Raw genomic sequence first — 47,061 nt, forward strand, 5'->3', positions numbered from 1 at the left:
AGGCCCGCCTGCGGGTTGAAGACGGACTGCTTCAGGCCCAGCGGTGCAAGAATATGGCGGCTGGCATACTGCGCCAGGGGCTGGCCAGTCAGTTTTTCGACAATCAGCCCAAGGGTTATGAAATTGATATCGCTATACACGAAGCGTTCCCCTGGCAGGTTGACCGGGCGGGTTTCCGTGACAAGCTGAATAGCCCGCGCGCGCCCCTGCCATCGCGTGTCGAGCGGGAGGTCGGGGGCCAGGCCGGAATAATGGGTCAACAGCAGGCGGATGGTAATGTCCTGCTTGCCGTTTGCTGCGAACCACGGCAGGTAACGGGCTGCGGGCGTATCCAGCCCGACCAGCCCGCGTTCGAAAAGCTGCATGATGGCGGGCGCGGTTATCAGAACCTTGGTCAGGGACGCCATGTCGAACAGCGTGTCCCATGTCATGGGCTCGGGCGTGGGGGTCAGGGCACGCTGGCCGAACACGCCTTTCCACAACACGCGCCCTTCATGGCCAATGGCGGCGACCGCGCCGGGTGTCTTGCCCGTGGCAATGGCGTTATGAAAAATCTCTTCCACCTGCGTGAAGCGTTCATCGCCCACCGGCGGGGCCGGCACGGTGTGCTGCGCTGTGGCTAACGGGTCGGCCCCCACGCCGGGCCCCACGTCAGCCCCGGCTGACGTGACAGGTGGGCCCGATGTCGGCCCTGCCATGGCCGCGCGGGGCCGGGTGGCCAGAACGCCAGAAACCAGCAGGGACTGCACAAGGCCGGATCGCACAAGGCCGCGCCGGGTCCACAGGAACGGGGGAGACATAGCCGGGATCGAGCCTTTCGGTTTGCGTTGACCTGCCAGACGGTTTTGCGCGCACAAAGGGACAGCACAGCCCATGGACCGCAGAACAATTCACCAAGCCCGGGGGGGGCATGGGCCTTACCCTGCGGCGCGCGCAACGTATCTGAGCGTGATATTGTAGCGCAGTTCGCCCGTCAGGGGGTGGGTTTCATGGCCAAGGGGTTTGATGCCGTGAAAAAAAAGCCGTGCGGGCCCACCCCAGACCACGGCATCGCCGTGGTGGAGCACAATGCTGCGCACGGCATCCGTCCGCCTGGCCCCGCCCCACTGGAAAACGGCCGACCGGCCCAGCGAGAAGGAGACAACCGGCTGGCTGGTCTCGCCTTCGTCGCGGTCCTGGTGCAGGCCCATCCGGCTGCCGGGGCCATACCGGTTCAGCAGGGCCGTGTTGGGGGTAAAATCCGCAAAACCGGCCTGGCGTGCCGCCTGTTCGCCCAGGCTCCGCAGCAGGGGCGGCAAGGCGGGCCATGGCTGGCCGCTGCGCGGGTCGTGGGTGGTGTAGCGATAGCCCGAACGATCCGTTACCCACACCGCCGCACCGCAGCCGGTCATGGCGGCGGACATAAGGCCACCGCCCGGTGTTTCCATCTGTCGGAACGGCGCAATGGTTGCCACCTGTTCGATCAGCCGCAACAGATGTGCCCCCTCCTTGCTGACAAAGCCGGGCAGCAGAACTGCCCCTTCGTCCAGCGCCATGCTGGGCGGTCGCGTATCGGGCAGGCCAAGAACCATCTGCCCTTGCGACGGGGATATTAGGGGGGAAGGCGGGCTGGATCGCCGGGCGGATGGCGGGCGGCGCGATGGCGGTTTCATGGTACAATGGCCTCCCTTGCTTTCGGGTGTTAGGGGAATGGTAGCCGGCCAGCGTGTGTGCAAGCAGGCGGTGCAACAGGCCAGCGTCCGGCCGGTCATGTTATGCGCCAGCCTTATCCCCGGCCGGCAACGCCCGGCGCGGGAAGGTGCCGGGGCCCTGCGTGGTTCGGCCCGCCGGTTTGGCCTCGGGCCCGTTATCCTGCTGCGTGTTATTCTCCGCTACGTTCCACTGGCGCGGTATGGCCCGTACAGTGTAGCATCGGTGCTGTTTTCGTAGCCAGCCCGCAAGGATCTCTCTCATTTCCATGCTTTTGCCCGTTCAGGACATCATGCTTATCGGCGGCGTGCCTGCTGCTGTCACCGTAAACGCGTCGGGCCGCCTGATGCGCGGCGTGTTCATGGGGCTGAATGCCGATGTGGATTTCTACGCCCCTACTCAAAGCGAACTGGCAAGCCAGGGCACCACGGCGCTGGTCGATTTTTTTGCCGTCTGCCGCCGCACGAACCGCTCGCCCCTCAAGCCCCGTGGGAATGGCCAGCCCGGCTATGTGGTGGAAGATCTGTACAAGGCGCTGGAAGAACCCGCCCGCAGGCGTGGTATAGACCTGTACCGTGTTGTCACGGAGCAGGCCCGTGCACTGGACCATGAGCCCACGCCGGGCAGCCGCGACTGGGTGAAGCCGGTGGATGCCGCCCCCATCCTGATCAGCCTGTAGGGCCCCCCGACACACAGCGTATGACAATCGCGCATGAAAAAAGGGGCGGCCTTGCGGCTGCCCCTTTTTTTTGCTTGGCCGGGGAAGGGCAGGTGTTACGCCGCTTCCTTGAACAGTTCCGGCTTGGCGGTGCTGGTGCTGCGGGCGGGCCACAGCAGGGAGACCACCAGAACCACCACGATATTGACCACCAGAGACAGCAGACCGGTGGACACATTGCCCGAGATCAGGCCGAAATGGACCGGGTGAATGGGCTTGAGCCCGTCCATCCAGCACAGCCCCAGCCCGAAGACGGAACCGACAAGCCAGCCCGCCAGCATGCCGGGGGATGACAGGCGCAGGGGGGTCAGGCCAAGGATCAGGGCGGGGAAGGTCTGCAGGATGATGACACCGCCCAGAAGTTGCAGGTCGATCGCGAACTTGGCGTTCAGGAACAGCACGCAAAGCAGTGCGCCGACCTTGACCACGAAAGCCGTGATACGGCTGGCCCGCACCGGGTTTTTCTGGGGCGGCAGCAGGTTGCTGGTCACCAGGTTGGCCGCACCAATGGCCATGACGGCGGCAGGCACCAGTGCCCCCACGGCAATGGATGCCAGGCAGAACCCGGCGAACCATGACGGAAACACCGCCTGGAACAGCAAGGGCACGACAAGCGTGTTGTTGGTGGTGGTAATCCCCGCCGCATGCGCCATGAAGCCCAGCATGGCGATCAGCCCCAGCACGATCGTGTAGACCGGCAGGTACACCGCGTTCTGGCGGATGGTATCGGCCGAACGTGACGCCAGGATACCGGTCAGCGTATGGGGGTAAAGGAACGCCGCCAGGGCGGAGGACAGCGCGAGTGTCGCATAGGGCATGCCCTGGCCGGGTTGCAGCACGGCCTGCGGGTGATCGGCCGTGACCGATGCGAACAGCGCCGCGTAGCCGCCGGTATGCATGGGAATGACCGTAATCGCCACCAGCACGGCGATATAGATCATGATATCCTTGATGAACGCCGTCAGTGCGGGGGCGTGCAGCCCGCCCATCCACGTATAGGCGGCCAGCGAGATGAAGGCGATGATCAGCGGCAGGTCGCCCGGCAGGCCCAGCGCCTGCACCACCGTGCGGATGCCGATAAGCTGGAGCGCGATATACGGCATGACCGCGACAAGCCCGGTCAGCGCCACCACGATCTCAAGCGTGCGGCTGTTGAAGCGCCCGCGAATGATATCGGCCGAGGTGGAATAGCCGTTGGCATGCGCTATTTTCCACAGCTTGGGCATGACGACGAAAATGAACGGGTAGACGATGATGGTGTAGGGTAGGGCAAAGAAGCCGTAAGCCCCCACGGCATAGACCAGCGCCGGCACGGCAATGACCGTGTAGGCAGTGTAAAAATCGCCACCCACCAGGAACCACGTGACCCAGGGGCCGAATTCACGCCCGCCCAGTCCCCATTCTTCCTGCGCGTTGGCGTTTTTGCCGTGACCGCGTGTCAGCCGGCGAATCCACTGGATGGATGAGCCGATGACAATGGTGGTTGCGAAAAAGAAGATGAAGACGCCAAGCGCCCACGGATCGATGGTCTTCATGCGTCACGTCCCTTTTTCCAGACAATCCAGATCAACGCCGAGGTCACCGGAACCCAGGCGAACTGATACCAGTAGAAAAAAGGGAAGCCGAGCAGGACAGGATCGTGCCGGTCGTACAGGGGCATCCATAACAAGCCCAAAAAGGGCAGCAGCAGCAGGAGATTGAGATATTTCATTGCGGAAAACCGCCTCTTTTTGTTCTTTTTATGCTTGACGGACAGAGATGACGATGGAATCCGCCGCATGTCAATTACACAATGCGAAATTTACGCAAATGAAAAGGTGGGAGTTGCTTGGGACGGGGTAGTATTTTCTGTTATAACGATGTTGTTACAACAATAACCATGTAACGGGCAGGTAGTCCGCGGTTGACCGCCCGCATTCGGGGACCACGGGCCTCCCGCCCCTTTCGGCCAACCCTGCATGTTCGCGGTGCGGTTGGCGGGCCAGGACCAAGGCCGAGGCCAGGGAACAGGCTGGGTGCAGGTTTCGGGGCGGGATTGGCAGCAGTCCTGCAACGCTGCCGGGGCCGCCGGGGCTACCGGAGCACGGCTATGCCATACGCCGCCGCCTGGCACGGTGGGCGGTTGCAGGGGCGTAGGGCCAAGCGTGCCTGACCGGCCGGCCCGATAGGCGGTAGGGCAGGCCCTGCCGCTAGCGGGCTATGCTGCGGCGGTGGTGTTGCAGCAGGTCGTTCAATTTATCGCTGTACTGGCGGTAGCTGCCTTCGGGAACGCAGCCCAGTTCTTCCAGCGCCTCCAGATCCGCACCGTGGTTGATCCACTGGTTCGCCTGCCCCGGATCGATGCTCGCGGGCAGGGCATGGGCCTGGAAAACGACGGGCTCATCCCCGTCTTCCTGCGCGCCGAAGGGCATGAAGCTGTCATCGGCAGGCCTTGCGGTGGGGTCCAGGCTGATCTGGCCGCACAGAACCTGCTTCTTGTCGGCATTGGTATGGGTGCTCAACTGGCGGAACGTGGCCGTACCGCCAAAATGCGCCACCAGGGATTTCAGCGTGGCCCGACCAAAGGGGGACGCCGCGGCCTGGCCACTGCCATCCACCACGGTCTGCCCTGGCCCGTTCTGGGTGGCACCCTGGCTTGCCCGGCCGCCATGCGGCCCGGCGGCAGAGGCCGCATGCCCGTAGCCCAGCGGGGCCCCGAGTCCAGGCAGGATGAAACAAAGAGCCAAAAAGCGTTTCATGAGGCAGTTCTTTCCTGTCTTCGTTCACAGTCTTGCTAGCGCGTGCTGGCAGCGTCGTAAATGGTCCCGAAAAGGGAGTTTTGCAGGGGGCGGCCTAGAGAATGCGCCCGCCTTCGCGCATGCCCCACGGGGTAATGCCCGCACAGGTCAGCTGTCCGCCCCGCAACGGGGTGGGCACGCCGGTGGTGGCGGGCAGGGACAAAGGCAGGCCGCGCAGGCTGCGAACCGCCAGAAAGCCAAAACATTCGGCCTCCAGCGCGTCACCCTTCCAGCCCAGGTCTTCCACCGGCCGCACAGGCCCCGCCAGGCGCTGGGCAAGGGCTGCCATAATGGCCGGATTATGCCGCCCGCCCCCGCAGACATACCAGGCCCCGGGCTGTTCGGGCAGGGGTGTTCGGGCCACGGCTTCGGCCGTGAAGGCGGCAAGGGTGGCTGCCCCGTCAGCGGCATCCAGCCGGGCAATCTGTTCCAACCCTGCATGAAAGCTGAGCCGGTCGAGCGATTTGGGGGGTGGTGCGGCAAAGAACGGGTGCGCCATCAGGGCTGCCAGGCTGGGGCCGTGCACCGTGCCGCGGGCGGCCAGCGCGCCGTCCCTGTCGTAGGGCTGGCCGGTATGGCGCTGTGTCCAGTCATCGAGCAGGGCGTTGCCCGGCCCGGTATCGCAGGCCCAGACATGCCCCGTCGCCCCCAGCAGTGTCAGATTGGCCACCCCGCCGATATTGAGAACCGCGACCGGCCCCGGCCGGCCTTGCAGCAACGCCGCGTGATATAGCGGGGCCAGCGGCGCGCCTTGCCCCCCGGCCTGCACATCCGCACTGCGGAAGTCATGCACCACAGGCAGGCCCGTGGAGGCGGACAGCCGGGCGGCATCGCCAATCTGCCACGTGCGGCCATGCTGCCCCATGGGCGGTTCGTCCTGCCGGGCGGCGCAGGGCGTAGCAGGCGACTGCTCCCGCGCAGACTCGCATGCATGGGCCCCATCACGCCCCCCTTCGGGCCGGGCCGCTGGGCCGGGGGCGTGCAGGATGGTCTGGCCATGAAAACCTACGACATCCGCCACCATGTCGGGTGCTGCCGCGCGGATCAGCCTGACCGCCTGGGCGTGGATATCGGTTACCTCCCGCTCGATCTCCAGAACCTGCGCCGATTGCGCGGTCAGGTGCGGGGCCTCGTCCAGCAGGGCGCGCAGGCGGGTGCGCAAGCCGGGCGGGTAGGGCACGGTCAGCGACGGGCCGTGCGCGAACACGCAAGCCCCATCCGTTCGCACCAGGGCCGCATCCACACCGTCAAGCGATGTGCCGCTCATCAGCCCTATGGCGTTCATCCGGGCGTGGGGTTGAATGTCCAACGCGGGCCTCAGGGTGCGGCCGGGGCGTCCAGCCCGGTCCAGACCTGCCCGCTTGTTGCATCCCACAGGACCAGCCTGTCGCCACGCGGGCCGCCGATATGCAGGGCCAGCACATTGTCACGCACGCGGGTGGTGCTGAGCACGCGCTCCCCCGTGCCAAGGGACAGATGAGCGGCAGCCGGGGGAACCTCAGCCCTGGATGGCTCCATGCGGGGGGTATCCACCAGCGGCACGGTGGCAGTCGTGGGGGCGTGCGGGGCGTTCATGCGGTGAAGGATCACGCCGACCAGCCCGGCCGTGCCCAGCACGATCAGCACGCCCATGCCAATGACGGCCGCCATCAGCGCCTTGGGGGTTTTATATTCCTGCTGTTCCATGTCAGGCCGCACCGTGGGCGATGCGGCGTTGCATTTCCGCGATAACGGCGGGCAGCCCGTCAAAAATGGCCTGCCCGATCAGGAAATGCCCGATATTGAGTTCCCGGACTTCCGGCACGGCGGCAATGGGGCCCACGTTTTCGAAAGTCAGCCCGTGTCCGGCATGCACCTCCAGCCCCAGTGCAGCGGCCTGGGTGGCACCTGCACGCAGCCTTGCCAGTTCGTTCAAGCGCCCTTCGGCATAAGCACCGGTGTGCAGTTCCACCACCTGCGCGCCCGTTTGCGCGGCGGCGGTAATCTGCGTGGGATCGGCATCGATAAACAGTGAGACGCGAATACCCGCCCCCGCCAGCGCTTTCACCCTGGGGGTCAGGGAGAGCATCTGCCCCGCCGCGTCCAGCCCGCCTTCGGTCGTCAGTTCCGCCCGGCGTTCGGGCACGATGCAGCAGGCATGGGGGGCCAGGCCCAGGGCAATGCCCACCATTTCGTCCGTTGCGGCCATTTCCATGTTCAGGGGGGCGGCGATTTCGGCCTTCAGGCGGTGCAGGTCCGCATCGCGGATATGGCGGCGGTCTTCGCGCAGATGCGCGGTAATGCCATCCGCCCCGGCCTGTATGGCCAGCAGCGCGGCGGCCACGGGGTCGGGGTGCTGGCCGCCCCGCGCGTTGCGCAGGGTTGCGACGTGGTCGATATTCACGCCAAGCCTGATAGGCGGTCTCATGCAGGGGTCCTTATGCTGGCGGTCTTATCAAAGGGACGGTTTCGCGGGGTGCGGCGCAGGGTGCGGGCAGCACCTTACGCAGCTTTCTATACCGGGTGGGCCGTACTGGCCGCCCGCCTGTTGTCGGCCAGTCTGGCGGCCAGATGCAAGGCCGCGCACAGGCTGGACGGGTCGGCCTTGCCCTGCCCCGCGATATCGAAGGCCGTGCCATGATCGGGCGACGTGCGGATAATGGGCAGCCCCAGCGTGACATTCACCCCCTCATCCATTTCCAGCGTCTTGATCGGGATCAGCGCCTGGTCATGGTACATGCACAAGGCGGCGTCGTACCGGCTGCGGGCCTGGGGCGTGAACAGGGTATCGGCGGGCAGGGGGCCTGTTACGTCCAGCCCTTCGGCGCGCAGGATCTCGATGGCGGGGATAATGATATCCAGCTCCTCCCGCCCCATCAGCCCGCCTTCCCCCGCATGGGGGTTCAAACCCGCCACCGTCAGGCGGGGCGGGGCCAGCAGCCCGAAATCGCGCGCAAGCCCACGGGCCACGGTGCGCGCGGTGCGTACGATCAGCTCGGTATTAAGCTGGTCCAGCGCCTTGCGCAGGGCCACGTGTACCGTCACCGGCACCACCCGCAGGGACGGGCCCGCCAGCATCATCACATCCTGGCCCGGCACGCCGCACAGTTCCGCCAGGAAACTGGTATGGCCAGGATGGGTGAAATCCGCACTTTGCACCACATCCTTGCTGATGGGGTTGGTGACGACGGCACTGGCCTGCCCGCGCAATGCCAGGTCCACCCCCATGCGGATACTGTCCAGAATGGCCGGCCCGTTCCGCCGGTCCGGCTTGCCGGGAATGGCGGGGGCAACCAGTGGCAACGGCAGGACGGGCACCGCATGGCCGAACACCGCACCGGCCTGCGCCAGGTCGTGTATGGGCTGCACGGGGGCGTGGGCAGCCAGCAGGCCGGGGTCTCCGATCCAGGCAAAGGCCGGGCCCCCCTTATGCAGGGCATGCCAGCTCTTGCCCGTAATTTCGGGGCCGATGCCCGAAGGATCGCCCTGGGTCAGGACCAGCATGCCGCATCTCCACATCAGGTGCCCCATCTTCGGGGTAGGACGGGCAAGAAAACCTCAGAAAAAGGCTGGCGTAAAGGTGCCCGGGAACGGGTGCGCCAGATTGGGCCACGCCGGGCCGGACCATCTGCACCGCCCGGAGCGCAGGGCCTGACCGGTTTGCGGCTATGAAGCAGGCATGGCGGCGGCCCATCGCGTGCGGGATCATGCAGCGGGCTGCGGGTAAATTCTCTACAGGCCTGTTTTTTCATGCGTTCGGGGCGCAGGGTCGGTATGATGCAGCGGCGGCGATCCGCCTTGTTCTTTAAGACCGATAAGGCTACGAGTGTGGCATGATCAGGCTTGTTATTGTTGTTCCGTTCCTGCTGGCGCTTGTTGTTTTCAGCGCCAGTAATCAGGACCCGCTGGATATGTGGCTGCTGACCTATAGCTGGAAAAGCTCGGCCGGGGTTCTGGCGCTGCTGGTGGCGGCCCTGGCCTTCCTGCTTGGGGCGTTCTGCCTGTGGGTGGTGGAACTGCGCCAGCGCCGCCGCGCGCGCAAGGCGGAACAGCAGGTCCGGGAATTGCAGGCCCAGCTTGCCCAGGTCCAGGCCCAGTTGCAGGCACAACTGCAAGCGCAGATGCAGACCTTCGCACCACCGGGCCCCCAAGGGGCCGACGGGCAGCCTTTGTCTTCGGCACCCGTGATCACGCCAGGTGGAAGCGTGACCCATGACTGACGGCGTTCAGACTGATGGCGCACGCCGCACGGGGCTGATTGTCGCACTCGATACGCAAAGCCCCGCGCAGGCCCGGCAATGGGCGACGCAGGTTGGCGCGGCCGCAGGAATGCTCAAGCTGGGTATGGAATTCGCCTATGCCGCGGGCTTTGGTGCCGTGGCCGAGGTGGCGGCGGCGCGCCCGATCTTTCTTGACCTCAAGCTGCACGATATTCCCAACACAGTGGCCTCTGCCATCAAGGCGCTGTCCTATCTGCGGCCGCGCATGCTCACCCTGCATGCCAGCGGCGGCCAGGCGATGATGGAGGCTGCCCGCAAGGCCTGTGACGAGGCATTTCCCCAAGGCGCGCGACCCGTGCTGTTGGCGGTGACGGTGCTGACCAGCATGGATGACCAGGGCCTGGCGGCGATAGGTGTCGCTGACGGCACGGCGGCTCAGGTCGGGCGGCTGGGCAGGATCGCTGTGCGTTCGGGCATGGATGGGCTGGTCTGTTCCGCACAGGAACTGACCCTGCTGCGTGATGCGTTGGGGGAGACGCCGGTTCTCGTCACCCCCGGTATTCGCCCCGCCGGGGCCAGCAAGGGCGATCAGAAACGGGTCATGACCCCGGCACAGGCGCGTGCCGCCGGGGCGGACTGGATCGTGGTGGGCCGGCCCATTACCCAGGCGGCCGATCCGGGCGCTGCTGCTGCTGCCATTGCGGCTGAACTGGCTGGCTGAGCATGACCGCCGCGGCTGACCCGGTATCGGGCGTTAAAATCTGCGGCTTGACGGAACCCGCGGGGTTCGACGCCTGTGTGGAGCACGGGGCGGATTGGGTTGGCTTCGTGTTTTTCCAGCGCTCTCCCCGTTTCGTCACGCCAGCACAGGCGGGGCTGCTTTCTGCCCGCACAAAAGGGGGGCCGGGCCGCGTGGGGCTGTTTGTCCAGCCTGATGAGCAGGCCATAGCCGACACATTGCGCCATGTCGCACTCGATGTCCTTCAGGTCTATGGCGTGGACGACCAGCAGGCCCACGCCATTGCCCAGCGCTTTGGCCTGCCGGTATGGCTGTCCCGCCCGGTTGCCACGCGCGCCGATCTGCCCGTCACCACCCTGGCGCAACGCGTGCTGGTCGAACCCCGTCCCCCCGCTTCCGCCACGCGGCCGGGGGGTAATGCGCAGCAGCTCGACTGGGCGTTGCTGGCAGGCTGGCAGCCGGATTTCCGCTGGATGCTGGCAGGTGGGCTGACCCCGCAAAACGTGGCCACGGCCATAGGCCAGACAGGAGCCCCCGCGGTCGATACGTCATCCGGGGTGGAAAGTGCGCCCGGCATCAAGGACGGCTCTGCCATCGCAGCATTCATCCGCAATGCCCGGGCCGCGTTGCGCGGCTGAAAACCCCCGTGCGACCTGCACCAAAACGCAATGGTGCATGAAGGGTGCCGACAGGCAAAAAAGCACACGCGCATACGCTTTCCCTCTTGCCTGATCCGATAATCTTGCTATTACCTCTCTCGCGCTGGAGAGATGGCCGAGCGGCTTAAGGCGCACGCTTGGAAAGCGTGTGTACGTTAATAGCGTACCGAGGGTTCGAATCCCTCTCTCTCCGCCAGATATCATTCCCATGAATATCCAGAACTTCCCGCAGGCCTTGATTTCCTAAGGTTTTTGCGCTTTCTGTATTCCCACGTGTTCCCGTTTTATTCCGTATAAGCCCGGCAGTTTGTGGGTAACGCGTGGGTAAAATTTCCGGGCATGTGGGTAACGAAGCACATGCTGACAGATACCAAGATCAAGACTGCCAAGGCGCAGGAAAAGGCCTACAGGCTCGCAGATAGCGAAGGCCTGTTCATTCATGTGATGCCGACTGGCAAGAAGTTCTGGCGCATGCGCTACCGGGCGTCCAGCGGGAAAGAGCAGACCCTGACGTTTGGGCCGTATCCGGCTGTGTCCCTACGTGATGCGCGTGCCATGCGTGACAGTGCCAAGGACATGATGCGGCACGGGATCGATCCAAGTCAGGCGGGTAAGCTTTCACCAGTTCTGGCTGCGTCCAGGGAGGAAGACAGTTTCGAGACCGTGGCCCGGGAATGGTACGCCCTGCGACGCGATCTGTGGCGCCCGCGGCATGCTCATGACGTGATCCATAGTCTTGAGCGCGATGTGTTCCCGTTGATCGGCAAGTTGCCGCCTGCCCAGATCAATGCACGGGTGGTACTTCATGTGCTCAACCAGATCGAGGAACGCGGGGCTATCGAAACAGCGCACCGGGTCCGGCAGCGGATGAGTGACGTCTTTGTCCACGCCATTGCGACTGGACGCGCGGATAACGACCCTGCAACCGTTGTGAAGGCCGCTCTTCGGCCTGTCCAGCACGGCCGCCAGCCCGCGATTACGGATTTGGCGCAGGCCCGGGAGATGATAGCGAAGGTCGAAGGCAGCCCAGCCCACCCGGTGACGTTGCTGGCGCTGCGTCTGTTGTATCTGACGGCCGTCAGGCCGGGGGAAATTAGGGGGGCATTGTGGGAGGAGTTCCATGACCTGGACGGCCCCGAACCACTATGGATCATTCCGGCCGAACGCATGAAGATGGGCCGTGACCACATTGTGCCGTTGAGCCCCCAGGCAGTCGAGGTTGTGCAGGCCGTGCGCCCGTTTTCAGAACGCTGGGCGCATCTATTCCCAAATGCCAGGCGCCCGAGGGTTCCAATGTGCGAGAATGCTCTCGGCTACCTATTGAACCGGGCTGGCTATCATGGACGGCATGTGCCGCATGGCTTTCGGTCTACGTTCTCCAGCGTGATGAATGAGCGGCACCCGCAGGACCATGCGGTGATTGAGCTGATGCTCGCTCATGTTTCGAGAGACAAGGTGGCTGGGGCCTACAACCGGGCGCTGCATCTCTCTCGCAGGAGAGAGTTATCCCGAATCTGGATGGAACTGATTTTAGAGGGCCAAGTCGATACAAAAACCTTGGTCAGCGGAAGGCGCAAACCTATGGCTGGCTGATTAATCGTTCTCTTGCCGTGCCTGGATCGGCACGTTTGTGGGCAGTTCCGGAATGCTCACGCCCTGCCGCAACGGGTCCACGGCGTCTGCGGCTGCGACGGCTGCGACAATGGCCCGTCTGAATTCCTCTGCGGCATAGGAAGAAACATCCTTCCATTGCTCAAAGGTCTGCCCGTTTTCATGCTGGGTTGTGTGTTGCCACGCGGCTTTGAGAGCTGCCTCAATGCGTGGGTCAGTCATGGATTGCCTACTCCGTTATCTTCACCACTTCAGCCGTTGCTGCGCCGGTCCACTTCTTGGGTGGCGATTTTTCCCGCTCTGCCAATTCCAGGGCCTTCCCAACGGCGCCAAAAGTGTCAGAGGGGAAAATTCCTCTATCGCAGTGCGGGCAGGTTGGTACGGTTCCCCGCCTGCGCCATGCCGTCTCGATAGTTTGGGCGGCTTTGAGCCGCAGGGTCTTTGTTTCGCGTTTCCTTTGTAAGGCCTGCATCCTGCGCAGCTTTTCATATTCGCGTCGATATTGGGTTATGAGCATTCCAAGAGCCCAATATGCGGATACCTGCTTTTTACAATCGTCGCATGTGCAGGTGTGTCCGTTGTCATCCATGACAAGGCTTCGGTGCGGACAATCTTTGCCGATCGCAATGCCATCATACCCCGATTTCGTGCGCTCTATGCGGTAGTCGCCAATGTTGACGACGTTATGAGGCATTTCTTTCAGGTCATCCGAGTTGGCTTCATCCTCTGTCATTGTCGAACTCCCGCGCCGCGTCGATGGCTTTTGTCGCTGCCTGCTCTGCTTCTGCGCGCGTAGAATATTCGTGAATTTCTCCATCCTTATCTTGGAACGCAAAGAAGATACGAATATCAGCAGCCTCAGCAGTTTCTATGATTTCAAAAGGCTTTGTCTCGCAAAGCATGTCAGCCATATCGGCATGACCGCTTTCAGGGTCATCAACCATGTAAAACCATGTATGCCGCTTGGCGATCTCCGCCCGCACGCGCTGCTCTGCCCGACGCTCGGCTTCGAGGATGTATTTCCGGGCAAGTTTAATACATTCATCAATATCGGCGTACTGGTTAAACAGTGCGACCGATAAATGAGAAATCTGCTCCTCTCTCGTCCTCATGCCACTTTCCTTTCTGCCGGAACAAACTGTCTCCGCCGAACTCGGCCGGTATACCCGCACTCGCGGCATCCACTTCCGCGCTCTGGCACCGTGGTCATTTCTGGGTATTCATTGCATCCAGTGCAGTGTTGGGACCACGATATCATCTCGCACAGGTCGATTCCGTCCCGTTCTGTTTCGATAAAAGCCCATGCCTTACGCCGGTCCAGACGAAACCCTGCAAGTGCGTCTCCCTGTTTGAAGGTGAGAGGCGTATCGGTTCCATTCTTCCTTGCTATGACGCTGCCGGTCAAGGTGCGTCTCCTAGGTTCCGGATTTCTCGGGCAGCCTTGCGATACGCCCAAAGAACGTCATGCGCCTCTTCTCCGTAGACTTGATTTTCTTCCTCAATGAGACCGGAGATTGCCTTCGCGCACCGCCCCCTTTCCCCCGCCAGCATCTCGGTTATTTGCGTGGGGGTGAGGATGGGGCCAACATACACCCACCCGATAAGATCATATCCTTCAAGCGCATCTTCAGGGCCTTCATGATCGTATTCGACCCAGACTTGATGTTCTGATTTCCAGTAATAGACAAGATTTCCATCGCCTTCAGGATCAGTGCAGAGAACATGGCCGCCATCCCGCTCAGGGAACATCGGCACACCGGGCCGCTCGGGGTTGGGCCAGTTTGTGGGGGTTGTCATATCGAAGATTCCCTGTCTAGGCGCTCGATTTCAGCGATTATAAGTGCGGCAGCTTTAATGAGGTTTCTACGTGGCGTAGTGGGTTTCCACCACACCTTACCCCATGGCCAGCCAGAAGGAGACAGATTACCAGACGTCACCATCCGGCCATACGCACCCGGAGCAGACGCTAGCGCGTAGTAACCGGCAGCACGGGCTAGTTCGCCTTTCACATACTCGTCGTCCTCCGCGACGCTGAATCTTTCTCTGGTGGTTTGTCGCTTACGTTCTTCCAGAATTTCCTCAGCGACTGACTCGCCGACAGATTTAAGTCGCAGCGACATCACTTCTCTCCTGCGCGGGTGTTCCATGCGGTGATGCCCTGTTCTTTGGTTTCCGCATAAGGCCCTTCGCCCCAACATTGCCGGCAGGTTACCCAATCTGCATGCTCGTGGAGCACGACGTCATTGCTCCCACAAAACGGGTAGCTCTTCAGTTCCTCGCTCATGCTGCACTGCCTTCCAGGGCCGAGCTGATGTAATCCACCAGTGTTTCACCTGGGCCAGCCCAGACGGTGCAAACGATGCTGCTCTTGTTTTCGTCTGAAGTTATGGCTTCCCGCGCATGCGAAAGAGCCTCTCGTAAGCGTGCATTCTCAGCCTGCAAAGCGGCAATCGCGGCTTGGGCGTCGGAATGGCGGACGAGGGGGACTGTGCTTGTCTCGTCTGGCTTTGCGTTAATATCCGCAGTCCAGTTTGTCGGGCCCCCGTCCTCTAGCGGCAAGCCTACTGCGTCTGCATATCCAAACACCTCCAACTTCCCGCCCGTGACAGGGGTGCCGATGGGGCTCAGGCGCTCATTAAGGGTTCCTATGGGGGCGAGTAGCTTCCCGATCTGCTCATTACTCAACGGCAACCGCACGAACACGCCTGTGGGTTTCTGGTCGGTCATTGTGCTGCGTTCTCCGCGAGTTCGTTCCAGCCTTCATGTGCTAATGCCTCGGTATCTTCCAACGGGCCTTCTTCGCCGCAGACCTGGCAGAAGCATTCGAAACCGTGGTACCCGAAGAACTCGCTTGGCCTGGTGCCAATGGTTTGGCTTGCGCAGGTCGGGCAGTTTTTTAATTCGCTGCTCATGCTGCGGCCTCTGCGTGCTTATCCACCCAGTTGCGGACGTCGCTTTCGCGCCACCGCACGCAGCGCGTGGTGAAGCGGATGGGGGAGGGGAATGTGCCTTCCTGCATCCAGCGGTAGATGGTCGTGCATTTGATGTTGACCATCTGCTCGACCTCTTTGCGGGTCATCATCCGATCAGTGTTTGTCATGACCCTGCTCCCAGGTATCGGGTTTCACGGATCTGGCTTTTTTTATCGGCCTGGACGCCAGCATGCAGGCGGGTCTTTTGGCCGTCTCTGATGCCGTCCCGCCAGGCGTCACTGGAATCGCTGGCACTCAGGCCGGATCCGCGTTGCTCCATGGTGCCTAGGCGGGGGAATTTCTGGCTCGTGAAAAGCGTCGTCAGGCGCTTTTCCTTTTCAGAAAGCTTTTCCTCAACAATGTTTTTGCTGACGCCATGCACCCAGCCTTCGCAGTAGGTGTCCGCCTTGGCCGCACGCCGCCCAGGGTTTCGTTCCTGCAATATGGCGGTAAAGATGTATTCGGCACGCCTGGTCTTGAGCAGACGGGCCAGAACGCTCCAACTGTACGCGGAAATCTGCGCCTTGGAGTTTGGCCCCAGCCACAGCACTGTTGCATCGGAGAAAATGGCTTTGCATCCGAAAGCCTTTTCAACGACATTGGCAAGCATTCCGCCGTAAATTGGCAGCTTGTGCCCAGGCTTTATGAGAATGATCAAGCTTTCGACCGTGGTGTAGTCTGCCAGGTCGAGGTCATCTTCCGTGATGGCGAGTTCACGCATCATTTCCTGGGCTTTTGCCAGGGCGGCCGCGGCCTCGTGCTCGTTTGCGCTACGGCTGAGTGCGAGTAGCCTTTTCAGCCGCTCCATCATTTTTTTCTTTTGATCTTCGGTCATTTTTACATACCCAAAGCACGTCGGTAGACATCGAGCAGGGTTTCCTGCTCCTCTACCTCTGATGGATCCTGTTTGCGGATACGGATAAGCTGGCGGATGATTTTCACATCGAACCCGGCTGACTTCGCTTCCGAGAAAATGTCCTTGATGTCGCTGGACAGGTTTTTGCGTTCTTCTTCCAGCCGCTCCACACGCTCGACAATGCTGCGCAGGCGGTCTGCGGATATTCCGGCAACAGAGCGATCAGGATCGTTCTGGCCGTCGAATTCATCCTCGGTCATGGTTCACGTTCCTTACGGCTCTTTTGCGAATGCTCTGACGCTTCGAAAAACCATGTCAGGGGCACATCCAAAGCGCTGGCGAGCTTGGGCAGGACAGAGGCCTTTACGGCGTTCCGCCCACTTTCGTATTTCTGAATCTGCTGATAGGTGACCCCCAGGGCTTCCCCCAGTTTCCCCATGCTCCACCCCAGCTCGCGGCGTCGCCTGCGGATGCGCTGACCGATTGCCTGATCCACGTTCTGGCGGCCGCTGGTTGGTGCCGTGGGCTGTTGACCCAAAGTGCCCAGCAGCTGCTCGATGTCGATCTGGGTTGCCGGGCTGGCCATGGTCAGTGCCGCGTCTGTGCGCATGGCACGCCCCCAGCCGAACCTTGTGGGGAGGACGGCGTTTCCAGCCCGGCACCCAAAAGCAGGGCCTGCGCAAACGCACCGACATACTGCGTTACCGTATGCGGCGGTGCTTCCTTGAGGGCTGTCATTGCTATGCAGGCGCCAGCGGTCAGGTTGTGTTCCAACTGGCCATGCACCAGCCCGAACGTGTCCATCTGCCACCCGCCGGGCGGCAGTATGCCCACCCCCGACACGACCGAAAACGCGGCATCGTCATCCGCTGCCATGATTTCGGCCTGCACCTGCCGGTACTGTTCGTCCAGCGCCGTCAGGGCATCGCTTTTACCGGTCATGACGTGCATGTCGCTTCCCCCAGAATGAACCGGCGCAGGGTGCTGCGGCGTGCTGCATGCTGGGCGCACAGGCGGTTGTTGGTAATGGCCTGTTCCTGCGCCATGGCGTCGCCCATCTGGCGCACGTGGTGCAGCATGGCTATGGCCACACGGTCACTTGGCGCGTGGGCATGGATCATCTGTTCCAGCACGGCGCGGCTGGTTTCAAACTGCTGGTTCATCGGGCGTGTTCCTGCAGCCGGTCCGCCCGCCGCACATATTCGTGCGCCTCGTTCCGGGTGTGGTTGGCCAGGCGCTGCCATGTGGCCGCGCCATCGGGGTTGTTGCTGGCAGCGCATGCCTTGCGCCACTGTTCCATTTGGTCAGCATTGGCGAACAGGGTGTCCGCCATGGCCCGGAACAGGTCGATCTTGCGGCGGTTTGCAGCATTATGCTGGCGGCCTGCCAGATGGGCGGGGCACAGGGTCAGCGGCGCAAATGATTTCGAGACTCGGGCAGCTTCACGCCTTGCGGAAGCTTGCTCGCTGGTTTCGCCCTTTCTGGGGCGTCCTCTGACAGCGGATATCTCCGGCATTGGTGGCGGATTGGGCCGGGGTGGCGCGGGTGCGCAGGCCATGGGGTTTCTCCATCACGGGTTGTGATGGATGTATATGTGCATAAATGCAAACGTGCACGCAAGGAGAAATTTGCAAAAACGCAAATATCACGCAAAAAAAAGATATTAGCTCTGATTAATTTGTTTAGATGTAACAAAATTTCCTATGATAAAATAATCGAATAAGATTTTAAAATATGGAGACTATAATGCTAAAAAAAATTGTGATTTGTTGCGCATTTTTTATTTCAACTACAGCTTCGGCTCAATCATATAGCGACAAAGAAAAGGAAAATGCTCAGGCTTTATTGTCTGATATAGAGCATACATATTCTTATATGCAGGAAAAACATATTGATGAAATGGCAAACTTGTTCGCATGCACAAGAGTAAATGCCCAACGTTTGAACGTTGTCGGCGATATTACTGCTGCCGGAACGTTGAATAAACTTTGTGCCGAGCAAAGGCATTCTTATGTGAGTGCCTGCCAAGCAAGTAGCACATTAAAAACAGATAGAATATTGAAGATGTGCGACGGCGCAGCAGGGCTTGTCATGGCATCTGGTTTATTGCCAGACCAAGAAAAATAAATATCCTTCTAAATGCGTTTTCGGTTTCTTCTGTCTACGAAAGTAATGGGAGAAACCCATTCTATTTCTCTACTGAAAATAGGAGCAGCATTATAGCTTGATAGTATAAATTCCCCTGAGTTTCTTCCCTGTTGAATTTGCTTTACATATGCTTCGCCGGTTCGAAGGTAAGCAACGCATTCCATAAATAGGCAATCTTCGGGTCTCATGCGTTTTTCAGAATCAAAAAAAACGATATCGCCGTCCCAATAGGCAGGAAACATGCTGTCGCCCTTCACAATGAGAGCTGTTGTCCCGTCTTCAGCCCAAATTGGCGCATCTGCGCTGTCGATGACACATCCATCATCAGGCGGTATCACTCTTTCACCTGCTCCGACATAACCAAATACCGGGACGAATTTTGATGGTATTTTCCCGTTTTCTGCAAGCGGGTTCGGGATTCCGGCAAAATCTGATATTTTGAGGATGGTCCTGGCACTTAAAGTGGTGGTGGCCGTGCCATTGAGAAGACGCGTAAGCGTTGACGGTGCGACTTTAGATTGTCGCGCCAAGTTGGTCGCGTCCAAGCCAGTCTTTTCCATCGCAGTTTTGATAAATTCTACCGTCTTCTTCTGAGTATCATCCATAGATTGCATTTTTGCACGCAACGGAAAATATGTCCGTTTGCGATTGCGCACTTGATCTGTTTGCGTAAATGCAATTATGGTCTGTCCATGCATGACCTGATGACCCCAAGGCAGATTGAAGAGATGGCAAGGCGGAACGGCCTGTCGATGCAACAGGTGTGTCAGACAGCTGGCATAGCTTTCTCGACATTTACGCGCTGGAGGCAACAGAAAACGGAGCCTCGAATCGGTATATATAGCCGCCTTGTCAGTGCTGCATCTGCGCCTAAAAGCATGGACCCGTTGGTATCATGACAATCTCTCATGACCCCCACCATGCCGCCGGTCCTGCGGCGTGTCAGCCGGATGTGGTTCGGGCGGTGATGGTTGGATGCGCTACGGCGTTGACGATCGGGCTGGCCAATCTGTGGATGCGCGAACGGGAGTACGAGTTAGAAGTTTCGCGGATTGCCTTGTCTTACGCAGTCGCTATCAATGAGTGTGTTGAGAAGGATAATCGGGAAGATAGTGGCGAAAATTTTGAGAATCTTCGCACCCTGACAAAGATAGTGGGCCGTAGCCTGCGCCAAAATCCGCGACGCAGGCTGTGGCTTTCAGCCTGCTATTTTCGCAGAACGTTTTCTGATTACTTCAGGCGATGCCTTGGGGATTTTTTTCTTTGTCGGCACGCGTGCGCCATCCACGGCCTGGGCAATCTCGGAGATAAGATCAAGCGCCTGCTCCTTGGTGTCGGCACCGGCGCAGAACGCGTTGTAGAGCCGCGCAATCAATCCTTCGCGCGTGATCTGATCTTCAAGTTTTTGAAGAGACATACAGGTTCATCCTTTGTGAGTCGTGACAGATCAACAATGGATGAAGCAGGCGGCAGTGGCAACGCTGCCGCCTGCACGGACACCATGCAGGGGGGCAGCCTATGACGGTCTCTCATCGCCCCTACCATGTCGCCGGGCCGACGGCATGTCAGCCGGATGTGGTTCGGGTGTTCTCAGGCATTCTCACGGGGAATTACGTCTGCAAGGAAAAACCGGGACATGTCGTCGATGCCGGCTTCGTGGTCGGCAATCCATACCTGTTGGATTCGCTCGGCCTTGAAGCGCTGGCGTTCGGTCTTTCCTTCCATCATCCCGTCGACAAACAGCAGCGTCCAGTTGCGGTGGTCACCATTGCTTTCTTCAGAATATCCTATGACCTCCGGCTTGACGGTGACCCGTTTGAAGGTGGGGGCACGGAACTGGTACTCGAGTATGACGGGCGGCAGATCAACAGTGTGCAGGATCGCTGTCTTTCGCTCGAACGCGACTGTCTGCGGGGCGGAGAGCAGGACGGACATGAGGTCGGACACGCCTTCTCCCGTATTGGCTATGGCGCATTCCAGTATTCGGTCGGCGCGGAAGTTACGCTTTGCCTTCCGCAACTCGCAAAATGCCTCCAGGTTATAAGGCACGACTTCCCCGTCTGGCGTTGCCGCCGTGGAAAAAGCCATTACGTCGATAATGCGGGAAGTCACGTCTTCTTTGGCATCCGCATAAGCTATGACCAGGCGGCAGAACATCTCGGACCTGCCGCCGGCTGCCAATGTCAGCGCATCGCCGTATGCGCCGGCGGTGTAGCGGCCCAGCCGCATGCCATTGCCGTAGTCAATCCGCTGGGGCCGCGGGGCAACAGCCTGTTTTCTGCTGCCCGCCACGGTGACTTTGACGTCGTGGTCTTTCTCAAAAAGGGCGGAAAATACGGCGTAGAGGATCATCCCTACCCACGAAATGGCCGCCACGCCGATCAGGACGATAATGGCGACGACGATCGTATAAAGCATTCTCAAATTCTCACGATGGTTAGGTCTAGCAACCCCATCGTGAGGGCCACGGGCCGGTCTGGCAACACTCCGGCCCGTGTTGCATCCATGCAGGGAGCACGCCCATGATATCCCCCTTTTCGGCGGCCTTTGTGCCTGCCCTTAAAACTGCGACCAAGCGGGCTGTGGCCCATGTGGGCGGTATAGATGCTGCGGCCGTTGTCAGCCGGGTCGGGCGCACGCAGTTTTCCGACTATTCCAACCGCCAGCGTGATGCGGTGATTCCGCTGGACGTGGCGCTGGATCTGGACCATTGCGCGGAACACCCGTTCATTCTGCACGCCATGGCGCATGCGCTGGGTTTTCTGATGCTGCCTCTGCATGTCGGCCCGGGCGATTTCGGGCAGGACATGAGCGAATATGCCCAGGCATCGGGCGATATCCTGGCTACCGCCGTGCGGATTCTGGAAGACGGCGTGGTCGACCTGGATGAGGCGAACGAGATCGCCCCCAAGCTGACACGCGCCAAGCAGCTGCTTGAGCGTGCGTTGGCCCATGTGCATTCCGTGCAGGTCCAGAACAGGCCGCGCGTTGTTACCGGCCGGGACGCCGCCAATGGCTGACGATCTTATGACATTGGAACAGGTGTTTTCAGAACTGAATACACAGGTTGCAAAGGCGGGCGGCAACAATGCTTTTGCCCGCCGACACGGTCGGAACAAGTCCACCATATCGAACTGGGCGAACTGCAATAGGGAGGTCAGTGACGCCTGTCTGGATGCCCTAGGGCTGGAACGGGTTGAAATGTTCCGCCGTAAGCAGCCAACCGCAACAGGAGGTGCCCGGAATGGCTAGTGGTGTGCTGCGCCCGAGTGTTGCTGAATTCGACCACACTGCGGTGACCCCGTTTAAGATGCTGCGCTCCATGCCCGCGGAAATGCGGGGGGTTGTGGTCAACCTGCGCGATGCGCTGAAGGAACTGCGGGGTACGGTTTTTCGTGCGGGGCAGATGGTCCTGACGGATGAACAGGTTGCCGTGCAGGCGTGGCTGCGGGCCGATATTCTGGCCAGTACGCTGCCCGCCATCATCCAGGCAGGCTTCATGGCGCGGGATGATGAGGGGGCACTGTTCAGCCCACAGCTTTATGCCGCGCAACTGCGGCGTGAGGAGCGGCAGGAACGCGCCGCCGCAGCCCAGGCCTACTGGGAGAGCGTTCAGGACGGTGCAGCGCTGCCCCCAGGTATGACGCGCAAGCAGCATACCGCGCAGGCCAATGGCGGCCGTGGCGGCCGACCGCGCAAGGGCGAAACGGCAGAGCAGGCCTATGAACGCCGCCTGCGCGAACAGGCAGCCGGGCAAAGCCAGCGGGAAATGCGTTTGCTGGGCACGATTGCGGGTGGCCGCGCAGAAAACCGAAACCGAAACGAGAAAACCAATCCGGTTTCGGTTTCTGTCAATTCCGGGTTTTCCGGTTCCGCAGAAGAAGAGAGAGAATATATTAACCTAAACCAAAATACCTATCTTGGTTCTTCCTCTTCTTCTGCCCAAACCGGAAACCCGGAAAGTGGAAAACCCGAACCTGACCAAGCGCTGGTCAACAGCGTAGCCCGTGCCGTTCTGGATGCGGCCGGTATGGGGCAGGAACAGGCCATCCATGCGCTTCAGGCAGTTCCGCATTGGCTGAGTGCCGGAGCGGACGAGGCGCTGATTGTCTCGGCCATTGGCAGCCACATGCAGAAAATGGCCGCCAACGGTCAGAAACCCCGGCATTTTGGTGTTTTCAAGGCCCCGGTTGCACGCGCTATAGCAGCGGCCCGCGCTACGCAGGCTGTTGCGTCCGCAGGATCGGCACCGCCAGTTGCCGTGGCAATGACGGAAACCGAAAAACTCGCTCATGATGCCTGGACCCGCGCCGCGCCGATATTCGCGCGGATGATGGGCGAAAAGGGCTGCCTGAGCACAGTGCAACGGGAATGGCCTGCCGTGGCGGTAGAGCACGGGTTACCCCCATGCGCTCCCCGCCGGGACGCTTACCTGGAGTTTTATCAAACCCACGCTGAAACCGGAGAGGCTGCATGAAGGCCAGCGGTTTCGTCCGGCAGGCTGACGACTGGTATGTCGAGCCCGCTTGGTGCGTGGATGCACTTGTCCGAGCAGAAAGACCCTTCGTGGGGTCGGTACTGGACCCATGTTGCGGCGGCGGCAATATCGTCGGCAGGTTGGAAGCCGCAGGAGTTGCCGCGATCGGCAGTGATCTGCGAGATCGGACTGAGGGTTCTTTTCCTGTTATCGGGTTTGATGACGCATTGCCGTTATTCAGGCCTGCCAGTGTGGTGAGCAACCCGCCGTACGGGCGGGCACAAGACATGATCGACCGATCGTTGGAATGCACGCAGGACAGAGTTTGCGTGCTGTTACGCTTGGCTTTTCTGGAAGGGCAGAAACGTCGTGATTGGTTTGAGAATGTTCCGTTGGCACGTGTGTGGGTTTGCAGCCGCCGTGTTTCCATGCCGCCCGGCGGGACAGAGGTGAAACCTTCTGGTGGCGCAATAGCCTATGCTTGGTTCGTGTTTGAGCACGGCTGGCGCGGGCAGCCTGTTGTTGGCTTTTTGGCAGATGGGGAAACCACATAAATGGGCTTCGCGCTTCTGCTCAGAAACCTGAGATTGAAGGCGCAGGGCAGACCAAACGCTATCGACGCGATGGCGGCCCTGAAACATGAGCTGATGAAGGAAAGAAAACGGCGGGCAGAGGCGGAATTGGAAGCCAGCACCCTGCGCCGCCGTTTGTCACGTCTTGAGAAACCCCGTGACCCACAGGGACGGTACACGACAACACGCGGGGCAGCAACATGCGAGACATTCAGCCAACAGCCGAACGGCTGGCCAAAGGCGACGTAACGGAAACCCTGATTGAGGATCCGTGCAGCAGGATCTCGGTCAAGCGGTCCCGTTCATCCGGCGCACTCTATGCCTTGCGGCGGGCAGGCACCCTTACCGATGCCCATGTGACCGCCGCCGAACATTGGGCGCGGGATTACGAAACAGGCATTCTGGGCGGCAGAGACCCCGAGGCTTCGCGCCAGTGTGGATGCGCCGATGCTGAATATGCTCTCCTTTCTCGGATAGGAGCGGCTGACCGCTGTCGGTATGTTAAAAATCGCGTGGGTTCTGCCGGCGAAAAGCTGTTGATCTGCCTTATGATTGACGGCTTGAGCATAAGCATCATGTCGAACGATTCAGGAAAACCACGTGCTCGTCTGACTGGCTCAATCGAACTGTTGTTAGAGCAGCTTTCAGAAATTTATACGAATTTACCGCCTGGTCTTTTGTCTGACTGGTCTTCTATTCCAGCAGCAAAGAGCTTGCGATCATAGGGACAACTTCATTCTCTGCGGGCCAAATTGCCATTTGGCTTGACCTGTTACAGAAAAGTCTCCTAAGAAGGTAAAATCTTCGAAGTCGTGTGCCCAAATCGGGCCACGGCTTTTTTTGTATCCATCCACACAAATGGAATCGGCATGGGCGAAGGGCAGGAGTTCTGCCGTGGGTCCATCGCGCTTCACGGGCAAAAACCTGTTCTTATTCTGGTTGCAGGCCAGGCGGACTGTTTGGTGGTCCGGCTGATCCACTCACGTTTTCCCCGGCATCGGTCCGATGTCGATCTGGAAGAACAGCTTCCTCTTTTACGCAACACCATTGCGCGGGCTGCACATTGTGCCCGCGTGGCGCGTGACACCCTGCGGCCCATGGCTGGCGGGGCGTTTCGTGTTGCAGAGGATGCTGTCGCACGTGTCGAGGCCTCGGCCCGGCGCGAGGGAGAGAGCCAGGCGATGGAACAGTTGCCTGCGGGCGTGGTGCGCTCCACCTGGCGTGGCCCCAGATGGGGCAGCAACGGGCGGAAAGTCGGCGGTGTTCCGTCCGAATAATCCGCGACGATAACCCGGAGTTATCACGCAGGCATGTAGGGCGCGGGCGCAAGATAACCCGCACGCACCCCCGGAAACCCGCAAGATAAGTGCAGTTATCACGCGGATTTCGACCGGCCAAAATGAGCATGTAATGTAGGAAATTCAAATGGTTAGCGGAGATCGTGCAAGATCGCCCGCGCCAGAGGCCAAAAAGGCCGCGCCTGTTACGGCTGATGATCTGCTGTTGCGGACGTGGCTGCACAATCGCAGCGAGAACACCCGCCGCGCCTACGAACGCGATGTGCGTGACCTGCTGGCGTATGTTGGCAGACCGCTGGTCGAGATCGGTCTGGCAGACCTGCAGGGATGGTTCGACAGCATGGCGGGCGCGTCTGACGCCACGCGGCGGCGCAAGCTTTCCGCTGCAAAGTCGCTGCTCGCCTACGCGGCGGGGACCGGCGCTCTCACACAGAATGCCGGCGCGGCCTTTCGCCTGGAGCGCGGGCGCGACACGCTGAATGAGCGCATTCTCTCTCGCGAGCAGGTTCTTGCCATGATCGAGGGCGAGGGCGAGCCGCGCCGGAAAGCGCTGCTGGACGTGCTCTACCGCATGGGGCTGCGCATTTCAGAGGCCTGCGCGCTCCGCTGGCGGGACGTTACGCGTCGCCAGCAGGGCGGCGTTGCCTCCGTGTTCGGCAAGGGCAACAAGACGCGGGCCGTCCAGGTGCCCGCCAAACTGTTCAAGCAGCTCGTGGCGCTGCGGGTTGAAAACGGGCCGGACGCGCCCGTGGTCCCCGGCCACGATGGCCGCCCGCTTTCGCATGATGCGGCCCATCGCATCGTCAAGCGGGCGGCGCGGCGTGCCGGATTGTCAGGGGCGGTTTCCGCGCACTGGCTCCGGCACGCCCATGCATCGCACGCGCTGGACAACAACGCGCCAGTGCATGTGGTCCAGGCCACGCTTGGGCATGCATCGCTTGCAACCACGACACGATACAGCCACGTCCGCGAAGGCGATGGCTCCGCCAACTATCTGGACTGACGCCGCCATGACGAACGAAGCCAATCCCGTGCCGGAAGGCTACATGAAGGATGCAAAGGGGCGCCTGGTTCCGATTGAATCCGTCAAGCCGGAACACCTGCTGGAAGACGAGGTGGTGCGTCGCCTGCATGAGAGCGGCCGGCAGCTTTCGGAGGCGCTGTCGGCGTTCAAACGGGAAGGGTTTGGCGAGGTCTCTGCACTGCAGGCAATCCTGCACGAAAAACATGGCGCCACCGTCGGCGGCGAAAAAGGCAACGTGACGCTGAGCACATACGACGGCTGCCTGCGGGCGACCGTCGCCATGGGCGACAGTATTTCGTTCGGCCCGGAACTGCAGGTCGCCAAAAATCTGCTGGATATCCTTTTCGAGCGGTGGACCGAAGGCGCCAACGCCAATCTGCGCGTGGTGGTCATGGACGCGTTCGACGTGGGCAAGGAGGGCAAGCTCCAGGCGAGCAAGATCCTCGCGTTGCGGCGTCTGAACGTGCCCGACCCTGAATGGAAACGCGCCATGGACGCGATCGCGGACAGCATCCGGATCGACAGCACGAAATCCTATCTGCGGCTGCACACCCGGAACACACCTGACCAGCAGTGGCAGATGGTGCCGCTTGATCTCGCCAAAGCATGAGGCGGTGGCTCACCGACGTGCTTTCGGGTCGTCGCGACAACTTTAGGCTCAGGCAGGAGTTGGGGCACCAAAAGAGGCTTCTGGCGCATTCCAAAATCGAAATTCGGAAATATCAACTTCTTCTGCGCGGGGTTGAAAAGTATCTGGAGAAGACCGCATGCAGCAGCGAGACAATTCACCCCCCGGGCGTTGGCTGAAGCTTAAACAACGGTCGCGCGGCAGCAACTTGCCATCTGATTATGATGTGTGGTGCAGAGCAGCCCGCCACTATAGCAGGCTGAGCCAGAATGATCGTCGGCCGGGCATTCGTATCTGGGCAACAGGACGGGCTGCTGAATGTTCGGCCAAGGCAAATGCTGTTCTGAATGGCTGATTTCAGTATCAAGATCGACAGTAAAGCCGTCCAGAAGCAGCTTTCTGACATGTCGCGCCAGATACCGTTCGCGCTGGCGACTGCAGTTAACGACCTGGCATTCAGGGTGATGCGGGCAGAAAATGAGGAGATGGTTGATCTTTTCGCAAGCCCCAGACCATTCACCCAGAAAGCAACACAGGTAGAGAAGCGGGCCAGCAAAACAGACCTGCTTGCGGTCGTATCGTTGCGGCCTGCCCAAGAGCGTTACCTGCTGCCCTATGAGACGGGCGGAGAACACGCTGTCATTGGTAATGGCGGCAAGCTGTTGGTTCCTGTCGATGGTCCCGTTGATCGGTATGGTCAGATACCAAAGGGAATGCTGGCCAAGCTGCTGGCGCGGCCTGACGTCTTCGCGGGAACGGTCAAGGGGATTGCTGGTATCTGGCAGCGCTCTGCGAAGGGTGGTCGTCGCGATGGAAGCCGCGGGACAAAGGGCGCCCTGAATAAGCTGGGTAGCAAGAGAACCAGTCTGAAGCTTTTGTATGTCTGGAAGCCGAACACCGACGTCACCAAACGTCTCGGCTTTGTCGAGCGAGCCAGGCAGGTGGTCGCCACCGAGGGGCCTGACGCAATAGCAGCAGCCGTCCAGCGCGCCATCCGAACGGCCCGGTGACCGATGGCGGCAGGGCAGGGGGGGGTGTTTTGGGTCCTTCCTGGCCGATTTTAAACGCGGGTATTGCGCGAGCCCGTTTGATCCCTAGCTATGGCGAAATTTTCGGGTTGCAGTTGCAGGTGATGTATTGACGACGATCAGCCAGAGCGAAGCGGCCCGTCGCGCAGGCCTCAGCCGGGCTGCAATCCAGAAAAACATAGCAACAGGCAAGATCAAGGCGGACAACGGGAAAGTCGACCTTGCGTCGTTTGATGAATGGCTGGCACTCCGCCAGGAGATGCAACCAGACCTGCAACCGGTGGCACCCCAGGTTGCAACTGGTGGCAGGGCAGTTGCGGATGCCGGAGATCACGGGCCGTCCAATAGGGATGAGCAAATCCCGCTCGAAGCAATGTCCCGCGCCGAAGCAGCCCGGCTGCGCGAGGTTTACAAAGCACAGACCGCCCGCCTCGAATACGATCAGAAGGCCAGCAGGGTTGTCGAAGTCGAGCTGATTGCCCGCGCCGTGGGCGATGAATACGCCCGGGTGCGCGCCAGCCTGCTGGCTATTCCTGCCGAACATGCCCCGACATTGGCCCGTTGCAAGGGGGCTGCTGAACTGCGTGAACGTCTGGAGACGTTGATTGCGCACGCGTTGGAAAAGCTCACACTGGATGGAGAAGACGCCGCAAGCCGCTTACAGGGCCGGGTATGAATTCTTCGTCATAAGGCTGGATCAGGCGCGCAGGGAGAACCTGAAGCCGCCTCCCAAACTGACCTTGAGCCAATGGGCCGCGCTCTATGCGGTGCTCTCGAAAGAGACCAGTGCGCAGACCGGCCGGTTCGAAGCTTATGCCTACCAGCCCGGCATCATGGACGCGGTCACGGATCCGACGGTCGAGAAAGTCTCGGTCATGAAGTCGGCACGTGTCGGCTACACCAAGATCATCGATCACGCGATCGGCTATTATCTGGAGCGAGATCCGTCGCCAGTCCTGGTGGTGCAGCCACGCGAGACCGACGCCGAGGACTACAGCAAGGACGAAATCGCGCCCATGCTGCGCGACACCCCCGTCCTTGCCGCCATCGCGCCCGATGCCAAGGCCAAGAGTGGCGAGAACACGCTGCTCAGCAAGACCATGCGCAACGGGGCGTCACTCAAGCTGGTCGGGGCCAACAGCCCCGGCGGCTTCCGTCGCATCACGGTGCGCGTGGTGATTTTCGACGAGGTGGACGGCTACCCTGTCGGGGGCGCAGGCGCGGAAGGTGACCAGATATCGCTCGGGACCAAGCGTTCCGAGACCTTCTGGAACCGTAAGGTCATCGCCGGGTCTACGCCCACAGTGGCGGGCCTGAGCCGCATCGAAAAGCTGTTCGAGGAGGGCGATTGTCGGCGGTTCCACGTGCCATGCCCGCAGTGCGGGGAAAAGCAGGTTCTGGAATGGGGGGAACGGGAATCTCCCTACGGGATAAAGTGGGACAAGGATGAAAACGGCAAACCGCTGCCTGAGACCGCCTATTACGTCTGCCGCCATAATGGCTGCATCATTACCGAGACGGACAAGCCGGACATGGTGGCGGCGGGCGAGTGGATCGCTTCCAAGCCGTTCAAGGGGCACGCCTCATTCCATATCTGGTCGGGCTATTCCCTCTCGCCCAACACGACATGGGCCAAACTGGTTGAGGAATGGCTGGAGGTCCACAAGGATCCTCTGCGGCGCCAGACCTTCATCAACACCACGCTGGGTCTGCCGTTCGAGGACAAGGGTGACGGCGCCCTCAATGAGCTGTCCCTTGCTGCCCGGGTCGAGAACTGGGAGGGCGAAGTCCCTGCCGGCGTCGTCATCCTGACTGCAGGCGCGGACACGCAGGATGACCGGATAGAAATCGAGATCGTCGGATGGGGCCGGAATGAGGAACGCTGGTCGATCGCGTATCTGGTCATCGAGGGCGATCCGGAAATGCCACAGACCTGGGACCGGGTGGATGCGGCCCTGCAGCGCACGTGGTACCGGGCCGATGGGCGGCCGTTCACCCTTATGGCCGCGTGTATCGATTCCGGCGGTCATCACACCCAGCAGGTGTATGAGTTCTGCCGGTCCCGCCTGGGGCGGCGCATCTGGGCAATCAAGGGTGAATCGGCTCGGGGTGGCGCGCGCTCCCCGGTCTGGCCCAACAAGCGGCCCAGTGCCCGCAACAAGGCGTCGTTCCGGCCTGTCATTATTGGCGTGAACGCAGCCAAGGATGTGATCCGTGCCCGGCTGCACCTCAAACAGCCCGAAGCGGGCGAGGCCGCCCCCGGCTACATGCACTTCCCGTCTGATCGGGATGTCAACTATTTCGCCCAGCTGCTGGCCGAACGGTCGGTCAGGCAGAGCATACGGGGTAGCATCGTCCGGGTTTGGGAGGTGCTGCCCGGACGCCGGAACGAAGCGCTTGACCTCGCGGTCTACAGCTATGCGGCTCTGTGCGGGCTGATTTACCGGGGGTTGTCGCTCAACCGCAGGGCAGACGCGATGGAAAAGGAAGTCGCGTCCTACCCGCCACCGCCGCCTCCCGAAACGTCGGGGGATGGTCTTTCCAACCCGTCAGATGAGACCGACGAGGTCGAAGCGGAGCGCAAGCGCGCTGCGCGCCTGACACGGCGTATGGCCCGACTGGCCTGATCGGACGTTTCAATGCGTAACGGATACCCTGGCTTTGGCCTGCCGCAGGCCCGCTTCAACCCTGCCAGCAGCCTGCTTGCCGGGTTGAGCACCGACCAGCTTCAGGCAGCCTTGACCAGCTGTCAGCTGGCGCTGATCGGCCTGCAGTCCGGCCAGAGTGTTGCCTCTGTCACCTATGCCCAGGGCGATGGCAGCAAAACAGTCACATACCGGCAGGCCAACGTGGCAGATCTTTCAGCCATGATCCGTACGCTCCAGCGCCAGCTTGGCGTGCCGGGCACGCGGCGCCGTGCGCTCCGGCCGGTGTTCTAATGGGGGTGCGCGAGTCTCTGGTGCGTATGCTCGGGGGTGTTCCCGCGGGTCCACGCCCGCCACGGCGCGAACCCAATGCCCTGACAGGCTGGCCCGGACAGGCTTTTGACGCGGCTGATATTTCCGGTCAGCGCATGCAGGGCTGGATGCCGCCCCTGTTCTCGGCCGACACCGAGCGCAGCCCGTATCGTAACCGCATTGTCAGCCGGGTGCGCGATCTTGTGCGCAATGACGGCTGGGCTGCGGGTGCCGTCACCCGGGTGCTGGACAATGCCGTTGGCGTCATGCTGCGCCCGGTCAGCAAGCCGGACTACCGATATCTGGCGCATCTGAGCGGAAATTCCGCGTTCGATGCCCAGTGGGCGCATGAATTTGCCCGAGCACTCGACAGCTGGTGGCGGTCCTGGGCGGATGATCCGGGGCGTTACAACGATGCCGAACGCATGCTGACCTTCTCGCAGCAGATGCATCTTGGCTTTCGGCATCTCATTGTCGATGGCGATGCTCTGGCCTACCTGCCGTGGCTTGAAGACAATATCGGCATGGGGCGCGCGCGCTATGCAACGGCCGTCCAGATCATAGACCCTGACCGGTTGAGCAACCCGCAGAACCAGTACGACCTCAAGAACCTGCGGAACGGCGTGGAGATCACGGATGCCGGGGTTCCCATCGCCTATCACATCCGCCGGGCCCACCAGGCGGACTGGTACAGCATGGGCGATACCGTCATCTGGGACCGCATCGAGCGCGAAACATCGTGGGGCCGTCCACAGGTTGTGCATTTCTTCGAGCATCATCGGGGCGGCCAGCACGTGGGCGGTACCGGTATGCTCACGCCGGTGCTCCAGCGCCTGAAAATGCTCATCAAATATGATGGGTCGGAACTGGATGCAGCCATCATCAATGCCATTTTCGCGGCCTATGTCGAAAGCCCATATGATCACGGCATTACCGAGGAGGCGATCGAGGGTGGAGACGACAGCCTGGGCGTCTACCAGGACATGCGAACCCAGTTCCATGAAAGTCGCAATATCTCGCTCAATGGCGCGCGGATGCCCATCCTGTTCCCGGGCGAGAAAATCAACACGGTCTCGGCCGCGCGTCCGGCGGGCAACTTCCGGGAGTTCGAACGTGCTGTGCTGAACAACGTTGCCAGCGGTGCAGGCATGGCGCCCATGCAGGTCAGCAACGACTGGTCTGACGTGAACTATTCGTCTGCCAGGGGCGCGTTGCTGGAAGCATGGAAGACCATGAAACGGCGGCGCGAGGATTTTTCCATCGGGTTCGCGTCCCCCATCCGCATCGCCCTGCTCGAAGAGATCATGGAGGCGGAGAAACTGCCGTTACCCCGCAACGCCCCGAAATTTCTCGAAGCACGGCATGCCTATGCGCGCTGCCGCTGGCTGGGGCCGGGCCGTGGCTGGATCGACCCGGTGGCCGAACGCGAGGGCGCGATACTCGGCATGCAGGGCGGGCTGTCCACCCTGGAAGACGAATGCGCAGAGAGCGAAGGCCGCGACTGGGAAGAAACGCTCGACCAGCGCGAAGTCGAACTGAGCGCGTTCCGAGACCGTGGCCTGCCGCCGCCGGAATGGATCGGCAATCGCAATCAGGGGGGCAACATGCCGCCCAGAGAGGACGCATGAAGCAATATGCCCTGATCTCGCGCCTGCTGGACGCGCCGGTCGCCCTTAACCGCAACAGGCAGGCGATCGTGCAGCGGCTTCTGGCCGCGCAGGCAGATGACATGATGATCTTTGGCCCCGCCACCCAGGACGAACGCTGGGGGGCGGAGGCCATCACGTCGAATGTCAGCGGTGTTGCCGTCATCACCATTTCGGGGATCCTCCTGCCGGGTTCGTCCGATGGCTGGTGGTGGCAGACAGCCACATTTTATGACGACATCACCGCCGCCATAGACATGGCCGTGGCGGACGAAACGGTGCGGGCCATCGTCCTGCATATCAACAGCCCGGGCGGCACCGTCGCGGGGTGTTTCGATACTGCGGACCGCATCCGCGCGGCCCACGCCCAGAAGCCCGTCGTGGCCATTGTGGACGAAATGGCCTGCTCGGCCGCCTATGCGCTGGCCTGCTCGGCCCAGAGCATCGTGCTGCCCCGTACGGGGGAGGTCGGATCGATTGGTGTCGTCTGGCTGCATGCCGACATCACGGGCATGCTGGCCGATGCCGGGATCAAGGTCACGACCTTCCAGACCGGTGAACACAAGACCGACGGCTACCCGACCACACCGTTGACGGAACAGGCCACAGCCCTGATCCAGGCGGATATCGACAGCCTCGGGCAGCTTTTTTTTGACACGGTAGCACGGAACCGGGGCCTGACCCCCGATGCCGTCAAAGGCATGCAGGCCACCGTGTTCCGGGGTGAAGGCGCGGTCCAGGCAGGTCTGGCCGATGCCGTCATGCCCCGTGATGCCGCCTTCCTCGACCTGCTGGCGCATCTCTGACCTTTCAACACAACCGGAGCGAGAACCATGGCCAAACGCGCCATCAGCCCCTTTGCGCACCTTGCCGGTGGCGTACGGGCCGCGACTGACGATACGAATGAAGACCCCAAAGACAAGGACAAGACCTCGGGTGAAGACGGCGGCGACGGGGAGGGCGAGGAGCCCGAAGACGACGCAAAGCGCGGCAAGAAGGGCAAAAACGGGAAGACCGCCGAAGGCGACAGCCCCGAGGATGATGCCGACAACGGCGAAAACGCCGAAGGCACCGACGACGACGACGAGGATGACGAGGCCGATCCCAAGGCCCGCGCCATCCGCATGCGTGAGCGCGGTCGTTGCGCGGCAATTTTCCGCTCGGCCGCTGCCGGTCGTAACCCGGCCGCTGCAGCCGAACTGGCGTTCGGTACCAGCCTGCCGCGCAGTCAGGCCGTTCGTGTGCTGCGCGCCACGGCCCCTGCTGCCGATGCTGGGCAGCCTGCCCAGGCCGATACCGGCTACACGGCCCTGCGCACCCGCATGGGGGTGGAAGGACGCGGCGCGCTCTCGCAGCCCGCGGGTGAGCCCGAAAACCGAGCTGGCGCACGCCTGGCCCGTATCGCCAACGCCAAACGCTGAGGTCCAGCCATGAGCTATGGTATCAATCCCATGTCCCAGCAGGTGGTCTTTGTTCCTGACCAGCTGATTGCGGGCAATCTGAAACTCGTGACATCGACCGTCACCTTCGCCTCGGGCAACACGCTTGTGCGCGGGCAGGTGGTCGGCAGGGTCACGGCCTCGGGTGACTATATCCCGTCTGTTGCCACCGCGACCGATGGCTCGCAGGTCCCTTGCGGCATCGTGGTCGATACGGTCGACGCCTCTGCCGCTGCCGCCCAGGGCGCGATCTACGAAATGGGTGAGTTCAATTCGAACTATATGACGTTCGACGCCAGTTGGACGCTCGCTGCCCTGACCCAGGCACTCCGCCAGTTCTCCATTTTCGTGAAAACCGGCCTCTCCAACGCCATCGTCTGACGGCGGCTTTCCAAAGGATTTCTGAATGTCCGGATCCCTGACCGGCAATGCGGGAGTGACCCAGGCACTCCTGCCCATGCTCGGTGCGTATGATACCGCCGAACTGGTCTATTTCGTGCGCAACCTCAAGCTCGCGCAAACATTCCTGCTCGACAACTTCTTTCCCAATATCGTGGAATCCGATGCTGTCGAGGTCGCGATCGACGTCGATGTCGGTAAGCGCCGCATGGCGCCATTCTGCTCGCCCCTCGTTGAAGGCAAGCTGGTGGAAAGCCGTATGTGGGAAACCAACCTGTTCAAGCCGGCCTATATCAAGGACCTGCGCAACCCCGATCTGCTCAAGCCGGTCCGGCGTAACATCGGCGAGCGGCTGATGGGGGGCATGAGCCCGGCTGAGCGGCTGGAGGCCAATCTCGCATGGGAAATGGCCGATCAGGTCGACATGATCAATCGCCGGCTGGAATGGATGGCCGCATCCGCTCTGGTGAGCGGCAGCGTCACCATCAAAGGTGAGGGCTATCCCACGACCGTCGTGGACTTCCGGCGTGACCCGGCATTGACCGTCGCCCTGACTGGCACGGCCCAGTGGGGGCAGGCTGGCGTGTATCCGTCCGACTACCTGACCGAATGGGCAGCGCTGGTCGTGCAGAAATCGGGTGCGGCACCGCTGGATATCATCTTCACCAACTCCCCTTGGAACGCCTTCAAAAGCGATATCAAGGTGCTCAATGCCATTATCTGGCCGGGCAAGGTCGGCGGGTCCGACGTGCAGCTCGGCGGCAAGATGGATCGCGGTGCGATCTTCATGGGCACGTGGGGGCAGTTCCGTCTGTGGCTCTATAACGACTGGTATGTGGATCCGGATACCGACACGGAAGAGCCCATGATCCCGGACGGCACTGTCGTCATGACCGGGCCGGATATGGAAGGCGTGCGTGGTTTCGGTCTCATTCTCGACCCGGCTTTCGCCTATGGCGCTTTGGCCTACGCGCCCAAGCTCTGGTACAAGGAAAATCCGGCCATGATCAACCTGCTGACACAGTCGGCCCCGATCGTGATTCCGTCACGGGTCAACGCGTCTTTTGCTGCAACTGTCATGGCGGCCGGGGCTGATGTCCCCGGGCCGACGGGGACCTGATCCATGGCTGAAGAAACCACAAGCGTAATCACCAAGCGCCCGATCTACGACCAGATCGGGCGCATGCCCAAGCCGGTGGGCACGCTGCTCAAGGTGTCCCCGGCGCTTGCCGCCTTCTGGATCAAGCGCGGCATTGCCCGCGCGGCTGAACCGGGGGAAAAGGGCAATCCCGATACCCTGTCCCTGGCTACCATGCGTCCGGCGCCGGATATGACGGCTCCGCCCGCAACGCCGTCCTGACCATGACCGGCCCCATGGACTGGGACCGCCTGGTGCTGGGGCCGTGCCAGGCCGTGTTTGGTGAAAGCGTGCAGTGGCTGCAGGGCGGGAGTTCAGCAGCCATCACGCTCACCGGCATTTTCGACAATGGGTGGAAACCCATGGATGTCGAAATCGTGGATGGCATCACCCCATCCCATGTCGTCAGCGCCGACGCCCGGCTGGGCGTGCAGCTCTCGCAGTTCGCAACTCAGCCTGCCCAGGGCGATATTTTCATCATTCGTGGTTCCAGATGGATCGTGCGCGAAGTCATGGATGACAGCCATGGCGGCGCGGATATCCTGCTGAACAAGGCTGACAAGATCAATGACCCTCTACCGGGCTCAACTGCGCGACAAAGTGGCTGGTCTGCTCCGCCTGACTACTGAAGCCCAGGACAATGTTTTCACCTGTGCTGACTACCCGCTGACGCCGGATAAACTCCCCGCCATTTTTGTAACCGTTCCGTCCGAACAGGCACAAAGCAACGGGCGAGGCACGCCGGACTATACGCGGACTGTTGATCTCGAAGTGACTGCCAAAGTCAGCGGCGGCAACCCGGAGGTCGTCCAGGGCCAGCTCGACCGGATAGCCGAGCAGATCGAAATGTCCGTCATGTGCAGTGCTGATATCATGTCCATGGTTCAGCAGGTTTCGCGCATCGACACCGAACAGCAGATGAAGGCGGACAGCGCCGACTATCTGGGCGCGTTGCGACTGACCTTTGGCATGGAATACACGCAGGAATATCCCATTTCCGGCGTGCCGCTTACCCAGATCTCTGGCGATCTCACCGGCACCATCGCAGCCGGGTTCGTAGCCAACCTCTCCCAGGAATAATCTCATGTTTGTCAAACCAGCGTCGGGCCGTTCGGTCCGGTGGCCGGGGACGCTGCGCCTGCTGGATACAGCCGGGGCCACCGTTCCCGCGACCGCATTCTGGCTGCGCGCCCTGTCCCGCGGCGATGTTCTCGAAGTCAGCCCGCCACAGGCCTTGTCCCCGGCGGCTGAAAAATTCACGGCCCCGGAAGGGAAAAGCGCATGAGCGGCAGCATTACCGTCCCGGGCTATTCCGACAGCAACCGGGTCCCGGGTTTTTACCTCAACCTCGATAACAGCGCCGCCAACACCGCCAGTGCCGCGCGGCGGATCCTGATTGTCGGGCAGATGCTCGCGAAAGGGACCGCAACGGCCGGGGTCGCTACAATCTCCGGTGGCGTAAGCGATGCCATTGCCAAATACGGGGCAGGTTCGCAGTGTGCCCGCATGGTGCAGGACTACCGCACCATCGACAGCACGGGTGAGGTCTGGGTGCTCCCCCTGGCTGATGATGCCGCAGCTGCTGCAGCATCGGGCACCTTTACCCTGACTGGCACCGCCACAGCCGCTGGCACGCTGCCCCTCTACGTGGGCGACCAGCTTGTGCCTGTCGGCGTCTCTGTGGGCGATACCGCCAGCGTGGTCGCCGCCAACGTTGTTCTGGCGGCCCAGAACCTGAGCATGCTGCTCGTGGGCGTTACAGCTGCCGAAGGTGTCGTGACCGTCACCGCCCTCAACAAAGGGCTTGCCGGGAACGATATCCAGCTTGGTGTTGCCCTGCTGGGCACGGCGGGTGGCCAGGCGGTCCCCAGCGGCCTGACTGTGGCAGTCGCCCAGATGAAAGGCGGCACACAGAACCCGACCGCTCTGCCCACGGCTTTGGCCAATCTGGGCACGCGCGTGTACGACCTGTACGCCCATCCCTATACCGATACGGCAAGCCTGACCGCGTTCAAGAACCTGTTCGACAACACGATCGGCAACTGGTCGCCCATGATCCAGCGATACGGGCACCACATCACGGCCTTCCGTGGCACGTATGGGGCTGCGACCACCTTCGGCCTGGCGCAGAACGACCCGCACGGGACCGTCATGCCCATTTCCGACAGTCCCTCCTGCCCCATGACCTGGGCAGCCCAGCTTGCGGCGGTCACAGCCGTGTCAATGCGGACCAACCCCGCACTGCCGGTGCGTGGCCTGGCGCTGACCGTTCTGCCCCCGACCGATGCGGGCCGCTTCGAGTTCGATGAACGCAACAGCTTCCTGCATGACGGCCTGTCCACCTTTACGGTCGATGACAGCGATACGGTGCTGACCGAACGGCTGGTTACGACCTACCAGACCAACACCGCCGGCGTGGCCGATGACAGCTATCTGGACATCGAAACCCTGCTGACGGCCCAGGTCTGCATGCAGGACATGCTGACCTATCTCGCCTCCCAGTATCCGCGCACCATTCTGGTGGCCGATGGCAGCAAGATCCCGGCCGGGGCGCAGGCGACAACGGCCCAGCTTGTCGGAAAGTCGGCCGTGGCACGGTACCGCTGGCAGGCGACCCAGCTCTGGGTCCAGAACCCCGATACGTTCGCGGCCAACATCGTGGCCGAAAACGCCGGCAATGGCGTCGTCAAGCTGCTGCTGCCCTACGACTTCGCCAACCAGCTCTGGGTGATTGCGGGCAACGTCCTGTTCACCAAGTCCTGACGGAGGATAACACATGTCAACATATCGTGGTCCTCTGGCAGGCACCGCCTCCCTTACCATCAATGGGGAGGCATGGAGCGTGGTGGGCGAACTACAGTGGCAGGCAGCAGGCGACGTCAACGAAACCCTCAAAGGCCAGAGCACGGTCGAGGGGTTCCAGTCCATGCCGGGCCAGGGCTTCATACAGGTCAGCCTGCGTGACCGGCGCGACAAGAAGGTCAGCGACTTTCAGGGGGCGTCCGGCCTGACGATTATTGCCGTTCTGGCGAATGGGAAGATCATCACCGTGGTTGATGGCTGGCAGGTCGAACAGATCAATACCAACACCCAGGAAGGCACGTTCGAACTCAAGGTTGAGAGCGACACAGTCACAGAGGATACGGCATCGTGAATACCCTGAGCGATTCTGATGTCCTCGCGGCCGTATCCGAGCCCGAAACCGGCGAGCAGCCGGCAGAGGGTGTCTTCACCCTTGATACGCCCATCACGACCAAGGATGGCCGCGAGTGGCAGACCCTGAGCCTGCGCGAACCGTGTGTGTTCCATTGCCTGCAGGCCGCCAAGGTCATTGGAAAAAAGCCCAGCCTGGAAAGCGTGTATGACAGCCAGATCGATATGGTTATCCGTATCTCGGGCTGGCCCAAGGTCGCGGTCGATCAGCTGGGCACCACCATTCTCGATTCCGCCGTCGCCTATGTGAGCGCGTTCGAGGATGAGGCCCGGCGCAACCCCGATGATGAGCCTGAATGCCCGCCATCGCTTGTGCTGGTGCTCAGTCCCCCGGTGGAAGCAGTCAACTCGACCTTTGCCGATATGACCCTGCGCGAGCCGGTTGTGGCAGAGCGCCGACGCTTCAAGGCGACCGAGGGGCGCGGCAGTGTCGCGGATTTCCTGCAGGCCGAAATCGATCTCGTCTGCGCTGTCAGCACATGGCCGCTGGCTGCCGTGCTCAAGATGCCGATCAGCCGGTTCGCAAAGGCGGCCGATTACCTGACCGGTTTTTTTACGACTGGCCGTCGAACTGGGAGCCCCTTCCAGCCGACCTGATGGCCTTTTTCTCAGGCTGGTCGCTGTCCGAGGTCGAAAACCTCAACGGACAGCAGCTGCTCTACTGGGTCGCACAGGCGAACCGGATAGCGGAACGAAAACGCAGGGACGCCAAAAATGGCCGCAGCGGTTAAAATCCCGATTACCGCGATCGACCGCGCCAGCATGACGCTGGACAAGGTCAACGGCCGCATTGCGTCCCTGCAGGCACTTATTCGTAACGCGGGTCGGTCGCTTTCCCGGTTTTTCAACCTGACGGGCGTGTCATCCATGCGTAAAGGCATGGGCGACCTTTCCAGGACCACGCTGGACACGTTCCGTTCGGTCGGCCGACTTGTGCCAGAAATGGGGGCGCTGACCAGCGCTGCCTCGGTCGCCGGGGTCTATCGGCTGGCAAGTGCATGGGCACATGTCGGTACCAACCTGCGCACGTCGTCGCGCAGTATCGGCATGGATGTCGGCCGACATATGGCCCTGCGCAACGCGGCAGAACTGTCCGGCGGATCCGCCGATGCCATGAGTGGGGCGTTGAGCCAGCTTTCCGCTTTGAAGTGGGAAATTCCCAATGGATATGCACCCGAAGCGGCTGCGCAATTTCAGGCGCTTGGGATCAGCATGGAAGAGCTGAAAAAATCTTCTCCAGAGCAATTGTTTGAGCATCTCGCCCAGAAAATTCGAGGCATTAAAAATCCTGCTGCGCAGACAATCGCATCTATGAAAATTTTTGAGCAAAATGGGCAAGGGCTGATTACCATTTTCCAGCAGTCCGCACAGGAGTTTCAGAACAACATCCGCCTGGCCCAGCGCTACGGGGTGATGAACGACAAGGGCGCAGATGCCGCAGCCCGCATGCAGAATGCCCAGCGCCAGCTTACCCTGGCTGTTGAGGGCTTCGGCTACAGCGTGGCGGAGGCGGTTGAGCCCGCTATTACCCCGGTTCTTCAGCAGATGGCTGAATGGATCGCGGCCAACCGGGAATGGATCGCGCAGGATATCGCAGGGTATGTGCGCCAGCTCGCAGGATGGCTGAGAAACGGCGGGTGGGAGAAAATCAAACGCGCTGTCCTGGGAATCGGTGACAGCATCAGCGAGGTTGTGGATAAGCTGGGCGGGTGGCAATCAGCAGCGAAAGATGCCGTCATAGCCTTGGGTGTGCTATGGGCAGCTCCAGTTCTAGCTGGTGTGGCCTCTCTTGCTGGAGGGCTCGTCGGAATTGGTAGGGCAATCGGCGTGATCGCGGCAAGTCGGTCCAGATTGAGCACTGTCCTGGCTCTCTTTTCTGCCTATCAGGCCCTCAAGAATGCCAATGAGAACGGTGTTTCGCCTCAGCAGCAGAAACAAAACCGTGACTGGATCATGGATCTTCCAGGCATGAAAACGCTGGCAGCTCCTTATGCGTGGGCTTATCGAACACTTTACGGGCAGGACCCAGATGATCTGATAACGCCACAGCAGGATATGCAGCGCGGTTCCACCCTGATGGCTGGCTTGAGGCGTGACAATACGCTGGGTCTTAACGAAAATGCCATCCGGGGCGTGACCGCAGCGGGTATAGCAGAATCCCATCTCTACCAGTCAGCTAAAAATCCATTCTCTTCGGCGCGGGGCGCATACCAGTTTATTCGTTCCACACGTGATCAGATCATGGCGGAACAAGGTGTGGATGTCTGGCAGGCGGATGTCGATGGGCAAACCAAGGCGGCTCTTCGGTATTATCAGCAGCATAACCCTGCGCAGTTTTCGCGCTTCGCCAGAGCCTCTTCCCCAGATGCAGCAATGGCGATGTTCACACGGGATTTCCTGCGACCTGGGGATGGGGAGGACGGTGATCTCAAGCGGGGGGGTGCTTTTCTGAGAAACTATGACCAGACATCAGCCCCGGCAGCAATTATGCCCGCATCCATGCCCGCCCAGTCCGACGCTGAGCCTGGTCGTATGCAACTGGACGTGCATGTCCGCACCCAGGGGCCCCCTGGCACATCGGTCAAGACAGCCAGTGCCAGCCCTAACCTCAAGGTGGCGTCTGTCACCCAGCACCGGGCCATGGATCCGGCCAATACTGCGATAGGGAACTGAACCACATGTCCGGAGCGCTGCTGAACACGGCCCTGGAGTATCTGCAGTGCTCGTTCCGGGGTGTGCCCTTTGTCGTATTGGGCAGCGGGGGTGAGAACGGCCGTAAGCAGGCCATTCATCGTTACGCATATCGTGACGGTGTCTGGGTGGAGGACATGGGCAAGCGCGAGCGGATTTACCATATCCGGGGCTTTGTGTCCGGGCCTACAGCGGCAATCCAGCGCGATCAGTTGGTCAATGCCACTGAAACCGCGGGGCCTGGCTTGCTGATCCACCCCACAATCGGGGCGATCCGAGCGGCATGTGTCAATTTTTCCTGGGCCGAGCCCGATGGTATTACCGGCCGCATCGATGTCACGTTCGACTTTATCGAGCAGAAAGACCTGCTCGGCACAGTGGTCAAGCTGGCGCTCGATGCGGCTGTTGCGGCTGCGGGCGTCGTGGTGCAGGAACTGGCGGGGACCAGCTATTCCAGCACGGCAACAAGTGCGTTGGCTGCGGGCGAGCCTGCCGTGGCCGCCGCCCAGGCGGTGGCGACCACTTGGGGCGACCTGGCTTATTCTGCGATCCGGTCGCCGCGGGTCATGGCGTCCGCCATCGCCACCTTGCCTGGGAACAACGGCCGCTACGCGGCGGGCAATTCGGGTAGTGTTGACGAAACTTCTACCGTTTCCTCGGTGCTTATAGCCTTGTCTGCCGCGCGTGCCGGGGTGGACGCCGCCATAACTGATCTTGGGACGGGCACCAGCACTTCTGCCATAGCAGACGCAGTCCTGCAGGTTCCTGAACTGTTGCGCACCGCTGTGGTGGACCCCGGGGCTCAAATCGCGGTTCTGCTACCGCTGGTGGCGTTTTCGGTCGATAGCAGTAGCACACTGGCCCCGATCGGCGCCGATATTTCGACAGCCCAATCGGCAACGGCGGCGATGTGCCGCCAGATGGCACTGGCCTCCCTCTCCATGGCTTGCGCAGACTGGCAGCCTACCTCATCGCAGGAGGCCGAGGCGCTACGCATGACCATGGCGGGTCTGCTGGATACTGCTGCGACACAGGCGGCCGACGCCGGTCTGTCCGATATCTGGAAGGCCCTGCGCGATCTGCGCTTTCAGGTCACGGCCGATCTTGCGGCCCGCGCCAGTCAGTTGCCGGCGCAGATTACCATCCAGCGTAACGCCCCCCTGCCTGCGCTTCTGCTGGGGCAGCAGCTCTATGCAGACGGGTCGAGGGCCGATGACCTGATCCGCCGCGCCGATCCAATCCATCCGGCGTTCATGCCCGTCAGTTTCGAGGCCCTGTCCTCCTGATCTGAACTGGAACAATCTTGAGCATCATCAGCACGCTGTCCCAGGCCTTGGGCTATGATGGGACCACGGCTGAATCCGCCACGATCTATGTCGGTGGTTTCAGCATTACAGGGTGGGAGCGCATATCCATCCGCATCGGGGTCGAGATCATGCCCTGGGCGGCCATGTTCGAAACCACGAAATGGCAGCCAACAACCACGGATGGCTACACGATTTCGATCAACCCGGGGGACAGTTGCCGGATCCAGATCGGCTCCGACCAGGTTCTGACCGGCTACGTGCAGAGCATCAGCGAGGAGGTCGGGCCTGACGAACATATCCTGCGTGTGGTCGTCACGTCCAAATCGATCGACGCCACGGAATGTTCGGCCGAATTCTCGACCTACCAGATGAACAACACGACGGTTCTGGCGATTGCGCAGCAGGTTTGCAAACCGTTCGGCATTACCGTCAATTCAGTGGGTGGGGCGGGCAGTACGCCCATTCAACAGTTCTCGGTTATTCTGACCGAGACTGCCTACGAGGTGATCGAGCGCGCCACGCGCCTGGCAGGCTGCCTGTTCTACGACCAGCCAGACGGCTCCATTCTGCTGGCGCCAGTCAGCACGGTGTCGGTAGGGGCTCTGATACAGGGCCAGAACGTGGAGCGCGCCCGTTTCATGCGCTCCATGAACGGTCGGTTTTCCTCCATACAGGCCATTTTGCAGACGACTGCCGTGCTGTTCGAGGCGCCCCAGGACGGAAACAAACAGGCGCAGGAAATGCAGGCCCTGACAGCACCGGGGCAGGCCAGTGCGAGCGACCCGGGCGTTACGCGCCACCGTCCCTTGCTGGTGCCCGTGGAAACGGGCGATGCGGACTACAAAATTGCTGCCCAGCGCGTGCAATGGGAGGTAGCCCGGCGCTATGGCCGGTCGATGCCGCTGGAACTGACCTGCGATAGCTGGCGCGACAGCAATGGCAGGCTTTGGCAGCCCAACACGCTCAGCGCGACGTATCTGCCCAAGCTTGGTGTCACACTCACCTTGCTGATCGCGGAAGTCGAGTTCGTGCAAGGCATGGACGGCACGCACGCCAATATCATCGCCATGCCGCCCGAAGCATTCAAGCCACAACCTCTCGTGCTGCCTATGGCGCAGAACGAGGGCGTGGCGGCCGCCACCCGGAATAGCTGATGACATCATCCTTGCAACGTCTTGGCAGGCGCATGGCTATGGCTTTGGGACTGGGCCGGCAGACAGCAGACACGGTAGAGACCGCCTCTACCCCCACGGTTCAAATTGCCCTGGCGGACGGGGAAATCCGCAGCGACGTACCTGTGCTGCAACTGGCGGGCTTCCGCAGCCGGTCTCTGCCCGGGTCTGATATCGCTGTGCTGTTCCAAGGGGGAGACCGCACCCGCGCCGTCGCGATCGCCACGGGCGACCAGCGCAGTTACCCGCGCGACCTGCAACCGGGTGATGTCTGTCTTTACCACCTGGTGACCGGGGCGCGTATCTGGCTGAAGGCTGACGGAAGCATAACTCTCTCTACCGCCGGTAAACTGACAGTTTCCGCCCAGGAGGCGGCATTTGAGTGCCCAATTACCTGCACCAGCACGATCACCGCGCAGGGTGATGTGAAGGCAGGAAATATCAGCCTTGAGCAGCACCGCCACAATGTGCCGGCAGCGCCTGGCACATCTGACGCACCGGAATAACCCATCATGGACATTGCGATCACGTGGAACGTCGCTCAGGCCCGGGGGGACTGGACCTTTAGCAACGGCGATCTCGTGTTGGACAGCGCGCTGCGTTCCGCCGTGCTGGTCAGCCTGTTCACCGACCGGGTCGCGCCGGAGACCATCACAACGCTAGATGGCGCAGTCGGGTTTGCCCCGGCCCCCGGTGCATCCGGGTCGGAATTGAACGACAGACGCGGCTGGTGGGCCGACGCGTGGGCTGACACGCCCATAGGTTCGCGTCTCTGGCAACTGGCCCGCGCGGTCAAGGCGGGGCAGAGCAGCATTCCGCGTGAGGTGGAGGCAATCTGTCAGGAGGCCTTGCAATGGCTGGTCGATGACGGTGTCGCGGCCTCTGTCACGGTCAACGCTTGGTGGAGCACGGTGAACCGCCAGGCCGTCGAATTCCGCGTAACCGTTCTCGAACCCGGGCAGACGGTCCCGCAAACTTTCCTGTTTTCATGGGCGTGGGAGGGGATTTGAATGCCATATGCAAGACCTACCCTGACGGAGCTGCGCCAGCAGGCGTTGCAGGACGTGCTCGACGGGGGCATTTCCAACGTATCGGCAGTGCTGCGCTTTTCGGTTCTAACGGTCCTGTCCTACGTGCTGGCAGGCCTTGCCTACCTGCATTACGCATATCTGGACTGGATATCCAAGCAGGCTGTGCCCTGGAGCGCGACAGACGAATATCTGGAAAGTTGGGGCGCGCTCAAGAACGTGCTGCGCAAGACCGCTACATCTGCGTCCGGGTCTGTAGCATTTACGGCGACCGGTAGCGCAGTAATCCCGGCTGGAACCGGTATAGCGCTGGCGGGCGGTCTGTTGGCCACCACAACGGCTGATAGCACGCTGAACGGCAGCACGGTCACGGCACCGGCTACCTGCACGGTCTCAGGCTCTGCCGGCAATATGGCGGCGGGAACTCTGGCGACATTGTCCAGTCCGGTTCCGGGAATCCAGACGGTGGGTCAGGTGGCCAGCGCATTTACAGGGGGCGCGGACACAGAACTGGACGACGCTTTTCGTTCCCGCGTGCTGCTCGCATGGCAGGGGGACGCCGCGAACGGGCGCAAGCAGGACTATATCGACTGGGCGCTGGCGGTACCGGGTGTCACCCGGGCCTGGTGCAATCCGCTGGGCTTTGGTGCGGGCACGATCGTGGTCTACCCCATGCTGGACGATGCGGAATCGGCCTCTGGCGGGTTCCCGCAGGGCACGAATGGCGCCAGCAGTTCGGACAGCCGTTATGCGACCGCCACGGGTGACCAACTGACCGTGGCCAATGCCCTCTATCAATCGCAGCCGGTCGATGCGCTGGTCATCGTATGCGCTCCAGAGCCTCAGCCCACCAATTTCGTGGTGGCAGATCTGGGTACAGGCAACACCGTCGCGAACCAGACCCTGATCAAGGCCGCACTACAGGACATGTTCCTGCGCCTTTCCGCGCCGGGTGGCACGCTCCACCCGAACGATTGGGATGAGGCTATTGCCGCCATCGGGCTGTCGAGTTTTAGCGTCACGCAGCCCACAGCCCCCGTTACTGGCGCTACGGCGGCCGCAATGCCCACGCTGGGAACGATAGCGTTCGAGAATTGATATGCCCCCACCCATTTTCAGTCAGGACATGTTCCGCGCAGCCCTGCTGCGGTTGCTGCCTTCTGGCCCAGTGTGGCCCAAAGCGGCGGGAAGCGGTCCTTATCGGCTGGCGGATATCTGGTCCAACACCTTCGCCCGCAGTTCCGCCCGGGCAGCCAACCTGTTGGTGGATGCATTCCCGTCCAGCGCCACGGAATTGCTGCCCGAGTGGGAGGCTACGCTCGGTCTCCCAGACCCCTGCGCTGGTACCAACCCCAGCATTACCCAGCGTCGTGCGCAGGTTGTAGCGCGCATTACCGATACAGGCGGGTGCTCAGTTGCCTACTTTATCGCGTTTGCCAAAGCGCTTGGCTACGACATCACCATTACGCAATTCGCTCCCGGGCGGTTTGGTCGCCGGTTTGGCACGCCTTTCGGGGGGGAAGCCTGGGCCTATGCATGGCAGGTCAACGCGCCCCAGTTCACGATTTCTAGGCGCAAATTCGGGGACAGTTTCGGGCAGGCCTGGGCCACATGGGGCAACACCGTCCTTCAGTGCGAAATAAAGGCCCGCGCGCCCGCACATACCATCGTTCTCTTCAGCTACGGAACCTGACATGGATCTTCTGATTTCCGCCAACACTGTTGCGCAGGCGCAGGCTGATACTGCCCCCGCGACAGGCACACCCGGATGGGCGACAGATGGTGACCCGGCACAAGGGATTATCGCCACAGATAGTCCTGCTTGGCACTACAATATGATGATGGCCGAGCTGATCGCCTTCGTAAAAGCAGCCGGCATTACACCCAGTAATTCCGACTGGTCGCAGACTCTCAAAGCAGCCCAGATCCTGTTCGCCCCGGCGCAGCGCGGGGTAGCACCCTATAACGCCGCGCTGGCCACGCTTATCGGGGGTTACCCGAAATTCGCTGTCGTGGTCGATGCAGCGGGCGCGTTCTGGGTGTCCACGGCCGACGCGAACATGACTGTTCCGGGCGCAACGGGGGCAAATTGGACGAGCCTCTTTGCAAGCTATACCACCACGACTGATGGGGATTATCGTTACGCCAGGACGGGCGGCGCGGGGGACCTCCAGACTGGCCACAAAATATACATCGGCTTCAACGGCACTCGCATGGTCGGTATCGTGGACACGACCGAATTCGGGAATATCGCATTTTCCAATCAGTTTGTGTCAGCAAGCAGTAAAGTCTTTTTTGCAGCAACGTCCGACCAAAGCTCCACAACCCTCACCTACACAGCCCCCGTTTCGGGTACCTTTCTTATTACTGCGAACGCCAACGTGGGCGTGGCAGCAAACCAAACTCAACCAGATGTAGCCGAGTTTGGTATTTTTCTCGATGGCAATCCAACTGCGATAACTAGCGACACAACCTCTATTTCAATGTCCCATTGCATCGCGGTACCAGTTGGCGCGGGAGCGCACACGATATCGGCTGTCTACGCCCCAACGTCTCAAGTTGCTAACTGGCATTCCAGAAGTATTGCGCTCACCTATCTATTTATTCCAAGCTAAAGGCGCACCTATGATTTATACGATCCTCACCAACTCGGCGGGAACGATCATTGGCGCAGGC

At 61.2% G+C, this 47,061-nt stretch carries 65 protein-coding genes and 1 tRNA gene (1 of these 66 only partly in view); 40 read left to right on the forward strand and 26 right to left on the reverse strand.

Annotated features, from left to right (window positions below; all coding sequences use genetic code 11):
* Together J2D77_RS08880 and alkB are read right to left on the reverse strand one after the other, a co-directional pair.
* On the reverse strand, positions 1 to 800 hold the 5' portion of the coding sequence (locus J2D77_RS08880; RefSeq protein WP_230975670.1) for a serine hydrolase domain-containing protein. 496 nt of this gene lie to the left of the window's left edge; only the first 800 of its 1,296 coding nucleotides appear in the window; its start codon is at positions 798 to 800; its stop codon lies beyond the left edge, outside the window.
* 117 nt (positions 801 to 917) lie between these two features.
* A complete protein-coding gene (gene alkB, locus J2D77_RS08885; protein WP_207845993.1) occupies positions 918 to 1,571 on the reverse strand; it encodes a DNA oxidative demethylase AlkB in 654 nt (217 codons plus the stop codon).
* Between the two features lie 118 nt (positions 1,572 to 1,689).
* Between alkB and J2D77_RS08890 the strand changes: the two genes are divergently transcribed.
* Positions 1,690 to 1,929, forward strand: coding sequence for a hypothetical protein (locus J2D77_RS08890; RefSeq protein ID WP_207845901.1), 240 nt, complete (start codon positions 1,690 to 1,692; stop codon positions 1,927 to 1,929).
* 28 nt (positions 1,930 to 1,957) lie between these two features.
* Positions 1,958 to 2,368 (forward strand): toxin-antitoxin system protein HicB, encoded by a 411-nt coding sequence (locus J2D77_RS08895; protein ID WP_207845902.1) that lies wholly within the window; start codon positions 1,958 to 1,960, stop codon positions 2,366 to 2,368.
* Between the two features lie 95 nt (positions 2,369 to 2,463).
* On the opposite strand, the gene J2D77_RS08900 is transcribed toward J2D77_RS08895, so the two are convergent.
* The 7 genes from J2D77_RS08900 to pdxA all read right to left on the reverse strand — a co-directional run bounded on the left by J2D77_RS08900 (position 2,464) and on the right by pdxA (position 8,667).
* The gene (locus tag J2D77_RS08900) at positions 2,464 to 3,942 is read right to left on the reverse strand and encodes a sodium:solute symporter family protein (protein ID WP_207845903.1); all 1,479 of its coding nucleotides are present in this window, start codon (positions 3,940 to 3,942) and stop codon (positions 2,464 to 2,466) included.
* Complete coding sequence (locus tag J2D77_RS08905) at positions 3,939 to 4,118, reverse strand: DUF3311 domain-containing protein (RefSeq protein WP_207845904.1); 180 nt, start codon at positions 4,116 to 4,118, stop codon at positions 3,939 to 3,941. Before J2D77_RS08905 ends, J2D77_RS08900 begins: the two co-directional genes overlap by 4 nt.
* Positions 4,119 to 4,596: 478 nt before the next feature.
* The gene (locus tag J2D77_RS08910; RefSeq protein WP_207845905.1) at positions 4,597 to 5,145 is read right to left on the reverse strand and encodes a hypothetical protein; all 549 of its coding nucleotides are present in this window, start codon (positions 5,143 to 5,145) and stop codon (positions 4,597 to 4,599) included.
* 94 nt (positions 5,146 to 5,239) lie between these two features.
* A complete protein-coding gene (locus J2D77_RS08915; protein WP_407927094.1) occupies positions 5,240 to 6,493 on the reverse strand; it encodes an anhydro-N-acetylmuramic acid kinase in 1,254 nt (417 codons plus the stop codon).
* Between the two features lie 8 nt (positions 6,494 to 6,501).
* Entirely contained in the window at positions 6,502 to 6,870 is a 369-nt protein-coding gene (locus J2D77_RS08920; protein WP_207845906.1) for a hypothetical protein, read from the reverse strand.
* A gap of 1 nt (position 6,871) precedes the next feature.
* On the reverse strand, positions 6,872 to 7,591 hold the full coding sequence (locus J2D77_RS08925; RefSeq protein WP_207845907.1) for a pyridoxine 5'-phosphate synthase: 720 nt from the start codon (positions 7,589 to 7,591) through the stop codon (positions 6,872 to 6,874).
* An 86-nt stretch (positions 7,592 to 7,677) separates the two neighbouring features.
* On the reverse strand, positions 7,678 to 8,667 hold the full coding sequence (gene pdxA / locus J2D77_RS08930; RefSeq protein ID WP_207845908.1) for a 4-hydroxythreonine-4-phosphate dehydrogenase PdxA: 990 nt from the start codon (positions 8,665 to 8,667) through the stop codon (positions 7,678 to 7,680).
* A gap of 329 nt (positions 8,668 to 8,996) precedes the next feature.
* Here pdxA and J2D77_RS08935 point away from each other — a divergent pair, with 329 nt between their 5' ends.
* From J2D77_RS08935 to J2D77_RS08955, 5 genes are all read left to right on the forward strand, one after another.
* Complete coding sequence (locus J2D77_RS08935) at positions 8,997 to 9,383, forward strand: lipopolysaccharide assembly protein LapA domain-containing protein (RefSeq protein WP_207845909.1); 387 nt, start codon at positions 8,997 to 8,999, stop codon at positions 9,381 to 9,383.
* A complete protein-coding gene (gene pyrF, locus J2D77_RS08940) occupies positions 9,376 to 10,104 on the forward strand; it encodes an orotidine-5'-phosphate decarboxylase (RefSeq protein ID WP_207845910.1) in 729 nt (242 codons plus the stop codon). The genes J2D77_RS08935 and pyrF overlap by 8 nt, the downstream gene beginning before the upstream one ends.
* A gap of 2 nt (positions 10,105 to 10,106) precedes the next feature.
* Positions 10,107 to 10,760: a phosphoribosylanthranilate isomerase gene (locus tag J2D77_RS08945; protein ID WP_207845911.1), complete on the forward strand. Its 654-nt coding sequence runs from the start codon at positions 10,107 to 10,109 to the stop codon at positions 10,758 to 10,760.
* Between the two features lie 126 nt (positions 10,761 to 10,886).
* Positions 10,887 to 10,977 (forward strand) — tRNA-Ser (locus tag J2D77_RS08950).
* Positions 10,978 to 11,138: 161 nt separating this feature from the next.
* On the forward strand, positions 11,139 to 12,374 hold the full coding sequence (locus J2D77_RS08955) for a tyrosine-type recombinase/integrase (protein WP_207845912.1): 1,236 nt from the start codon (positions 11,139 to 11,141) through the stop codon (positions 12,372 to 12,374).
* Here the strand turns inward: J2D77_RS08955 and J2D77_RS08960 are convergent, their stop codons facing one another.
* The 14 genes from J2D77_RS08960 to J2D77_RS09025 all read right to left on the reverse strand — a co-directional run bounded on the left by J2D77_RS08960 (position 12,375) and on the right by J2D77_RS09025 (position 17,778).
* Positions 12,375 to 12,614, reverse strand: coding sequence for a hypothetical protein (locus J2D77_RS08960; RefSeq protein WP_207845913.1), 240 nt, complete (start codon positions 12,612 to 12,614; stop codon positions 12,375 to 12,377).
* Between the two features lie 7 nt (positions 12,615 to 12,621).
* Positions 12,622 to 13,125: a hypothetical protein gene (locus tag J2D77_RS08965; RefSeq protein WP_207845914.1), complete on the reverse strand. Its 504-nt coding sequence runs from the start codon at positions 13,123 to 13,125 to the stop codon at positions 12,622 to 12,624.
* Complete coding sequence (locus J2D77_RS08970) at positions 13,112 to 13,504, reverse strand: hypothetical protein (protein WP_207845915.1); 393 nt, start codon at positions 13,502 to 13,504, stop codon at positions 13,112 to 13,114. Before J2D77_RS08970 ends, J2D77_RS08965 begins: the two co-directional genes overlap by 14 nt.
* Before the next feature lie 289 nt (positions 13,505 to 13,793).
* Complete coding sequence (locus J2D77_RS08975) at positions 13,794 to 14,189, reverse strand: hypothetical protein (protein ID WP_207845916.1); 396 nt, start codon at positions 14,187 to 14,189, stop codon at positions 13,794 to 13,796.
* 322 nt (positions 14,190 to 14,511) lie between these two features.
* Complete coding sequence (locus tag J2D77_RS08980) at positions 14,512 to 14,676, reverse strand: Lar family restriction alleviation protein (protein WP_207845917.1); 165 nt, start codon at positions 14,674 to 14,676, stop codon at positions 14,512 to 14,514.
* Positions 14,673 to 15,119, reverse strand: a complete 447-nt coding sequence (locus tag J2D77_RS08985; RefSeq protein WP_207845918.1) for a hypothetical protein — start codon at positions 15,117 to 15,119, stop codon at positions 14,673 to 14,675. Before J2D77_RS08985 ends, J2D77_RS08980 begins: the two co-directional genes overlap by 4 nt.
* A complete protein-coding gene (locus J2D77_RS08990) occupies positions 15,116 to 15,304 on the reverse strand; it encodes a hypothetical protein (protein WP_207845919.1) in 189 nt (62 codons plus the stop codon). The genes J2D77_RS08985 and J2D77_RS08990 overlap by 4 nt, the downstream gene beginning before the upstream one ends.
* Positions 15,301 to 15,492, reverse strand: coding sequence for a helix-turn-helix transcriptional regulator (locus tag J2D77_RS08995; RefSeq protein WP_207845920.1), 192 nt, complete (start codon positions 15,490 to 15,492; stop codon positions 15,301 to 15,303). Before J2D77_RS08995 ends, J2D77_RS08990 begins: the two co-directional genes overlap by 4 nt.
* Positions 15,489 to 16,199: a DUF7168 domain-containing protein gene (locus tag J2D77_RS09000; protein ID WP_207845921.1), complete on the reverse strand. Its 711-nt coding sequence runs from the start codon at positions 16,197 to 16,199 to the stop codon at positions 15,489 to 15,491. The genes J2D77_RS08995 and J2D77_RS09000 overlap by 4 nt, the downstream gene beginning before the upstream one ends.
* A gap of 2 nt (positions 16,200 to 16,201) precedes the next feature.
* A complete protein-coding gene (locus tag J2D77_RS09005) occupies positions 16,202 to 16,480 on the reverse strand; it encodes a DUF2312 domain-containing protein (RefSeq protein ID WP_207845922.1) in 279 nt (92 codons plus the stop codon).
* Entirely contained in the window at positions 16,477 to 16,830 is a 354-nt protein-coding gene (locus J2D77_RS09010; RefSeq protein WP_207845923.1) for a helix-turn-helix domain-containing protein, read from the reverse strand. Before J2D77_RS09010 ends, J2D77_RS09005 begins: the two co-directional genes overlap by 4 nt.
* Positions 16,809 to 17,171, reverse strand: a complete 363-nt coding sequence (locus J2D77_RS09015) for a hypothetical protein (RefSeq protein WP_207845924.1) — start codon at positions 17,169 to 17,171, stop codon at positions 16,809 to 16,811. The genes J2D77_RS09010 and J2D77_RS09015 overlap by 22 nt, the downstream gene beginning before the upstream one ends.
* Positions 17,159 to 17,383: a hypothetical protein gene (locus tag J2D77_RS09020; RefSeq protein WP_207845925.1), complete on the reverse strand. Its 225-nt coding sequence runs from the start codon at positions 17,381 to 17,383 to the stop codon at positions 17,159 to 17,161. The genes J2D77_RS09015 and J2D77_RS09020 overlap by 13 nt, the downstream gene beginning before the upstream one ends.
* Positions 17,380 to 17,778 carry a hypothetical protein gene (locus J2D77_RS09025; protein WP_207845926.1) on the reverse strand — a complete coding sequence of 133 codons (399 nt, stop codon included), beginning with the start codon at positions 17,776 to 17,778 and terminating at the stop codon, positions 17,380 to 17,382. The genes J2D77_RS09020 and J2D77_RS09025 overlap by 4 nt, the downstream gene beginning before the upstream one ends.
* 188 nt (positions 17,779 to 17,966) lie before the next feature.
* Here J2D77_RS09025 and J2D77_RS09030 point away from each other — a divergent pair, with 188 nt between their 5' ends.
* A complete protein-coding gene (locus tag J2D77_RS09030; protein ID WP_207845927.1) occupies positions 17,967 to 18,347 on the forward strand; it encodes a hypothetical protein in 381 nt (126 codons plus the stop codon).
* Between the two features lie 8 nt (positions 18,348 to 18,355).
* Here the strand turns inward: J2D77_RS09030 and J2D77_RS09035 are convergent, their stop codons facing one another.
* The 3 genes from J2D77_RS09035 to J2D77_RS09045 all read right to left on the reverse strand — a co-directional run bounded on the left by J2D77_RS09035 (position 18,356) and on the right by J2D77_RS09045 (position 20,786).
* Positions 18,356 to 19,066, reverse strand: a complete 711-nt coding sequence (locus J2D77_RS09035; protein ID WP_207845928.1) for a LexA family transcriptional regulator — start codon at positions 19,064 to 19,066, stop codon at positions 18,356 to 18,358.
* A gap of 500 nt (positions 19,067 to 19,566) precedes the next feature.
* On the reverse strand, positions 19,567 to 19,785 hold the full coding sequence (locus tag J2D77_RS09040; RefSeq protein ID WP_207845999.1) for a hypothetical protein: 219 nt from the start codon (positions 19,783 to 19,785) through the stop codon (positions 19,567 to 19,569).
* A 173-nt stretch (positions 19,786 to 19,958) separates the two neighbouring features.
* A complete protein-coding gene (locus tag J2D77_RS09045) occupies positions 19,959 to 20,786 on the reverse strand; it encodes a hypothetical protein (protein ID WP_207845929.1) in 828 nt (275 codons plus the stop codon).
* A gap of 104 nt (positions 20,787 to 20,890) precedes the next feature.
* Between J2D77_RS09045 and J2D77_RS09050 the strand changes: the two genes are divergently transcribed.
* From J2D77_RS09050 to J2D77_RS09205, 32 genes are all read left to right on the forward strand, one after another.
* Positions 20,891 to 21,388, forward strand: a complete 498-nt coding sequence (locus J2D77_RS09050) for a phage regulatory CII family protein (protein ID WP_230975671.1) — start codon at positions 20,891 to 20,893, stop codon at positions 21,386 to 21,388.
* Complete coding sequence (locus tag J2D77_RS09055) at positions 21,381 to 21,620, forward strand: hypothetical protein (RefSeq protein ID WP_207845930.1); 240 nt, start codon at positions 21,381 to 21,383, stop codon at positions 21,618 to 21,620. The genes J2D77_RS09050 and J2D77_RS09055 overlap by 8 nt, the downstream gene beginning before the upstream one ends.
* Entirely contained in the window at positions 21,613 to 22,845 is a 1,233-nt protein-coding gene (locus tag J2D77_RS09060; protein ID WP_207845931.1) for a hypothetical protein, read from the forward strand. Before J2D77_RS09055 ends, J2D77_RS09060 begins: the two co-directional genes overlap by 8 nt.
* Positions 22,842 to 23,399: a TRM11 family methyltransferase gene (locus J2D77_RS09065; protein ID WP_207845932.1), complete on the forward strand. Its 558-nt coding sequence runs from the start codon at positions 22,842 to 22,844 to the stop codon at positions 23,397 to 23,399. Before J2D77_RS09060 ends, J2D77_RS09065 begins: the two co-directional genes overlap by 4 nt.
* A 218-nt stretch (positions 23,400 to 23,617) precedes the next feature.
* Positions 23,618 to 24,142 carry a hypothetical protein gene (locus tag J2D77_RS09070; RefSeq protein ID WP_230975672.1) on the forward strand — a complete coding sequence of 175 codons (525 nt, stop codon included), beginning with the start codon at positions 23,618 to 23,620 and terminating at the stop codon, positions 24,140 to 24,142.
* A 144-nt stretch (positions 24,143 to 24,286) separates the two neighbouring features.
* On the forward strand, positions 24,287 to 24,694 hold the full coding sequence (locus J2D77_RS09075; protein ID WP_207845933.1) for a hypothetical protein: 408 nt from the start codon (positions 24,287 to 24,289) through the stop codon (positions 24,692 to 24,694).
* Between the two features lie 148 nt (positions 24,695 to 24,842).
* A complete protein-coding gene (locus J2D77_RS09080; protein WP_207845934.1) occupies positions 24,843 to 25,718 on the forward strand; it encodes a tyrosine-type recombinase/integrase in 876 nt (291 codons plus the stop codon).
* A 7-nt stretch (positions 25,719 to 25,725) separates the two neighbouring features.
* The gene (locus J2D77_RS09085; RefSeq protein WP_207845935.1) at positions 25,726 to 26,349 is read left to right on the forward strand and encodes a DUF3164 family protein; all 624 of its coding nucleotides are present in this window, start codon (positions 25,726 to 25,728) and stop codon (positions 26,347 to 26,349) included.
* A gap of 365 nt (positions 26,350 to 26,714) precedes the next feature.
* A complete protein-coding gene (locus J2D77_RS09090; RefSeq protein WP_207845936.1) occupies positions 26,715 to 27,377 on the forward strand; it encodes a hypothetical protein in 663 nt (220 codons plus the stop codon).
* Between the two features lie 127 nt (positions 27,378 to 27,504).
* The gene (locus tag J2D77_RS09095; RefSeq protein WP_207845937.1) at positions 27,505 to 28,071 is read left to right on the forward strand and encodes a hypothetical protein; all 567 of its coding nucleotides are present in this window, start codon (positions 27,505 to 27,507) and stop codon (positions 28,069 to 28,071) included.
* Entirely contained in the window at positions 28,031 to 30,022 is a 1,992-nt protein-coding gene (locus J2D77_RS09100; protein ID WP_207845938.1) for a phage terminase large subunit family protein, read from the forward strand. Before J2D77_RS09095 ends, J2D77_RS09100 begins: the two co-directional genes overlap by 41 nt.
* A gap of 12 nt (positions 30,023 to 30,034) precedes the next feature.
* Positions 30,035 to 30,334, forward strand: a complete 300-nt coding sequence (gene gpW, locus J2D77_RS09105; RefSeq protein WP_207845939.1) for a gpW family head-tail joining protein — start codon at positions 30,035 to 30,037, stop codon at positions 30,332 to 30,334.
* A 5-nt stretch (positions 30,335 to 30,339) separates the two neighbouring features.
* A complete protein-coding gene (locus J2D77_RS09110; protein WP_407927095.1) occupies positions 30,340 to 31,980 on the forward strand; it encodes a phage portal protein in 1,641 nt (546 codons plus the stop codon).
* Complete coding sequence (locus J2D77_RS09115; RefSeq protein ID WP_207845941.1) at positions 31,977 to 32,804, forward strand: S49 family peptidase; 828 nt, start codon at positions 31,977 to 31,979, stop codon at positions 32,802 to 32,804. The genes J2D77_RS09110 and J2D77_RS09115 overlap by 4 nt, the downstream gene beginning before the upstream one ends.
* A gap of 27 nt (positions 32,805 to 32,831) precedes the next feature.
* Entirely contained in the window at positions 32,832 to 33,419 is a 588-nt protein-coding gene (locus J2D77_RS09120; RefSeq protein WP_207845942.1) for a hypothetical protein, read from the forward strand.
* A gap of 9 nt (positions 33,420 to 33,428) precedes the next feature.
* Positions 33,429 to 33,818 carry a head decoration protein gene (locus J2D77_RS09125; RefSeq protein WP_207845943.1) on the forward strand — a complete coding sequence of 130 codons (390 nt, stop codon included), beginning with the start codon at positions 33,429 to 33,431 and terminating at the stop codon, positions 33,816 to 33,818.
* Between the two features lie 25 nt (positions 33,819 to 33,843).
* Positions 33,844 to 34,956, forward strand: a complete 1,113-nt coding sequence (locus J2D77_RS09130; RefSeq protein WP_207845944.1) for a major capsid protein — start codon at positions 33,844 to 33,846, stop codon at positions 34,954 to 34,956.
* A gap of 3 nt (positions 34,957 to 34,959) precedes the next feature.
* Positions 34,960 to 35,196 carry a hypothetical protein gene (locus tag J2D77_RS09135; RefSeq protein ID WP_207845945.1) on the forward strand — a complete coding sequence of 79 codons (237 nt, stop codon included), beginning with the start codon at positions 34,960 to 34,962 and terminating at the stop codon, positions 35,194 to 35,196.
* A 14-nt stretch (positions 35,197 to 35,210) separates the two neighbouring features.
* Positions 35,211 to 35,603: a head-tail joining protein gene (locus tag J2D77_RS09140; RefSeq protein WP_207845946.1), complete on the forward strand. Its 393-nt coding sequence runs from the start codon at positions 35,211 to 35,213 to the stop codon at positions 35,601 to 35,603.
* Positions 35,542 to 36,054 (forward strand): hypothetical protein, encoded by a 513-nt coding sequence (locus J2D77_RS09145; RefSeq protein WP_207845947.1) that lies wholly within the window; start codon positions 35,542 to 35,544, stop codon positions 36,052 to 36,054. The genes J2D77_RS09140 and J2D77_RS09145 overlap by 62 nt, the downstream gene beginning before the upstream one ends.
* A gap of 4 nt (positions 36,055 to 36,058) precedes the next feature.
* Positions 36,059 to 36,259 (forward strand): DUF2635 domain-containing protein, encoded by a 201-nt coding sequence (locus tag J2D77_RS09150; protein WP_207845948.1) that lies wholly within the window; start codon positions 36,059 to 36,061, stop codon positions 36,257 to 36,259.
* On the forward strand, positions 36,256 to 37,737 hold the full coding sequence (locus J2D77_RS09155; RefSeq protein WP_207845949.1) for a phage tail sheath subtilisin-like domain-containing protein: 1,482 nt from the start codon (positions 36,256 to 36,258) through the stop codon (positions 37,735 to 37,737). Before J2D77_RS09150 ends, J2D77_RS09155 begins: the two co-directional genes overlap by 4 nt.
* 13 nt (positions 37,738 to 37,750) lie before the next feature.
* Positions 37,751 to 38,128, forward strand: coding sequence for a phage tail tube protein (locus J2D77_RS09160; RefSeq protein WP_207845950.1), 378 nt, complete (start codon positions 37,751 to 37,753; stop codon positions 38,126 to 38,128).
* Positions 38,125 to 38,784, forward strand: coding sequence for a phage tail assembly protein (locus tag J2D77_RS09165; protein WP_207845951.1), 660 nt, complete (start codon positions 38,125 to 38,127; stop codon positions 38,782 to 38,784). Before J2D77_RS09160 ends, J2D77_RS09165 begins: the two co-directional genes overlap by 4 nt.
* 117 nt (positions 38,785 to 38,901) lie before the next feature.
* Complete coding sequence (locus J2D77_RS09170) at positions 38,902 to 40,860, forward strand: phage tail tape measure protein (RefSeq protein ID WP_207845952.1); 1,959 nt, start codon at positions 38,902 to 38,904, stop codon at positions 40,858 to 40,860.
* 5 nt (positions 40,861 to 40,865) lie between these two features.
* Entirely contained in the window at positions 40,866 to 42,164 is a 1,299-nt protein-coding gene (locus J2D77_RS09175; RefSeq protein ID WP_207845953.1) for a DNA circularization protein, read from the forward strand.
* 17 nt (positions 42,165 to 42,181) lie between these two features.
* The gene (locus tag J2D77_RS09180; protein ID WP_230975673.1) at positions 42,182 to 43,339 is read left to right on the forward strand and encodes a phage baseplate assembly protein; all 1,158 of its coding nucleotides are present in this window, start codon (positions 42,182 to 42,184) and stop codon (positions 43,337 to 43,339) included.
* Positions 43,339 to 43,863: a phage baseplate assembly protein domain-containing protein gene (locus J2D77_RS09185; RefSeq protein WP_207845954.1), complete on the forward strand. Its 525-nt coding sequence runs from the start codon at positions 43,339 to 43,341 to the stop codon at positions 43,861 to 43,863. Before J2D77_RS09180 ends, J2D77_RS09185 begins: the two co-directional genes overlap by 1 nt.
* A gap of 6 nt (positions 43,864 to 43,869) precedes the next feature.
* Positions 43,870 to 44,367: a phage GP46 family protein gene (locus tag J2D77_RS09190; RefSeq protein WP_207845955.1), complete on the forward strand. Its 498-nt coding sequence runs from the start codon at positions 43,870 to 43,872 to the stop codon at positions 44,365 to 44,367.
* Positions 44,368 to 45,483, forward strand: a complete 1,116-nt coding sequence (locus J2D77_RS09195) for a baseplate J/gp47 family protein (RefSeq protein ID WP_207845956.1) — start codon at positions 44,368 to 44,370, stop codon at positions 45,481 to 45,483. It abuts the gene before it with no gap.
* 1 nt (position 45,484) lies between these two features.
* On the forward strand, positions 45,485 to 46,078 hold the full coding sequence (locus J2D77_RS09200; RefSeq protein ID WP_207845957.1) for a YmfQ family protein: 594 nt from the start codon (positions 45,485 to 45,487) through the stop codon (positions 46,076 to 46,078).
* Position 46,079: 1 nt separating this feature from the next.
* Positions 46,080 to 47,000: a hypothetical protein gene (locus J2D77_RS09205; RefSeq protein WP_207845958.1), complete on the forward strand. Its 921-nt coding sequence runs from the start codon at positions 46,080 to 46,082 to the stop codon at positions 46,998 to 47,000.
* The last annotated feature ends 61 nt before the right edge of the window (positions 47,001 to 47,061 follow it).

The sequence above is a fragment of the Acetobacter garciniae genome, from assembly GCF_017377735.1.
Taxonomy (GTDB): Bacteria; Pseudomonadota; Alphaproteobacteria; order Acetobacterales; family Acetobacteraceae; genus Acetobacter; species Acetobacter garciniae.

What these genes read in the sequence shown, in the direction of transcription:
- alkB (WP_207845993.1), bottom strand. Translation starts at nt 1,571, where the DNA reads ATGGTTCTTGGCCTGCCCGATACGCGACCGCCCAGCATGGCGCTGGAC.
- J2D77_RS08890 (WP_207845901.1), top strand. Translation starts at nt 1,690, where the DNA reads ATGGTAGCCGGCCAGCGTGTGTGCAAGCAGGCGGTGCAACAGGCCAGC.
- J2D77_RS08895 (WP_207845902.1), top strand. Translation starts at nt 1,958, where the DNA reads ATGCTTTTGCCCGTTCAGGACATCATGCTTATCGGCGGCGTGCCTGCT.
- J2D77_RS08900 (WP_207845903.1), bottom strand. Translation starts at nt 3,942, where the DNA reads ATGAAGACCATCGATCCGTGGGCGCTTGGCGTCTTCATCTTCTTTTTC.
- J2D77_RS08905 (WP_207845904.1), bottom strand. Translation starts at nt 4,118, where the DNA reads ATGAAATATCTCAATCTCCTGCTGCTGCTGCCCTTTTTGGGCTTGTTA.
- J2D77_RS08910 (WP_207845905.1), bottom strand. Translation starts at nt 5,145, where the DNA reads ATGAAACGCTTTTTGGCTCTTTGTTTCATCCTGCCTGGACTCGGGGCC.
- J2D77_RS08920 (WP_207845906.1), bottom strand. Translation starts at nt 6,870, where the DNA reads ATGGAACAGCAGGAATATAAAACCCCCAAGGCGCTGATGGCGGCCGTC.
- J2D77_RS08925 (WP_207845907.1), bottom strand. Translation starts at nt 7,591, where the DNA reads ATGAGACCGCCTATCAGGCTTGGCGTGAATATCGACCACGTCGCAACC.
- pdxA (WP_207845908.1), bottom strand. Translation starts at nt 8,667, where the DNA reads ATGCTGGTCCTGACCCAGGGCGATCCTTCGGGCATCGGCCCCGAAATT.
- J2D77_RS08935 (WP_207845909.1), top strand. Translation starts at nt 8,997, where the DNA reads ATGATCAGGCTTGTTATTGTTGTTCCGTTCCTGCTGGCGCTTGTTGTT.
- pyrF (WP_207845910.1), top strand. Translation starts at nt 9,376, where the DNA reads ATGACTGACGGCGTTCAGACTGATGGCGCACGCCGCACGGGGCTGATT.
- J2D77_RS08945 (WP_207845911.1), top strand. Translation starts at nt 10,107, where the DNA reads ATGACCGCCGCGGCTGACCCGGTATCGGGCGTTAAAATCTGCGGCTTG.
- J2D77_RS08955 (WP_207845912.1), top strand. Translation starts at nt 11,139, where the DNA reads ATGCTGACAGATACCAAGATCAAGACTGCCAAGGCGCAGGAAAAGGCC.
- J2D77_RS08960 (WP_207845913.1), bottom strand. Translation starts at nt 12,614, where the DNA reads ATGACTGACCCACGCATTGAGGCAGCTCTCAAAGCCGCGTGGCAACAC.
- J2D77_RS08965 (WP_207845914.1), bottom strand. Translation starts at nt 13,125, where the DNA reads ATGACAGAGGATGAAGCCAACTCGGATGACCTGAAAGAAATGCCTCAT.
- J2D77_RS08970 (WP_207845915.1), bottom strand. Translation starts at nt 13,504, where the DNA reads ATGAGGACGAGAGAGGAGCAGATTTCTCATTTATCGGTCGCACTGTTT.
- J2D77_RS08975 (WP_207845916.1), bottom strand. Translation starts at nt 14,189, where the DNA reads ATGACAACCCCCACAAACTGGCCCAACCCCGAGCGGCCCGGTGTGCCG.
- J2D77_RS08980 (WP_207845917.1), bottom strand. Translation starts at nt 14,676, where the DNA reads ATGAGCGAGGAACTGAAGAGCTACCCGTTTTGTGGGAGCAATGACGTC.
- J2D77_RS08985 (WP_207845918.1), bottom strand. Translation starts at nt 15,119, where the DNA reads ATGACCGACCAGAAACCCACAGGCGTGTTCGTGCGGTTGCCGTTGAGT.
- J2D77_RS08990 (WP_207845919.1), bottom strand. Translation starts at nt 15,304, where the DNA reads ATGAGCAGCGAATTAAAAAACTGCCCGACCTGCGCAAGCCAAACCATT.
- J2D77_RS08995 (WP_207845920.1), bottom strand. Translation starts at nt 15,492, where the DNA reads ATGACAAACACTGATCGGATGATGACCCGCAAAGAGGTCGAGCAGATG.
- J2D77_RS09000 (WP_207845921.1), bottom strand. Translation starts at nt 16,199, where the DNA reads ATGACCGAAGATCAAAAGAAAAAAATGATGGAGCGGCTGAAAAGGCTA.
- J2D77_RS09005 (WP_207845922.1), bottom strand. Translation starts at nt 16,480, where the DNA reads ATGACCGAGGATGAATTCGACGGCCAGAACGATCCTGATCGCTCTGTT.
- J2D77_RS09010 (WP_207845923.1), bottom strand. Translation starts at nt 16,830, where the DNA reads ATGCGCACAGACGCGGCACTGACCATGGCCAGCCCGGCAACCCAGATC.
- J2D77_RS09015 (WP_207845924.1), bottom strand. Translation starts at nt 17,171, where the DNA reads ATGCACGTCATGACCGGTAAAAGCGATGCCCTGACGGCGCTGGACGAA.
- J2D77_RS09020 (WP_207845925.1), bottom strand. Translation starts at nt 17,383, where the DNA reads ATGAACCAGCAGTTTGAAACCAGCCGCGCCGTGCTGGAACAGATGATC.
- J2D77_RS09025 (WP_207845926.1), bottom strand. Translation starts at nt 17,778, where the DNA reads ATGGCCTGCGCACCCGCGCCACCCCGGCCCAATCCGCCACCAATGCCG.
- J2D77_RS09030 (WP_207845927.1), top strand. Translation starts at nt 17,967, where the DNA reads ATGCTAAAAAAAATTGTGATTTGTTGCGCATTTTTTATTTCAACTACA.
- J2D77_RS09035 (WP_207845928.1), bottom strand. Translation starts at nt 19,066, where the DNA reads ATGCATGGACAGACCATAATTGCATTTACGCAAACAGATCAAGTGCGC.
- J2D77_RS09040 (WP_207845999.1), bottom strand. Translation starts at nt 19,785, where the DNA reads ATGTCTCTTCAAAAACTTGAAGATCAGATCACGCGCGAAGGATTGATT.
- J2D77_RS09045 (WP_207845929.1), bottom strand. Translation starts at nt 20,786, where the DNA reads ATGCTTTATACGATCGTCGTCGCCATTATCGTCCTGATCGGCGTGGCG.
- J2D77_RS09050 (WP_230975671.1), top strand. Translation starts at nt 20,891, where the DNA reads ATGATATCCCCCTTTTCGGCGGCCTTTGTGCCTGCCCTTAAAACTGCG.
- J2D77_RS09055 (WP_207845930.1), top strand. Translation starts at nt 21,381, where the DNA reads ATGGCTGACGATCTTATGACATTGGAACAGGTGTTTTCAGAACTGAAT.
- J2D77_RS09060 (WP_207845931.1), top strand. Translation starts at nt 21,613, where the DNA reads ATGGCTAGTGGTGTGCTGCGCCCGAGTGTTGCTGAATTCGACCACACT.
- J2D77_RS09065 (WP_207845932.1), top strand. Translation starts at nt 22,842, where the DNA reads ATGAAGGCCAGCGGTTTCGTCCGGCAGGCTGACGACTGGTATGTCGAG.
- J2D77_RS09070 (WP_230975672.1), top strand. Translation starts at nt 23,618, where the DNA reads ATGCGAGACATTCAGCCAACAGCCGAACGGCTGGCCAAAGGCGACGTA.
- J2D77_RS09075 (WP_207845933.1), top strand. Translation starts at nt 24,287, where the DNA reads ATGGGCGAAGGGCAGGAGTTCTGCCGTGGGTCCATCGCGCTTCACGGG.
- J2D77_RS09080 (WP_207845934.1), top strand. Translation starts at nt 24,843, where the DNA reads ATGGTTAGCGGAGATCGTGCAAGATCGCCCGCGCCAGAGGCCAAAAAG.
- J2D77_RS09085 (WP_207845935.1), top strand. Translation starts at nt 25,726, where the DNA reads ATGACGAACGAAGCCAATCCCGTGCCGGAAGGCTACATGAAGGATGCA.
- J2D77_RS09090 (WP_207845936.1), top strand. Translation starts at nt 26,715, where the DNA reads ATGGCTGATTTCAGTATCAAGATCGACAGTAAAGCCGTCCAGAAGCAG.
- J2D77_RS09100 (WP_207845938.1), top strand. Translation starts at nt 28,031, where the DNA reads ATGGAGAAGACGCCGCAAGCCGCTTACAGGGCCGGGTATGAATTCTTC.
- gpW (WP_207845939.1), top strand. Translation starts at nt 30,035, where the DNA reads ATGCGTAACGGATACCCTGGCTTTGGCCTGCCGCAGGCCCGCTTCAAC.
- J2D77_RS09115 (WP_207845941.1), top strand. Translation starts at nt 31,977, where the DNA reads ATGAAGCAATATGCCCTGATCTCGCGCCTGCTGGACGCGCCGGTCGCC.
- J2D77_RS09120 (WP_207845942.1), top strand. Translation starts at nt 32,832, where the DNA reads ATGGCCAAACGCGCCATCAGCCCCTTTGCGCACCTTGCCGGTGGCGTA.
- J2D77_RS09125 (WP_207845943.1), top strand. Translation starts at nt 33,429, where the DNA reads ATGAGCTATGGTATCAATCCCATGTCCCAGCAGGTGGTCTTTGTTCCT.
- J2D77_RS09130 (WP_207845944.1), top strand. Translation starts at nt 33,844, where the DNA reads ATGTCCGGATCCCTGACCGGCAATGCGGGAGTGACCCAGGCACTCCTG.
- J2D77_RS09135 (WP_207845945.1), top strand. Translation starts at nt 34,960, where the DNA reads ATGGCTGAAGAAACCACAAGCGTAATCACCAAGCGCCCGATCTACGAC.
- J2D77_RS09140 (WP_207845946.1), top strand. Translation starts at nt 35,211, where the DNA reads ATGGACTGGGACCGCCTGGTGCTGGGGCCGTGCCAGGCCGTGTTTGGT.
- J2D77_RS09145 (WP_207845947.1), top strand. Translation starts at nt 35,542, where the DNA reads ATGACCCTCTACCGGGCTCAACTGCGCGACAAAGTGGCTGGTCTGCTC.
- J2D77_RS09150 (WP_207845948.1), top strand. Translation starts at nt 36,059, where the DNA reads ATGTTTGTCAAACCAGCGTCGGGCCGTTCGGTCCGGTGGCCGGGGACG.
- J2D77_RS09155 (WP_207845949.1), top strand. Translation starts at nt 36,256, where the DNA reads ATGAGCGGCAGCATTACCGTCCCGGGCTATTCCGACAGCAACCGGGTC.
- J2D77_RS09160 (WP_207845950.1), top strand. Translation starts at nt 37,751, where the DNA reads ATGTCAACATATCGTGGTCCTCTGGCAGGCACCGCCTCCCTTACCATC.
- J2D77_RS09170 (WP_207845952.1), top strand. Translation starts at nt 38,902, where the DNA reads ATGGCCGCAGCGGTTAAAATCCCGATTACCGCGATCGACCGCGCCAGC.
- J2D77_RS09175 (WP_207845953.1), top strand. Translation starts at nt 40,866, where the DNA reads ATGTCCGGAGCGCTGCTGAACACGGCCCTGGAGTATCTGCAGTGCTCG.
- J2D77_RS09185 (WP_207845954.1), top strand. Translation starts at nt 43,339, where the DNA reads ATGACATCATCCTTGCAACGTCTTGGCAGGCGCATGGCTATGGCTTTG.
- J2D77_RS09190 (WP_207845955.1), top strand. Translation starts at nt 43,870, where the DNA reads ATGGACATTGCGATCACGTGGAACGTCGCTCAGGCCCGGGGGGACTGG.
- J2D77_RS09195 (WP_207845956.1), top strand. Translation starts at nt 44,368, where the DNA reads ATGCCATATGCAAGACCTACCCTGACGGAGCTGCGCCAGCAGGCGTTG.
- J2D77_RS09200 (WP_207845957.1), top strand. Translation starts at nt 45,485, where the DNA reads ATGCCCCCACCCATTTTCAGTCAGGACATGTTCCGCGCAGCCCTGCTG.
- J2D77_RS09205 (WP_207845958.1), top strand. Translation starts at nt 46,080, where the DNA reads ATGGATCTTCTGATTTCCGCCAACACTGTTGCGCAGGCGCAGGCTGAT.